Below are 54050 nucleotides of genomic sequence, written 5' to 3'. Positions count from 1 at the left end.
TGTCCCTATTGGAAGCCGTCTGACGGCGCTGGAACGCCGCCAGACAGCCCCTCGCAACGTCCGTCCAACGACGAGAGCCCGGGTCGCCTGCCAGCGAAGATCCCGGGCCCCTCGTCTCCATGAAGGAGAACGTCTTGAACAGCATCGCACAGGCCGCCGAGATCGTGCCCGCTGTCCCGCTCTGCGAGCAGCTGGCCGACGCTGACACCCGCCGGCGCACGCCCGGCCTGGATGGCATCGCCGCGCTCACCCCCGCGCCCCCTCAGGTCGTTGAGCCGAAGCCCGCCAACTCGGTCAAGCACAAGCAGCACACCCCGGACCGGGACTACGGACCGCTGCACACCGCGTGCTGCCACAACGGCGTGCTGCTCGAGATCACCAACGGGCCGCGCATCACCGAGCCCGTCATCAAGGCCGCCAACGGCCCCGGCAGCCTCTCCTACCTCGTGCCCGCCGCCTGGTCGCCCGCGGACGCCCTCAACCGGCTCCCCGAGGCCCTGAACCTCTGGCACACCAACAACCCCACCTGGGCCACCACCGGCCGCCTCGCCCGGCTCGACGCCGAGATTGCCGAGGCCACCGACCGCGCGATCCGGCTGCGGGCCCAGCGCCGGCAACTCGCCGACCAGCTCAACCCCACCGCCGACGGCGTGCCGCTGGACGCGGTGGAGTCCAAGCGCGAGCAGTGGTCGCAGGCCGCGTTCGCTCTCGCCATCACTGCCCTGGGCATCGCGGTGGAGACCGGTGACAACCCGATGAGGACCGTCCAGGGGATGCAGGGCTGGGTCGATCTCGTCGGGGCCGAGATCCGCGACCGCACGCCCCAGGCCCGCGCGTGACCAACCGCACCACAACCGGCAGCTCCCGCCCGCCTACGTGCGGGCGGGGCTTCCGGCTCTCCCCCAACCCGTGGCTCAACCCGTTCGGGATGACCCGCCGCGAACTCCTGGCAGAGATCCGTCTCAGGGCCGGCCAGGGCTGGCAGCTGTGGGAACTCCGCACCCGATTCGCCGCCGACCGAACCGAGGACGGCACTCCGTGAACCTGTACGTCCCCGAGATCAGCGACGAAGACGACGTCATGTCCGCAGCCTTCAAGTACACCGCCGCCGGCTGGTACGTCCTCCCCGTCCGCCGAGGCAGCAAGCACCCCGGGAGCGTGGTCAAAGACCGGTGGCAGGAGAAGTCCAGCCGCGACCCCGAACAGATCGCTCTGTGGTTCGCTGGCACCAGTCACGGCCTGGCCCTGCACGTCGGCCGTTCCGGTGCCGTCGCGTTCGACGTCGACACCCCTGAACGGCTCCCCGAACTTCTCGCCGACGTCCTCAACGGGACCGGAGCACCCCACCAGTCCAGCCGCCCCATCCCGGGCCGCGGCCACTACCTGTTCGTCCAGCCCCCCGGCCGCCGCCTCGGCAACGGCACGGGAAAGCTCGGCGGAAAGTGGGGGGAGATCCGCGGGCGCAACGGCGTCATCATCGCCGCCCCGTCCCAGCACGAGGACGCGGACGCCGGGGCCCGCTACGCGTGGCAGGCAACCGGGATCCTTCCCGTCCTCCCCGACGTCGTGGCCGAGCTGCTGGACGACACCGGCGACACCAACGACGCGGCCACCGATGCCGAAGTGGAGGCGTTCCTCGACCAGCACACCGAGGCGGCACGGCCCTTCCTGCTGGGGGCTGCCGTCAAGCGGCTGAACAAGGCGTACGCAGACGGGGACTCCCGCCACCAAGCAACCGTCCGCGTGCTCGCCGACGTGGCTCGGGAGGCCGCCGCCGGCCAGTACCCCGCGCGCACCGCCGCGAACGAGCTGCACTCGATATTCAGCACCGCCATGCGCACTCCCAGAACGGGCAGCGACCGCGTGTCGAGCCCCACGCAGGCCCGCGCCGAGTTCTCCGGGATGCTCGCCTGGGCCATAGCTCAGGTCACCCCTGACGAGGTCCAGAAGAAGGTACGTGACTTGGACGCCCGATTTCCTGAACCGGCGGACCTCATCGCGCCACCGGTGGAGGCCACGGGCACCGAGCCGCCCGCACTGGACGCCGAAACCACGTCGTCCGAAGACTACTTTCGGGCCCGTGTCGAGGCGCTACGCGCCGAACTCCTCGACACCGACGCCCTCGACAAGATTCCCGACCTTGAACCGCTCGTCGGTGACCTCCTCGCCGTCAACACCCTCGCCCGCCTCGTCGGCCCGTCGGGCACCTTCAAGTCGTTCGTCCTGCTCGACATGTGCGGTCACGTCGGCACCGGCATGAGGTGGCACGGCCACTACGTACGGCAAGGCACCGTCGTCTACCTCGTCGCCGAGGGCGAACAGGGCATCCGCAAACGCGTCCGCGCCTGGGAACAGCACCACGGGCTCAGGATGACGAACGTCCTCTTCCTGACCCGCCCCGTCCAGGCCATGAGCCCCGAATGGGACGTGCTGATAGAGGTCATGAAGGAGATCAAGCCCGTCCTCATCGGCGTCGACACACAGGCCCGCGTCTCCGTCGGCATCGAAGAGAACTCAGCCAAGGAAATGGGCCTCGTCGTCGACCGCCTCGACGCGCTCCGTACGTCCACCGGGGCCTGCGTCGCCGTCATCCACCACACCGGCCACGCGGGCGACCACGGCCGCGGATCCAGCTCGGTAAAGGGCGCCCTTCAGTCCGAGATCAAGATTACAAAGAAGGGCGAGCCGCTCTCCAACACCGTCCTGACGGTCAAGTCCGGGAAGCAGAAGGACGAGGCCGAGGACGGCGACCTTCAGTTCATGCTGAAGTCGATCGCCATCCACGGCGAGGCCAAGCCCGACGGCCGCCCCGTCACATCCCTCGTACTGGAGTCCCTCGACCTCATCCCGCCCACGGAACGGCCCCTCGCCGAGGGCAGCGTCGAATGGATCGTGCAGCAACTCGACAACGCCAACGTCCCCGTGGAGTACGGCCGCCGGCGCCTGGCCGAGGAGTGCCAGAGGCTCGCCTTCAAGGCCAGCAACGAGAAGCTCAACGAGGCGGCACGCATCCGCAAGAACCGGTCCGCAGACCGGTCCGCGCCGCCTTCAACGCAACCGGTCCGGAACTCCGGGACCGCATCACAGGAAACCGCAGATCAGACCGGTCCCGGACCGTTTCAGGACCGCTCCCGGACCAGTGCTCCCGGAGCGGTGGTCCCCTCCTCCTCTCTAGGGAGGGGACCACGGGACCACTCAGGGCACACAGGGCCCACCTGCGACGTATGCGGTGAACCTCTGAACCGCAGTACCGCCCGCCCGGGCGTGAACCAACACACGGACTGCATCGACCCTCTCAGCCCTACCGGACTACGCCGGGACCGATCCGAGGACCGTACGAACCGCTCCGCCGTGGAGGCATCATGAGCAACCCGAACCGGAAGCCCCGCCTGTCCCCGGCCGCCGTCGCCCTCGTAGACCAGGCCGCTGCCACATCACGCGACATGGGACAACCAGCCTTCCGCATCGACCCCTTGCCCACCGGCTCGCGCCCGTGCGCGTGGTGCGATTGCCCGGACGACGACGCCATCCTCGGCCGCCACGACAAAGACACCTGCCCCAAGTGCTGGGCCAAGGCCACCATCGCTGTCGTTCTCGTCGGTGGTAACTGGCCTGCCCTCACGCTCTACACCCTGTGCGACCGGCACCGCCGCCCCTGGTGGGAACTCCATGCCGCCGTCCTCGCCCTGCCCGTCAACAACCCGCCGCCAGGGCTCATCCTCTGACCACTACACCCGTAGTTCTCACGCGCACCCGGTTCCCGAGCCCACCGCGCGCCACACCCACACACGGACGGAGACACAAGCCATGACCACGACCCGCGTACGAGTCGAGGGCGACCTGTACCACGGCCGCATCCCCGCCGCCGCCGTCTACGTCGGCCGCCAAGCACCCGGCCTACGCCGCTCACCCCTCGCCAACCCCCACCCCGTCGGCAAGCCCTGCCGACGCTGCGACGGCGCCGTTCACACCCTCGCCGAATCCCTCCAGCGATACCGCGACCACCTCACGGCCAACCCCGGGCTACTCGCCCTGGCCCAGGGTCTGCGCGGCCGGCGCCTGGCCTGCTGGTGCCCCCTCGACAAGCCCCGCCACGCCGACGTCATCGCCGAACTCGCAGACGCCGCGACGTGATCTTTAGAGCGGGGCCCTTCTCGACCCCGCGCCCACCTGTTTTTTTTCTCCCCCCGGAACGAATCCAACGAATGATCATGATGAAGGAGAGGCAGATGGACAAGGTGACAGTGGAGCTCGCCGACGAAGAGCGGGCGGCCGGCGTGTTCCCCGCGGAGTGGGGTGTACCGGCAGGCTCGCAGTTCTCGCAGCAGCGGGCCGCGTGGGTGGCCGAGCGGGTACAGGAACATCTCGCGCTTACCCGGCTGCGCAGGACAGCGCGGGAGCGTGCCCGCGCGGGTGTCGAGCACGTCAACCGGCGCCGCCAGTTGCTCCTGCGGCGACGTTCCCCGATGGGCGTGTGACGGCGTGGCGACGGCGGCCGGGTATGTGCGTGGGGCGCTCGTCCAGGGCGCGTCCGCGCACGTCCTCGACCGAGTCTTGGCCTCCCCGAACGTCGTCGCGGTGCTGCGGTCGCTGCCGTCGTGGATGGGCCCGGAGCTGGACGAGACGCGACGGGCAATCCGGCGGGCGGCCCGGGAGTACGAGGCACGGGCCGTTGCCGTAGACGGAAGCGCGGAAACGGAAGTGCCCGAGGTCGGGGCATCGTCGGGTCATGAGGTCACCACAGGTGAAGCGGCTGTGCTGCTCGGGTGCACGGAGCGGCGGGTACGGCAGCTTGCGGCCGGCGGGATGGGTGCCCGCAGGGGCGGCCGGTGGGTGCTGGACCGGTCTGTCGTCCTGGCGTACGCGGAGCGTCGCCGGACGGCGTGAGGTGGCCTCGGGGCTCGGGCACCGCCGTACGGCAGATGTCCCGGAAGCGGGGAGGCGGCGCGCGGCCGGAGACGTCACGGCCCGCACCGGCTCCCGCCCGTGCCCCATCGGAACGGAACAACGGGATGGGCGGTGTTGAGGTGAGCGGTTCGGAGCAGATCGGCTGGTCGATGTACGCGGCGTTGCCCGTGGAGGACCGGCGGGCGGTCGACGCGTGGCGGGACCTCGGCAACGACGTGGTGACGTCGCTCCTGAACGCGGGGGTACTGCGATCCGGTGAGACGCGCCGGCTGCCCGCTGGTGATACTGCGGACTGGACGCGTCGATCCCTCGGCATCGACAAGGCCCTGATCCGCCAGGAGGCGGCCGAGCACGAGGCGGCTCACGCGGTGGCCGCGCGGGCGCTGGGTGTGCACGTGGCCGAGATCAGCATCACCGAGGATGGATCGGGCTCCACCTCGTTCGAGACGACGTCGCGGAAAGCGACGGCTGTCATCGCCGTGGCGCCGCGGGTGTGGGTGGGGGAGTTCCGGGCGGTGGTGTTCCCGAACGGGGCGCGTGGCAGCGGCAGGGATGAGCAACTGCTTGCGCGGGCGACGGCCGCGGACGCGTACAACGTGGCCGAGGCCACCCGTCGGGCGCGACTGATTCTCGGCGGCCGGCGGGACGAGGTACTTGCCCTGGCCCGTCGGCTGGTGGAGGACGGACACGTGACGTTCCCGTAGCCCGTCATACGACGTCCGGCGCCCGGTGCCTCCCCGCGGGGGCGCCGGGCGCTTGCCGTTGTCTCCCATGGGAGACACAACCTCGGCGTCTCCCCCGCGGGGGCGCCGGGCGCTTCCGTGCGCGCTCTTCTGGCCGGCCCCGGATGGCGCTACGGTGCGTGCAAGTTCGCGCACACTTCTGGTGCCCGGACGTCCCGCCGCGCAAGCCTGGACACAGCGTTCGTCCACTACGGCGAAGGAGGCCACTCATGGCACTGCACATGCTGGGCAAGGACCCCAACAGCCCGGACGGCAAGTCTCCGACCGTGTACTACGACGACGAGACCGACAACTACGTACTCCAGGGATGGAAGGTTACCGACGCCGAACGCCTCGGCCGACTCGACCTCCCCGACCATGAGACCGTGATCGAGTTCCCCAAGCGCATGATGCAGTTCTTCCCGGAGGTAGGCAGTGCCGGAACCGACGCTGGCTGACCGTCTCCGGGCCTGCGAGCGATCCGCCGTCCACCTGGAGACACGCGACGGATACATGCGCTCAGACCCCCGGTTCCGGGCCTGGCAGAACGGCGTCCAGGAGGACCCCGCCGACCGGAACCCGCAGCTGCGACCCTGGCTCGCCCTGGTCGCTGAACTCGACGCCCGCGGCGTACAGGTACGGCGTGCACGCGTCGTCTCCGAACCCGTGAGCGACTACGTCCGGTACGAGTACGACGTCACGGCCGGGAACATCGACGCGGGCGAACAGGTGCGTTGGCTACCGCGCCGGCGCGCCTCGGATCTCGCGCTGCCTGGGAACGACTTCTGGCTGTTCGACGACCATACCGTGATGTTCCTGCACTTCGCGGGCGACGGGGAGTTGGCCCCGAATGACGAGGAGATCCGTACCGAGCCCGCCGTCGTCAAGCTGTGCGCGTCCGCGTTCGAGGCGGTGTGGGAGCGTGCCGTACCGCACGACGCCTACCGGCCCGTCTGAGCCCGCGGCCCCGCGTTGTCGTCGCCGTCGTCCAGCGTCCAGCAAGCCCGGCACGCCCTCGGGCAGCGTCTGCGCGAGATCCGGAAGGACGCTGGATTGACGGCCCGCGAACTGGCCCGGCGGGCAGGCTGGCACGAGTCCAAGTGCTCCCGCCTCGAACACGGCCGCACCCCGCCGTCGGACGCCGACCTTCGCGCCTGGACGCTGCACTGCGACGCCCAGGACCAGACGGCGGACCTGATCGCCACGGCCCGCGGCATCGAGGGCATGTATGTCGAGTGGCGCCGCATGGAGCGCGCTGGCCTCAAGCAGGTACAGGAGTCGGTGGCCCCGCTGTTCGAGCGCACCCGCGTGTTCCGCGTCTACCAGTCGTGGGTGATCCCTGGCCTGTTGCAGACCGAGGCGTACACCGAGGCGGTGTTGAACACCGTCGCCGAGCTGCGCGACGTCCCCGACGACGTTGCCGCCGCGGTCGCGGTGCGCATGGAGCGCCAACGCGTGCTGCGGTCCGGGAACCACCGCTTCGCCATGCTGATCGAAGAGTGGGTGCTGCGGACCATCATCGGCGACACGGAGGTGATGGCCGGCCAGCTCGGGCACCTGATAGCCGTAGCGTCGCTGCCCGCGGTCAGCCTCGGTGTCATCCCTCTGGGCATCTCGCGCGGCGCGGCGTGGCCCGTGGAGTCGTTCACGCTGTACGACGACGCCCAGGTGAACGCCGAGCTCGTGTCCGCGCACCTCACGGTCACACAGCCCCGGGAGATCGAGGAATACGCACGATCGTTCGCGAATCTGTCACAGGTCGCGGTGTACGGGTCGCGGGCACGGGCGCTGATCACGGCCGCCATCGGCGCCCTTGCCTGAGCCCGTGTGCAAGTTCGTGCACGTTCGTTGAGGCCCCGTCCGCACCGTCCCTACGGTCCTCACCATGGCGACTCACTCTCTGCGGGCCGTGGACGCCACCGAGCCTCAACGGCCCTTACTCACTCTGCGCGTGTCCCGGGATTCCGGGCGCACCTGGGGACCGACCCGGGAGATCCGGCCCGAGGCGTGTATCCCTGACATCTCCTCCGCCTGGCCGCCGTGCCAGTGCCCCCGCCACCAGGTGGGGAGGACCCCCTGATGGACATCGGCCGGGTGAAAGTCGGAACTTACGTCGTCTCCGATCCCGAGGGCACGGGCAAGGTCATCATGGATCTGGGCGGCGACATGTACCGGGTGCGGTTCGTCTCCTACGAGATGACCGTCCGGCCGCGCCACATGAAGCCGGCCACGGCCGAGCAGCGCACCGCCTACGAACAAGCCCGCGCCGCCCACGCGGCCCGCGGGCAGGGGTGTGCGCGGTGAGGCCGTGGCGCTGGTGGACTCCGGTGATGGTGCTGCTCCTCCCGTGGGGCTGGCGCCGGTCGGGTAGGAGGGCCCGGTGACGAGCGCGCTGGAGCTGGAGCTGCGCCTGGAGGCGATGCGCCGGATGCTCGAGGCGCCGCCCGCCGAGCCCGAGGCCGACGAGGACGGCCAGGAGGAGCCGGTGTCGGCCGATCCGAGATAGGACTCCCGTCTCCTGCCCGCGTCGCCGTCCTGTGGCGGCCGGCCCGCAGAGCCCTAGCCGCCGGGTACGGGCAGGAGACGGGGCATGGTCCCGCCTCGTCGCCGCCTCCGTGCGGCGGGGCGGAAGGGCCCGCCGCCGGTTCTCCAGCTCTGCCTCGGCGGCGGGCAGCATATTCTCCTGCCCTTTGGTCGGGGTGGGTGCCGGACCCGACGGCGAACACGTGAGGGTCCGGTGGGCCCTGGTTGTCCGCTCCCCCCGTGGCGGATGACCGGGGCTCGTTTTTTGGGAGGGTCGCCGGACGACCCCGCGCCCACCTCTCCGCCTCTCTCTCCGCGCGAATCACAGGGCTGATCAACTCCCGATACGGCGATGCTCCCGAGCGCACCTGTTCGCGCTCGGGAGCATCATCACGAGGTCAGCACTTGGGCGGCGCGTGCCACCACCCGCACTCGGCGCAGTACACCGACTCCCACTTGTTCCCGTTGGCGGCCAGGAGCGCCGCGAACAGTCGACGGATCATCGTCCGTTCACCCCCTGCCGGCGCCGCGGACCGGACGGGGTCACGATCAGCGCGGCCCCTCCCCCGATCTCCTCGACGGCGGGTGTAGCTGTAGCTGTAGCGGCTGTGACCTGCGCGGCTACACCGCTACAGGGCGCCTCGGAAGGGGTGGGGGAGGGGAGCGGCGGGAGGTCGTCACGGTGGACCCCCACCGCCACCCCCATGCCGGTAGCGCGTACGGAGTGCCGTACGGGGACCCCGGCGTCGTCGAGCAGCTGGCGCACGTCGACCGTCGACCACACCTCGCCCGAGCCCGCGTCGGTGAGGGCCTGGGCGACGGTGGCGAGGTGGACGCCCTTGCTCTGGCCGATCAGGTTCCACACCACGGCCACGACGTCCACCGGGTCAGCCTCGTACTCCTCGTACGTCTCCTCCGCTGTCTCGTCGACCACCGCGGCGCGGCGGCCGGCGGCATACGCGCGGGCGAGCACGGCCGCAGCCACCACCGCCCACAGGCGCGGGTGCAGCGCGACTGCCGTCCCGACGAATGCCCCCGCCAGGGCGAGGATGAACCAGCGGGCCAACGCCTCGCCCCACTCCCCCGGCCACAGCGCCCGTACGGCCTGGCGCGCCATGACCGAGGCCCCGTCGACCAGCCTGCGCCCGGTCACTGGACCACCCCCGCGTACCAGGACCCCAGCGCGTTCACGGCCGAGGCGAGGGGTACGGCGGCGATACCGGCGATCCCCGCGGACAGCCCGAGGAGGATCCCGGCGACCGCCCCGAACGCCGTCTGAAGTCGTGGCATGCGCTTCGACCACAGGTGCTGTCCGACGAGCAGCGCCGTCCAGATCCCGTACACCGCGTACCCGCCGGGCGTCAGCACCACGGCCGAGGCGCGCGTGACCCCGGGGGAGGTGCCGCCGAGGCCCCAGACGAGGTAGCCGTATCCGAGCTGGTTGCCGCCCCACAGGCCGGCGCGGGAGACGACGCCCATGAAGCTCACGCCGGGGGAGGCGAGGACGGCGAGCATGCCGTAGCAGAGGGCGAACACGAACGGCAGCAGCTCTTTCCACGACGGGGTGCCGCCCTTGCCGCCGCCCTTCTTCCACCACCGTTGCACCGTCAGGGCGACGATGATCGTGCCGAGGGTGACGCCGCCGAGGGTGACGGCCGGATGTCCCAGGTTCAGGCTCACCGCCCACCCCCGAGGGTGAACAGCCAGACGACGTACACCACGGCGACGCCGAGCACGGCCACCGTGCGCACCGCGGGGAGCAGGTGACGGGACGGCTCACGGCGCGAGCACGCGACCAGCCCGAGCGCGGCCAGAGTGGCGAGCATGACGAAAACGATCAGGGCGAGGATCACCGCACGGCCCCCTGTCGAACGCGTTGAACAAGCCCACCGGCGGTGTTGAACACGGGGTGCGTCACGCCGCCACCCCGCCATCTGCCGGAGCGGCGTCGTCGCTGGTGGGGGTGCTGTTCGACGCGAGTTGCCACGTGTAGGTGACCAGTTGAACAACCGCGTCCTTGGGGGCGCCGTCCTCCTGTGCGCCGCGGAAGATCCCGGCGGCCAGGGCGAGGGACGCACGGATGGCGTCGGACACGGAGATCCCGGTGTTCAACAGGACCTCGAGGTCGTCGCGCATCCACTCGTCGACGCGCACGCCGACAGACTTTCCGATCTCCGGGGGAGTGCTCACGCCTCGCTCACCCCCGTCTCGGCGCGGACCGCCATGTCCCGGCCGAGGACGCGCAGGACGGCCGCAGCCTCGACGAGGTCCGCCGCCAGCTGCTCGACCTCGTTCGGGCTGTAGGTGGCGGTGATGTCGGCCGCCTCGACGTACAGGCCGGCCGTACGGGCGTCGGGGTTGGTGGCGAACGGGGCCTGGGTGATGAACGCCCGGAACATGGCCCGGCCGCCGGGAGCGATGATCTGCTCGGGGCCGTTGTGGAGGACGTCGGTCTTGAACTGGGGGAGGGCGTCGGGGTGGCCGGCACACCACGCGGGTTCGTCGACGGTGAGCGGCTTGTGCACGTAGACGTTCACGGACGCCGTACGGGGGCGGGTGCTCATCGGGCCTCACCGCCGTCCGCGGCACGGGCGCCGGCCTCGGCGGAGGCGATGAGCTGGGTCAGTGCCCACTCGGCGGCGCCGAGCTGGGTGCACACGGCGCGTACGTCGCTGTAGTCGAGCGTCGCACCGGTCTTGAGGATGCGGCGGGCGGTGTCGAGCGCGTTGTCGAGGGGCACGCCGGGGAGCGGCGCAAGCAGGGTGCGCGGTTCGGTGGGTGTGAGCGTGTGCGGGCGCTCGGGTACGTTCTGCATGGGTCTGCACTCCTTGATCGGAAAGGGGTTCGGATCAAGGCCCTGTTCCGGTGTTTGCGTCACCGGTGCAGGGCCGCCCGCATCTCACGCGCGTCTCACAGACGGGGTGTTGCGGGGCGGATTGCAGAGCCTCTGACCTTGCCTAGCGAGACTCCCTCTGGACTCCACGGAACGCGTGGACGCCCTGTAGATCACTACGGATCAAGAGGTTGCAGGTTCGAATCCTGCCGAGCGCGCACAGTCAGAGGACCCCCTGGAGATCATCCGGGGGGTCCTCTGCGTGATGCGCCGTGGGCGAGAGGTGCGTTGAACCTGGCGCCAGATTGCCAGGGATGTGGCAGGTCGGAGCGCGCTGTGCCCGGGTACGTTGCGGGCATGGGGAAGCCGCCGAAGTATCCGGGATGGATCAAGCCTGTGCCGCCGGCTCCGCCTGTGCCGACAACCGCCGATACGGTCGCGGGCCTGTCCCGTGACCCGCGACTGTGGTCCTTTATGGGGTTGGTTTTTGCGGTAATTGGTGCGTGTGTTCTGATCGCGACCATCATGGACACCGTCGATTTCCGCGATGGCATCCGGGTTACGGCGACCTGTGTCAAGGCGCCGGATGGGACCGACGGCCAGTGGGTTCGGTTCGAGGCCGAGGGGCAGCGCATTGTGGTGAAGCTGCCCGCCCCTGTGAAGATGCTTGACGAGGGCGACGAGGTGGCGATCCGGTACGAGCGCGGGAACCCGGACCACATAGTCGTGGAGAAAGATGTGGGGGCGGGCGCGATCTTCTGGGGCGCGGCATTCGCGGCCTTTGGTATCTCCTGGATGACCGCAGGGGTTGTCCGCTGGGTCCGGGAAGAACGGGGAGAGGCCGGAAGGGTCCGCGGTCCGTATCCAGGCGGTTGGTCACCCCCTGCGGGCTGAGGGACCGCGTCCGTGGGTAGTTTCTGCGCATGTCGGTCGACAGTCCGGGGACGATCTGGGTGCTTGCCTCGCTCGAGGCCGGTGGGGTGGGGCGGGCCGTCTGCCCGATTCGGCGGGAAGAGCTGGTCAGGCTGCGTGAGGTCGTTCCGCCTGATGAGGGTGATCCCTGGTACCTCCGGCGCAGCTATCCGGTGCACTTCGGAGTGTTCGGCGTGGTGGCGGACGTGCTGGACAGTGGGGTGCTTGACGCCGACGGCGAGTACGTCGTCAGGGCGTATGACCGGGAGAGTGCCTGGGCGGATGCCGATGAGCATGTTCGGTTCTGGGCGTATCAGGAAGCCCTGCGAGGTGTCGCGGATCTGGAGGACGAGGTCCGACTGGTCGGGCGGATTCTCGCGGATCCGGATCAGGGGATGGCCACCGGGACGATCAGCTGGCATCTGTCGAAGCGCGTGCCCGAGGTCGTCGACAGGCCGGACTTCGGGGACTGGTTGCGGGCCATGGCCGAGGCGGTGCGGGAGTACCCGTGGCTGACGCAGCGGCTCGACGAGTGGATGCTGGCGCGGGCGATCGCCGTCGGGGAGCCGTGGGAGCCTGCCGCGCTGGCCGATGCCGCGCAGTGGGTGCAGCGCATGGTCGCCGAAACCTTCGACGTGCCCGAGGCGCTGGCCGTGCTGGCCGAGAGCGGGCGGAGCAAGAAGATAAGGAACATCGCCGGGAGCCGGCTCGGGCAGATCGTGCGCAAGCGGCGGCGCGCGGAGCGGTGATCGCGGGTCAGGCCGGGCCCCGGCCTCGTACCAGCTCCTCCACCGCCTGGGGCAGCGTCGTCTCGAAGTCGATCAGCTTCGCCCACGTCGGCGTGACCACGATCCGGACCATCGACTTGTACAGGGACCGCACCTCCGCCTCCCACTCCGTCCGCTGCTCCGGTGTCATCCGGTACGCCCCGCTCGCCTTCATGAACTCGTCCGGGATGCCCTCCACCTCGTCCAGGGCGGCCCGGCCGCGGAGCAGGAGGATCTGCGGTGGGTGGACCTCCGTGTCGATCGTCAGGGCGACCGCCGGGTTGCGGCGCAGGGCGCGGATCTTCGGTGCGTTCGGAGGCGTGCACATGACGATCGACGAGCCGTTCCACGTGAAACCGATGGGGACGACCCGGGGCGTGCCGTCCTTCGCAGTGTAGGCCAGGCGGGTCAGGTCGCGGGCCAGGAGCTCCTGGGCCAGGGGGCGGGTCAGGATCGAGGTGACTTCCGTCGGCTGCACGGTCGCGTCCTTTCAGGCCGGGGACGTACCCGTTCAGTATCCGCTCGGGCGTGAAATGGCGCTGAAAGGTCGTTGAGCGGAGCGGGTCGCAGACTCCTCCACATGCAGACGACGACACATGAAACCGCGATCGCAGCCAGCGGGCTGCGCAAGTCCTTCGGGGACAAGCTCGTCCTCGACGGCATCGACCTCCACGTCGAGAAGGGCACCATCTTCTCCCTGCTGGGCCCCAACGGCGCCGGCAAGACCACCGCCGTCAATATCCTGTCCACCCTCATCTCCGCCGACGCCGGCGAGATCCGGATCGCGGGGCACGACGTCGCCCGCCAGGCGCAGGCCGTGCGCGCCGCCATCGGTGTGACCGGGCAGTTCTCCGCCGTCGACAACCTGATCACCGGCAACGAGAACATGCTGCTCATGGCCGACCTGCACCACCTCTCGAAGGCCGAGGGGCGGCGCGTGGCCGGGGAGCTGCTCGAGCGGTTCGACCTCGTCGAGGCCGCCGGGAAGCCCGCCTCCACGTACTCCGGCGGCATGAAGCGGCGGCTCGACATCGCCATGACCCTCGTCGGCGACCCGAGCGTCATCTTCCTCGACGAGCCCACCACCGGCCTCGACCCGCGCAGCCGGCACACCATGTGGCAGATCATCCGCGAGCTCGTCTCCGGCGGTACGACCGTCTTCCTCACCACCCAGTACCTCGAGGAGGCCGACCAGCTCGCCGACCGGATCGCCGTACTGAACAACGGGAAGATCGCCGCCGAAGGCACCGCCGAGGAGCTGAAGCGCCTCATCCCCGGCGGCCACATCCGCCTCCGCTTCACCGCCCCCGACACGTACAAGAACGCCGCCGGCAAGCTGCGCGAGGTGTCCCGCGACGACGAGGCGCTGACCCTGCAGATCCCCTCCGGGGGAAGCCAGCGCGAGCTGCGGTCGATCCTCGACTGGCTCGACACCCACGGCATCGAGGCCGACGAGCTCACCGTCCACACCCCGGACCTCGACGACGTGTTCTTCGCCCTGACCGCCCAGCCCGTCCCCGCCCAGCAGAACGCCCCGCAGAACACCGAGAAGGAGAACGCCCGATGAGTACCCTCGCCCTGGCCGTCCGTGACTCGTCCACCATGCTGCGGCGCAACCTGCTGCACGCCCGCCGCTACCCGTCGCTGACCCTCAACCTCCTGCTCACGCCGATCATGCTGCTCCTGCTCTTCGTCTACATCTTCGGCGACACCATGAGCGCCGGCATCGGCGGCGGCGACCGGTCCGACTACGTGGCGTTCCTGCTGCCCGGTCTGCTGCTGATGACCATCGGCTCCACCACCATCGGCACCGCCGTCTCCGTCGCCACCGACATGACCGAGGGGATCATCGCCCGCTTCCGCACCATGGCCATCCACCGCGGGTCCGTCCTCATCGGGCACGTCGTGGGCAGCGTCGTCCAGTCCATCGCCAGCGTCGTCCTCGTCGGCGCCGTCGGGGTGGCGATCGGTTTCCGTTCCACCGACGCCACCGTGGTGGAGTGGCTGGCCGCCCTCGGGCTGCTCGTCCTCTTCACCGTGGCGCTGACCTGGATCGCCGTCGGTATGGGGCTGATCAGCCCGAACGCCGAGGCCGCCTCGAACACCGCGATGCCGCTGATCTTCCTGCCCCTGATCTCCTCCACCTTCGTCCCGATCGACGCGATGCCCGGCTGGTTCCAGCCCATCGCCGAGTACCAGCCCTTCACCCCCGCGATCGAAACCCTCCGCGGTCTGCTGCTGGGTACCGAGATCGGGCACAACGGCTGGCTGGCCCTCGGCTGGTGCGTCGTCCTGACCCTGCTGGGCTACCGCTGGTCCACCGCCACCTTCAACCGCGACTCCAAGTGAGCCGCACCCGGGCGGCGCACCTCGACACGGAGTCGGCGTGCGCCGCCCGCCGGCGTCGTAGGGTGAGGCCGACGACGACCGGAAGGGTACGTACATGGGTGCCGCGATTCGCCGGGCCGTGATCCCCGCCGCCGGGCTCGGGTCGCGGCTGCTGCCGCTGACCAAGGCCACGCCCAAGGAGATGCTCCCCGTCGGCGACAAGCCGGTGATCGAGCACACCGTGCGCGAGCTCATCGACTCCGGGATCACCGACATCACCATCGTGGTGTCCGGCGGCAAGTCCCTGATCCAGGAGCACTTCCGCCCCAACCCGGCGCTCGTCGCCCAGTTGCGCGCCGACGGCAAGACGGCGTACGCCGACGCCGTGGAGGAGGTCGGCGAGCTGTCCCGCGAGGGCCACATCACCTATCTGGACCAGCACGGCCCGTACGGCAACGGCACGCCCGTCCTGAACGCCGCCCGCAACATCGGCGACGAGCCCATGCTGGTCCTCTGGCCGGACGACGTGTTCGTCGCCGAGGTGCCGCGCGCGCAGCAGCTGATCGAGGCGTACGAGACGACCAGCTGCCCCGTCCTCGCGCTGATGCCGATGGCGCCGGCCGACTCGCGGCGCTACGGCGTGCCCGTGGTGCGCGAGGACCTCGGCGAGGGGCTGCTGCGGATCAGCGGGCTGGTGGAGAAGCCGAAGCCGGAGGACGCGCCGTCGTCGTACGCGGCGATCGGCGGGTACGTGATCACGCCGGGGATCGTCGACGAACTCCGCGAGCAGACGAAGCGCTGGTACGAGCACCGTACGGGCGAGATCTATCTGACCGACGCCATCAACGCGTACGCGAACACCCGCGCCGTCTACGGCCAGGTGATCCAGGGCCGCTGGTACGACACGGGTAACCCGCTCGCCTATCTCACCGCCCAGTTCGCCGCCGCCCTAGCCGACCCCGCGTACGGGCCGTCGCTGCGCCGGCTGGCCCAGGAGCTGTAGCTCAGCCCGCCAGCAGCGCTGCCGCCGTGTCGAACGCCGGCTCCCGTACGACGAACCGCGTGATCCCCCACCGCTCCCCGTGCGAAACCAGCTCCGCCCGGATCTCGTCCTCGGTCCCCACCCACACGTAAGGCGTCGCGAGCACGTCCTCCGCCGAGCACCGGAATCGGTCCGCCAGCCGCTCCGCCGCCGCCCCGGCGTCGTCCGTCACCTCGACCAGCTGCACCAGCGCCTCCAGCACCGGCGGCGCCTCCCGCCCCGCCGCGCCCTCGTGCACCAGCGCCACCTGCCGGTCGACCTCCGCCGCGGCGAACCGGGGCAGATGCCGGTGCCCGTCCGCCAGCGTACGCCCCAGGCCGCTGAGCCCCACGACGTCCGCGTGCGCCCCCGCCCAGCGCAGCAGCGTGGAGTTGCCGCCGCCGAAGGTGAACGGGATCCGCTCGCGCACGGGGCGGGGCTCCGTCAGGCGCGCCGCGCGGTGGGTCAGCTCGGGGGCGTCGACGGTGACCTCCTCGCCGGCGAGGAGCGCGCGGATCGCCTCGGCGACCGCCGTGAAGCGCCGTACCCGCCCGTCGACGTCCGGACGCGACGAACCGAGCATCTCCCACTCCGCCGGCGTGTGACCCGTCCCCAGCCCCAGCCGGGCGCGGCCGGCGGACACCACGTCGAGGGTGGCCACGTCGGCGGCCAGCAGCAGCGGTTCGCGGATGCCGCCCTGCGAGACGTACGAACCGAGCTCCAGCCGCTCCGTCACCGCCGCGGCTGCCGCCAGCGCGACGAACGGGGAGGCGCAGCTTCCCGGATGGTCGGGGGCGAGCAGCGCGGCGAAGCCCGCCGCCTCGCAGCGGCGGGCGAGCGCGAGCCAGGAGGGAGCGTCGTTCGGTTCGGCGTCGAGGGAGATCGCGAAAGTCGTCATCACCCCAGACTTCCCAAGGACGGGGGGTCTTCGCCAGGGGTCTCTGCCGACGGCGTAGCAGCCGCACCACGCCCGTGCGCAATCGCTTGTCCGAAGTCCGTCCCGAGGGTGAACCCGGAGGTAAGCGCGTCCTTGCGGGTGGGCCGCCCGAGTGACGATTCTCATCCGCCGTCCCGGTCGCAACCCATGGCCGTAGAATCCTCACCAGACACGGCACGGGGGGCCGCGGGCGGTGTGCGCGTCCGCGGGTGTCGGTGGGATGCGGTCACCAAGGAGGAAGTTCGTCGTGAGCAGCCGGCCATCCCGAGGCGCGGCTCGCCTCGCAGCCATACTCGACGCCCTCCCCGACGCGCTGCTGCTCGTCAACACGAACGGTACGGTCGTCGCCGCGAACCCGGTCGCGATGGAGACGTTCGAGACCCCGGGTACGGCGCTGGTGGGGCGAGGACTCTTCGATCTGCTGCCCGACTTCGACCCCAAGCGGATCCCCGGTTCGATGCGCCGCCCGGACGAGGTCGAAGAGGGGCGCACGCCGCCGACCCGGATGACCGCCCGCCGCACGGACGGCGAGACGTTCACCGCCGAGGTCACCAGCAAGACGCTGGAGGACGGCCAGTCGCCGTACGCGGGGGAGAGCCACTACACCGGCGACGAGCTGCTGATGCTCGTCGTACGGGACCTCACGGGCACCCTCGACACCGAGGCGGAGCTCGCCCGCCAGCGCCGCCAGACGGAGATGATCCTGCGCGCCGCGGCGGAGGGCGTCGTCGGCGTGGACACCGAGGGGCGCATCGTCCTGGTGAACCCGTCCGCCGCGCAGATCCTCGGCTACCGCGCCGGTGAACTCGGCGGCCAGGAGCTGCATCCGCTCGTCCACCACTCGCGTCCCGACGGCAGCGATCTGCCGTACGAGGAGACGCCGATCGCGGACACCCTGCGCTCCGGGCGCAAGCACCGGGTGCGCGGACAGGTGCTGTGGGCGAAGGACGGCAAGGCGGTGCCCGTCGACATGACGACCGCCCCCGTGCGCGACGGCGACCAGCTCGTCGGGGCGGTGCTCGCGTTCACCGACCGGCGGGCGTACGACGCGCTGGCGGCGCGGGAGGCGCAGCTGCGGGCCGTGCTCGACGAGGGGCTGCGCGGGCCGCTGGAGCAGCTGCGCGGGGAGCTCGGGGCGCTGGCCGCCGACTCCGCGGGGCAGCTGTGGCCCGAGGCCAACCAGGTCCTGCATCATCTGGCGGCCGGCTACGGGCGGATGTCCACCCTCATCGAGAGCGTGCTGGGGTATCAGCGCGTCGACGCCGGCAAGGAGAAGCTGCGGCTGGCGGACGTCGGGCTGGACGCCGTCGTGAACGACGCGGTGGAGCGCGCGGTGGAGCTGATCGGCCCCGGGCGGGCCCAGTTCGTCGTGCACGCGCCCGCCATCGCGGTACGGGTCGACGCGGACCGGCTGGCGCAGGCGCTGGCGCACCTCGTGGCGGACGTCGCGGGCGTGGACGCCACCGGGCGGGCACCGGCGACCGGCGGCAGCGGTGACTCGACGATCGTCGTGGCGGCGGCGCAGCGGGGCGATGTCGTACGGATCGAGGTTCGCGGGCCGTTCAGCGGCGGCAACCCGGTGCACGAGCCGCTGGCGCGGGGGATCGTCCGGCTGCATGGCGGCGTGCTGCAGACGCACGAGGTGCCGGGGCCGGGCGGCAGCGCGTACGTGGTCGAGGTTCCGGTGGGCGGTGCCACGGGGGTGCCGGCGCCGGCCAAGGCGCGGGACCGGGCCGGGGAGACGACGGTGATGCCGGAGCCCGCCAAGCACGAGCGGGGGGACGGCGAGGGGGCGTCCGGGGGACGGCGGCGGCGCGTGCCTGTCGTCGAGCCGGACAGCGGTGACGTTTTGATGCCGGAGGGGTCGCAGACGGCTTCTGCGGGCGGTCGGTCCGCCGGGGAGGCGTCCGGGCCCGCCGGCGGGCGGTCCGGTGGGGAGACGTCCGGGGGGCGCAGGCGTCGGGCGGCGCCGGAGTCGGGTCCGGCTACGGGGGTGCCCGATACGTCGGCGGGGTCGGGGCGGCGGCGGCGGGCTGCGCCGGAGGGCGGAGGGGCCGTACCGGTGCCTTCGCAGGCTCCGGCTACCGGTGCCGTTCCGGTGCCGGCTGAGGGTGCTCCCGGTGGGGGGACTCCGGCCGGAGGGACGCCGGCAGGGGGGATTCCGGTTCAGGCGGCTCCCGTGCAGCCGCAGCCGGGCCGGGCTGAGCCCGGTGCGGGTACGCCGCCGCAGGGGACTCCGTCTCCTGCGGGAGGGGTGCCGGCCCAGCACACGCCGCCGCAGGATGCGCCCGTGCAGAGCGCGCCGCCGCGCCAGATCCCGCCGCAGAACATCCCGGCCCAGGGCACCCCGCCCCAGGCCACCCCCGCCGCGCACGGCACCCCGCCGCACGGCACCAGCGCCGGGCGGCGCAGGCGGCCGGTGGGCACCGGCCCCGGGTCCGTACCGGGATCCGAGCAGCCGGAGCCCGTCGCCGCCCCCGCCCCCGCCCCGCAGCCGTCGCCGAGCGGTCGCCGGCGCCGTGCGGAGGGTCCCGGCGGTCCCGGCGCCGAACCGGCGTCCCCCGCTGCCGCCACCGCGCTCGCCGAGGCCGGGCAGCACGCCCCCGAGGGCGACGACTGGTGGGCCGAGGACCCGGCGAACAGCGCCGCGGTGAGCCAGCAGGCCGCCGCTCCCGCCGCCCCCAAGCGCCCCCGGCGGGCCCTCGCGACGGACGTCGCCGACCGCCGCGTACCGGACCAGTCCTCCACCCCGGCAGAGCTCCCGCCCGCCCCCGCCGCGGAGCCCCCGGCCCCCGAACCGGCGCCGGTCGCCGCGCAGCCCGCTCCCGTACAGCCGGCCTCCGTACCGCAGCCCCCCGCGCCCGCGCCGCCGGAGCCCGCCCCCGAGGACCCCGACGACCCGAGCGCCACCCGCCGGTTCGCGCGGGCGGTGCCCCGGCCGACCCCGCCGCCGCTGCCGCAGGCGCAGCCCGGGGGGATCAGCGTCCGCACGCTCGGCCACGGCGTCGCGTTCACCGACCAGATCGCCGGCCGGACGGACGCCGCCAACCGCCGCCGCCTCGGCACGCCTCCGCACGGCACCCCCGTACCGCAGGTGCGACCGCATCCGCAGCCGGACGAGCGCGACCGGCGGCGGGACGCGATCGGGCGGGCGTTCTCGATCGAGCCCTCGGAGACCTCCCCCGTGGAGACCCCCGAGCCGCTCGACGCCCCGCACGGGGTCCGCGAGGTCGCGCCGGAGCAGAGCGCGCCGCCGCTGCCGATGGACGACGAGCTGCCGCCCGAGCCGCTGGACAACCCCCGGCGGCTGCTGGTCTGGCCCGAGCCCGACGAGGCGACGGAGCAGGCCCTGACGACCCGCGGCTACCGCCCGGTCATCGTCCGCTCCCGCGAGGAGGTGGACGCGCAGATCGAGGCGTACCCGGCGGCGCTGTTCGTCGACCCGCTGACGGGCCCGATCACCCGGACCGCGCTGCAGTCCCTGCGTACGGCCGCGGTGGCCGCCTCGGTGCCGGTGCTGGTCACGGCGGGGCTCGGCCAGGCGACGCGGGAGGCGGCGTACGGCGCCGATCCGGCCGTCCTGCTGAAGGCGCTGGCCCCGCGCGACAGCGAGCAGCATCCGTCGCGGGTGCTGCTGTTCGAGGAGGACGAGGACATCGCGGCGGCCCTGACGGCCGCGCTGGAGCGGCGCGGGATGCAGGTCGGGCAGGCGGCGCAGGACGAGGCGGCGGTCGAGCTGGCCACGCAGATGCGGCCGAACCTGGTGGTGATGGACCTGATGCAGGTGCGTCGCCGGCGGGCCGGGCTGGTCGACTGGCTGAGCGCGAACGGGCTGCTGGCGCGGACGCCGATGGTCGTCTACACCTCCGTGGACATCGACCGGCACGAGCTGCCGCGGCTGCGGTCGGGCGAGACGGTGCTGTTCCTGGCGGAGCGGTCGACGAGTGCGGAGGTGCAGGGGCGGATCGTCGATCTGCTGGCGAAAATCGGCGCGAACTGAGCTCCCGGAGGGGTTGACGGCAGGGCCTTCGTTGACAGGCCCTGCCGTCGTCGGTAGGTGACAGGTCGTTCGTTGTGAACATGACATAGCTGTCACCCTCGAGGAGGAAGGTTCAGATGAAACGCACCCGTGTTCTAGCCGCCCTCGCCGCCGTCCCGACCGTGCTCGCCCTCGCCACGTCCGCCCAGGCGGCGGCCTACACCCAACCGTTCGCCGCCGACTCCGGCGACGCCTGCCTCTACGGCACCACCGAAGGCACCCTCGACTGGAACTACGCGAGCGATTCGGCGATCGTTGTGGACACCGTCGACGTCAAGGGCCGCCTGTCCGACAAGCCCACGCTGGTGGCCGACCCGACGAACTGCCGGAGCGACGGCTTCAACAGCACCGCCACCTTCACCGCGTACTCCGGCACCCGTGCCGTCGACAGCAACTCCGCCACCGCCGACAACGGCACCGTCGCCTTCTCGTTCACCCTGGGTAAGGCCTGGTCGGCGGGCCCGGTCGACCGCGTAGTGGTCCAGGTCTGCCGCCACCCGATCTTCACGCTCCCCCCGTCGTACTGCGGCAAGGAGGTCACGTACACGCTCCGCATCGCGTGATTCCCGCCTCTCGCCCGGAGGCTGCGGCCAGCCGGGCGGGAGGTGATGTCGGGCTGTCAGATGCGGACCCACTCCACCGGGGTGCTGCGGTCGATCGAGGCCGCATGGCAGAGCTTGGGAATGTGGGAGCCATCGGTGGACGCGACCTTGACGGGACCGGGTGAACCGGCTGCCGTAGCCACCACCAGCGAGTCCACGACATTCTCGTGCCCGTCGAGCCCCGAGTCCTCCAGCAGCCGTGCGGCCCGATCGGCGACGGCCTCGGTGGCGGGGAAGGCCGTGAGCCGGGAACGAAGCCACGCCAGCCGCCGTGCGGCCTGTCCGGTCCTGCGGACCTCAGCGAGACTGACGGCCGAAATCGCGGCCGCGTAGCCCTCGGACTCGGCGACCTTGAGCATCAGGGTCATCCGCCGGTCCTGATCGGCCAGCAGGGACAAGGGCTCGGCGTCGAGAACGAACAAGGCCTGAGGGAAGGGCGCCGCTACTCGCCGTGCCATGCCCGACGGGCCTCCTCGATCTCCTCGGCGGTGAACGGGCCGTGCTCCCGCTCGTAATCCTCGACGATCTCTCTGGTCTTGGTCAGGGCGAGAGCGTGCGCGATCGCCTCGGACACGAAGCGGGAGAAGCCGCGCGCCCCGGTGCGGGCCTCGACTTCACGGGCCAGTGACCGGGGGATGGTGACGGACTTCTTGACGGTGGCGTCGTCCGCGGGTGCGTGCTCGATTGCCATGCGGTCATTATCCCACTACAAGTAGGACTTCTGTCCAGCCGGTAGCAAATGACCTTCGAGCGGCGTGACCGCTCCGACAGACACTGACGCCACCTGTCAGGGGACTCCTCCTATGGTCGATCACCGGACCATGCCCCGAACGAGGAGTCCCTCATGTCCGTGATCGAACTCCGCCAGTACACGCTCCGCCCCGGCCGCCGCGACGAGCTCATCGACCTCTTCGACCGCGAGTTCGTGGATCCCCAGGAGGAGGCCGGCATGTCCGTCCTGGGCCAGTTCCGCGACCTGGACGACCCGGACCGCTTCGTCTGGCTCCGCGGCTTCCCGGACATGACCACCCGCCACCGCGCCCTGACGACCTTCTACGACGGCCCGGTCTGGGCGAAGCACGGCCCCGCGGCGAACGCCACGATGCTCGACTCGGACAACGTCCTCCTCCTCCGCCCCCTCACCCCATTGCCCACCCTCCCGGCCCGACCCGCTCCCGGCACCCCACCCCCCGGCACCTGCGTGTCCGCGACCATCTGGCCCACCCCACCGGGCGCCCCCGCCACCGAAGCCCCGTTCCTCACCCTGACCACGGAGCCCTCAACGAACACCTTCACCCGCCTCCCGGTCCGCACGGGGGAGAACGTCACGGTGACGCTGACGCGGTACCCGGGCGAGGCCACCTTCGAGCGCGACCACCCCCGCGTCCAGACGACCGCCCAAACCCTCCGCCTGTCGCCCACGGGCCGCTCGCTCATCCGCTGACTACTCCGCCTCCATGCTGGTGGGCCAGGCATTCCCCTCGGAGACGTACCATCCCGCCATGCTCACGCAACCCACGGGCCAGGCCCAGGGCCCCTACGACGCGGCGTTCCTGCCGCGACTGCAGATGACCCTGCGCCCGGCCGACGAACCGGTGACGGAGCCGGTGGCCAAGTTCGGCGGACAGCCGGTGTGGCTCGACGAGCCGGCCTGGCCAGTGAACCCGCGGACCGAGGAGCCGCTGGTGTTCATCGGCCAGTTCCGGGTGCCGGGGGAAGAGGTACGCCTGGCCTACCTCTTTCTGGACGAGGACGGCAGGATAATGGGCATGTACCCGACCGACGGCGAGGCGGTGGTGCTCACCCAGCCCGACGGAAGAGTGCCTCCGTTCGCGGTGATCGGCCCGCCCGGGACTCAGGGGAGGACGCTGTGGCGCTGGGGTCGCGACGAGACACCGATCCCTGTCGAATACCTCGTCGACCTTGAGCCGCCGACCCCGGAGTCGGACGCGGAGACGGACAAGATGGCCGCGTGGGGGCGCAGCCTGCGTCAGGAGGGGCCCGAGATCGATCTGCCGTGTGGCGATGTACTCGAGGACTTCCTGGGTGGCACCGCCGTGTTCCCCAACCATCGCGCCTTCGAATTGGAGAACGATTCCTGGCAGTTCCTCTGCCAGTTCACCGACCGGGGAGAGGAAGAAGAGGGCTACCCGTTCTTCCTCAACTTCGGCTACGGCAGCGGCTTTGTTTTCCTTAGCCCGGATCACCGCGAGGGCCGCTTCCTGGCCGACTGCGGCTGAGGTCTGCGCGTGGCAACCGCCCACACAACTTTCCCCCAGCGGCGCTTGTCGATCCCCCATTGCTCTGCCAGGGCCCCCACGAGCATCAATCCACGCCCGCCGCCCTCGTCGTCCTCCGGCTTGCGGGGCATCGGCGACGCGTGCGAGAAGTCCGCCACGGCCACGCGTACCGCTTGAGGCGCGATGTGCTCGACGGACACTCGTACGCAGTTGCGCCTGCCGTGCTGGACGGCGTTCGTGATCAGCTCCGAGGCGATCAGGGCGGCGTCGTCGGCCAAGTCCTCCAGCCTCCATACGGTCAGTGCGGTGTGCACCAGCCGTCGGGCTATGGCCGCGCTTTCCGGCTTGCGTGGCAGCGTCTCGCTGTACCAGGGATGGTCGGCGGTTCGAACTCGCGTTGCTGGTTGCGCCATGTCGATCTGCTTTCTCGGATCGTCCCGGCCCCGGCAGCGTTTGCGCGCTTGGAGGGCCATTGTCTGATCAGCGTGTAGCCACTGTACTACCCCCTACTAGCCTCTGGGGTAGCTATGGTGAGACGGCCATGGTCGCCTAGTTTCGTGATCATGACCGAAATCGACCGAGAGGGCCCCGTCCCGCCGTACCGGCAGATCGCCGCGATCCTCCGCGACCGGATCGCGACGGGCGAGATCCCTCCGGGTCGGCGCATCCCGTCCCTGGTCGAGCTCGAGGCGGAGTTCGCGGTGGCCCGTGACACGCTCCGCAAGGCCGTCCAGGTCCTCAAGGACGAAGGCCTGGTGGAGACCGTCACGGGTATGGGCATCTACGTGCGGACGCCGGACGGCACCTGAATCGGGCGCCGCCACCTCGGCAGGAATGCGGATGTGGCTACGCCTGTTGCAGCGGGACATGCGCCCCGACCCCAAGCCGCCCGGCGGCATCCACCCCCTGCTGGCCGGGCGGTTCAGCCCCTACCGATTCGATCCGTCGGCCGGTGTCGACGATCACGCCCTGGCTCTTCTGCTGGAGGCCGCGCGATGGGCGCCGTCCGCCGGGAACTCGCAGCCGTGGGGGTTTCTCGCGAGCCGGCCCGGTGAGGTGGGGCACGAGCGGGTGGTCCGGCACCTGGCCCCCAGCTCCGCCCGGTGGGCGGTGGATGCGGGGCTGCTCGTCGTCGCCCTGGCGCGTCGCTACGTCGACGACAGCGAGCTGCTCTACTCCGAGTTCGCGGACTATGACCTCGGGCAGGCTGTCGGGCACATGACCGTCCAGGCTCAGGCGATGGGGCTGGCCGCGCATCAGTTCCGGGCCTTCGACCTGGAAGGCCTTACCAAGGAGCTGAACCCGGATCCGGGCTGGGTGATCGTCTCCATGGTCGCGCTCGGCAAGGCGTCCGGAGCGATGCCGGAGGGCCGTGAGCGGCGTAGCGTCGTCGAGCTGCTGTCGGCGCCTTGGTCTGCCGGGGGCACGGAGCCCTACGTTCACGAGCCGTAGGGCTGTTCGATCCCGTACTCGCGCTGGCGATGCGGACGCCCGCGAATGAGACGGAAAGCGAGACGGGCGGTGTAATCTCCGCCCGTGACGAGTCGGGACAACGAGACCGCAGACCTGCGAGAGGCCGCCCTGCCTCACTACCAAGTGATTCTCGACAGTACCGACTGGGCTTCGCTCGAGACGCCGTCCGGAATGGGCGCATCCCTTCCAAAAGCACTGGCACGTCTCGTTGACCACGATCCCGCCGTCAGGAAGGCCGCGATCGCCGACGTGATCGGCGTGATAGAGCACCAGAACACCATCTACGGAGTCACTGCACCCGTGGCAACGTACGTTGCGGCAATCCTGAGTCACCCGGCCACCGAGTCGGGCGACTACTTCGAGAACGGTGAGGAAGCACAGCACTACCCGACCCGCGCGGCACTTCTGGAATGGCTCGGCAGCGCTGCCTACGAAGCCGCCGACGAAGTTGTGGCTATCGGCGAACGCCATTGGAATGGGGAGTTTCTTGCCGACTACCCCGCGATGCGTGCTTTCCGGGACCTACGGCCCTTGCTCCACTCTGCGGTCCACCCATTGCTCAGCCATCACCACGCGGCTGTGCGCGAGGAGGCACTCATGGCTGCCATTCCCCTGGTGGAGCACCCTGCGCTCACTTCACACCAAGACGAACTTGCCGGTCACGCACACGTCTGGCTGTCCACCGGCTCCCATATCGGCAAGCGCGCCTTCGTCCTGGAGGCTCTGAAGGCATGGGGACACGACACCACCGCTTTTGAGAACGCCGACGACTTGGCCGAACGCGAACGCTGCGCCCGTCTGGAGGCCGAACGCTCGGGCGACCCTTGGGGAAGCCTCGGCTGCAGCGAGATCCCGTCGTTCTGACGCAGAGCCTGGAGAGGGACGGCCGGACGGACGGCCCCCGACGAGGCCGACGACGAATCTTCCGGAGCGCTCGAACCCGTGAAGTGAGACGCAAACTGAGACCCTGCAAAACGTGGGGCCCGGTCCATCTGGACCGGGCCCCACGTTTGTCCTGCTCAGAGCGGTAGCGGAGGGATTTGAACCCTCGGTGGAGTTGCCCCCACACTCGCTTTCGAGGCGAGCTCCTTCGGCCGCTCGGACACGCTACCGTCGGAGAGCTTAGCTCACCTCGGGGGCAGATTTGAAATCGGTTGTTCGTGTGGGCTCGGGTGAGCGGAAGAACGAGGTCAGGAGGGATGAGGACGCGGACGCCAGGACGCCCGCGACGACCTCCGGGCGGTGGTTGAGGCGGCGGTCGCGCAGCGCGTCCCAGAGGGAGCCCGCCGCGCCCGTCTTCTCCTCCGTTGCGCCGTAGACGACCCGGTCCACCCGGGCCAGGACCGCCGCGCCCGCGCACATCGTGCACGGCTCCAGCGTCACGACCAGGGTGCACCCCGCCAGCCGCCAGCCGCCCAGGCGCACGGCGGCGGCGCGGATCGCCAGGATCTCCGCGTGCGCCGTGGGGTCGCCGGTGGCCTCGCGGGCGTTGCGGCCCGACCCCAGCACCGTGCCGTCGGGGCCCAGCACGACCGCCCCCACCGGTACGTCACCGGTGAGGAGGGCCGCCCGGGCCTCCGCCAGGGCGAGGCGCATGGGACCCGTCCAGGGGTCCCGTACCGGATCGGGGGGCGCCGTCAGCGGACCGTCTCCAGTACGTCGGCGGCTCCCAGCGCCTCGGCGATCGTGCCGAGGGCGTCGTCGGCGAGCGTGAGCAGCTCGCGCTCCCCGATCCCCAGATCGTCCAGCAGCCTCGGGTCGCCGACCGGTCCCGCCGGGACCGCGTGCGCCGGGTCGCCGGCCTCCTCCTCGTCCTCCTCCCGGCCGCCCGGCCCGTCGTCCTCGATGTCGAGGTCGACGAGCTCGTCGAGGGCGGCGTCCTCGGCCGCCGCGGCGTCCGGGTCGCGGCCGAGCATCTCGTCGGTGAGCAGCAGCTCCCCGTACGAGCTGCGGCTGGCGGCGGCGGCGTCCGAGACGAAGATACGGGGGTCGTCCTCACCGTCGACCCGGACGATGCCGAACCAGGCATCCTCCTGCTCGATGAAGACCAGCACCGTCTCGTCGTCGTCGGCGGCGGACTCCCGTGCCAGATCGGCCAGATCGGCCAGGGTCTCCACATCGTCGAGCTCTGTGTCGCTCGCTTCCCACCCGTCTTCGGTGCGCGCGAGCAGTGCGGCGAAGTACACCGTGACTCTCCCACTGGTCCTAGGTGTCCTGGGCCGGGCGGTGTGGAAACCGGATGCTCCGCCCTGCCGCCGATCGCGTCGTCCGCGGCCGCCGACAGGCCCGCCCACCTCCGCATCGTGGCAGAAACTTCCCGCTCGCGCGGTGTCTTCCACGTTGCGTCGTAGAGGATAAAGGTTGCGAATCCGTTGCTGTGACCGGGTGTGACTTATCGGTGTTCCGCCTGTTGCCGTCATCGCCCGTACGACGGCCGCCCGATGGGGCCGCGGGGGCCTCGTACCGTCACCACCGGAACGTACGCATCCGCATCTGCAGACGCATCCGTGCCGCCCGCGCGCGCCGCGGCCGGACCCGGTCCCGCAGGGCCTGCGCCTCGTGCAGCTCGCGCAGGAACACCGCCCGCCGTCGCAGCCGGTCGGCGCGCGATTCGGCGAGCGGACGGCCGCTGCGCAGATCGACGGACGGCTCGGACGACATGAGGGTGCTCCGCTTTCGCTGATGCTTTGGCCACAGATCCTTCCCCTCGCGGGCCGCTCCCAAGCGCCCGGGGGATCGCCGGTGACGGGCGGGGAGCGCGGCGGGCGGAGCCTCGGTTACTGTCGAGTCATGCGGATTCATGTCGTCGATCACCCCCTCGTGGCGCACAAGCTCACCACCCTGCGCGACGAGCGCACCGACTCCCCCACCTTCCGCCGGCTCGCCGACGAGCTGGTGACCCTGCTGGCGTACGAGGCCACCCGGGACGTGCGCACCGAGCAGGTCGACATCCGGACCCCGGTCACCGGTACGACCGGTGTGCGCCTGGCCCGGCCGCGGCCGCTGGTGGTGCCCATCCTGCGGGCGGGGCTGGGGATGCTCGAGGGGCTCGTACGGCTGCTGCCGACCGCCGAGGTCGGCTTCATGGGCATGATCCGCAACGAGGAGACGCTGCAGGCCAGCACGTACGCCACCCGGATGCCCGAGGATCTCTCCGGCCGCCAGGTGTACGTCGTGGACCCGATGCTGGCCACCGGCGGCACGCTGATCGCCGCGATCCGCGAGCTGATGAAGCGCGGGGCGGACGACGTCACGGCGATCTGTCTGCTGGCCGCGCCGGAGGGCGTGGAGGCGATGGAGCGCGAGCTCGCCGGGAAGCCGGTCACCGTGGTGACGGCGGCCCTCGACGAGCGGCTGAACGACCAGGGGTACATCGTTCCCGGCCTCGGTGACGCCGGGGACCGGATGTACGGGGTCGTCGACTAGGAGTCGGCTAACAGCCCGCCGAAGGCTTCGTCAGGGGCTTCGACAGCGCCCGCAGCGCCGCGTCCGCCGCGGGCTTCGGCGCGAGCCTCGTGAAGTCGTCGCCCAGGATCAGGTCGAGGGTCTTCGCGTCGCGGGCGTCCGCCTTGGCCTCGGCGCCCGGCAGTTGGGTGCCGAGGACCTTCAGGCCCGCGTCGACGGCGGCCGGCGGGCCCAGGAGGACGCCGGCGCCCTTGACCTTCTTGTCGTACTCGGGCGGCGCGTTGTCGACCTCGCCGATCTTGAACCCGCGCTTCTTCAGCTCCGCGGCGGTCTTGTCCGCCAGACCCGTACGGGTGGTGGCGTTGAACACGTTGACGGTGAGGGTCGCGGGCTTCGGCAGCGGGGCCGCGGTGTCCTTGGCGGAGGACGTGGAGGCCGGCGCGCTCTTCGGCTTGCACTCCGAGGCGCGGCCCGCGGTCGTACGCGCTCCGTCCGCGCCGTCGTCGCCGCCGAAGGCGTCGACCAGTTGCACCGCGCCCACCCCGAGAAGGGTGACCAGTGCGGCGGCGGAAGTCAGCAGCAGCACGGTGCGACGGCGTCGGGTACGGCGCATTCTGGGGTACTTGGTGCCCTTGATGCGGTACTCGCCGCCCATGCCGGGGGGCGTCAGCATGCTCATGGGGCGCAGCGTAGTGCGCTCCGGCAGCCGTGCCTAATAAATGATCAAAGGGTTCCCGGATGCCCCCCGAACGGGGCAACCGCCCGTCAGTCGAGCTCGAGCACCCGTGCGTGCAGCACCTGGCGCTGCTGCAGCGCGGCCCGCACCGCCCGGTGCAGGCCGTCCTCCAGATAGAGGTCGCCGCGCCATTTCACGACATGGGCGAAGAGGTCGCCGTAGAACGTCGAGTCCTCCGCGAGCAGCGTCTCGAGATCCAGCTGCTGCTTGGTGGTCACCAGCTGGTCGAGGCGGACCGGGCGCGGTGCCACGTCCGCCCACTGCCGGGTGCCCTCCCGGCCGTGGTCGGGGTACGGCCTCCCGTTTCCGATGCGCTTGAAGATCACACGGAAAGCCTACCGGGCGCGGGGCCCGGGGCGCAGCAGTGGTGCACAGGCGCGATCGCGACAGACCCGGTCATATGACGCGGGCTCAGGGGATTGTCCGGCGCCGGGTCCGCCGCGGCCACTCCATCGGGCGAATTCCCGGCTCCGGTAAGGGCTTTCCGGTGACGGATACGGGGAAGCGGGGGTCCGGACCGCCGGACCCCCGCCTCGTACCGGAGGGTTACCGGGTGACCCCCTGGCCCTCGTGCAGTCCGCCGCCGGTGGTGGAGCCGGTGGTGGCGGCCTTCGCCGCCGGGGACGTCAGCGCGGACTGGTCGTGCGCGTAGGTGCCGACCGCGTTCGCGATGACGTCGATGTTGGCGTCGAACGCCGGCATCGAGATGTTGTCGATCGTGTCGCACGCCTGGTGGTAGCAGGAGTCGTACGCGACGCCCGCCGTACCGCCGAACACGGCCGCCTCCGCCGCGGTCTTCACGCCCTCGGCGCCGGTGAACGTGCCGCCGGAGGGGATGCCGACCGCGATGAACGGGCCGTAGTCGGAGCGGCCGGTGAAGTCCGTACCGGCGTGCGGATAACCGGCGGCGTCCATGAAGTCGGTGATGCCGCGCTCCAGCTGGGCCGAGCCCTCGGGGCCGGGGCCGGAGCCCACGGCGTCGGAGTCGTCGCCGTCGTAGACGAACAGGCCGTAGTTGGGCGAGGCGATCATGTCGAAGTTCAGGTAGAGGCTGATCTGCGCCGCCTGCTCCTCGGTGAGCCGGTTCACGTACTCCGTCGAGCCGACCAGGCCCAGTTCCTCGGCCGACCACCAGGCGAAGCGGACCTTGTCGCGCGGCTTCTTCTCCTGCTTGGCCAGGTCGAGGGCGACCTCGATCAGGCCGGCGGAACCGGAGCCGTTGTCGTTGATGCCGGGGCCCTCGGCCACGGAGTCGAGGTGGGCGCCGAACATCGCCACGTTGTCCGGGTCGCCGTCACGGGTCTCGGCGATCACGTTGCTGGTGGTCGCCTGCTCGACGGTGACCTGGAGGTCCATGGTGACCGTCACGGTGCCCGCCGCCGCCGCGGCGGCGAGCGCCTGGCCGTCGGCCTGGGAGACGCCGCCGGTCGGGATGCGTACCGCCGTCGCGTCGCCGAGGGTGCCGTTCAGCGCGCCGGGGACGTTGTTCCAGACGATCGCCGCCGCCGCGCCCGCGTCGGCCGCGGCGCCCTGCTTCTGCAGGAACGTACAGCCGCCGCGCGACACGAGGGCGATCTTCCCGGTGTAGTCGGTGCCCGCGTAGTCGGCCGCGTCGCAGCCGGAGGTGGTGTCCGCGTCGACCGGGACGGCGGCGATCGGCGCGGTGAGTCCGCCCGCCGGGGTGGACTTCGAGAACGTCATCGCGAAGATGTCGACCGCGCGCGGGTCGGGGGAGACGACGGAGAGCGTCTGCGCGGAGGTGTGCGAGCTGAAGAAGTCGAAGGTCTGGAGGGAGACCCGGTAGCCGGCGTGCCGCAGCAGCGAGGCGACGTACTCGGCGGACCGGTCGTGGCCGCTCGAACCGGCCGACCTGTTGCCGTCGTTGGCGTCCGCGATGGCCTGCAGCGCCCGCAGATGTTTGTGCGCGCTCGCGGCGGACGATTCCTTCACGAGTTTCGCGGCGAGCTGTCGGGCGTCCTTGCCGGGGTCCGGGCGGCCGTGGGCGCCGGACGGTCCCGAGGCGCCGATCAGGAGGGAGCCTGCCAGGGCGGCGGTGGCCAGGGTGGCGGTCATTCTTCGTCGATTCACGGAACGTCCCTTCGGGCTGTTCGGGCGAAAGGAGGGACAGCAAGACCACTCCGGACTACGGGACTTGCTGTTCGAGAAGCGAACGGTGACGCGAAAGCTAGCGAGTCGTGGGCCGGGGCGGAAGGGGTTGGCGGGCCTGTGACTCTGAGTGGTTAGGTCCAGTTATGGCAGGTGATCACTTATTTGTTACCGGATGCGGCCTTCTTGGCCTCCTGTTTGTACGCCCGGACCCGGGCGAGGGACTCCGGTCCCGTGATGTCCGCGACCGAGCGGTGGGAGCCGTCCTCGCCGTACGGGCCGGCGGCCTCGCGCCAGCCCGTGGGCCGTACACCGAGCTGCTTGCCGAGCAGGGCGGTGAAGATCTGTGCCTTCTGCGTGCCGAAGCCCGGCAGGTCGCCGAGGTTCTTCAGCAGCTGTGCGCCCGTCCCCGCGTCGCGCCAGACGCCTTCCGCGTCGCCGTCGTAGTGCTCCACCAGGTACTGGCACAGCTGCTGGATGCGCTTGGCCATCGACCCCGGGTAGCGGTGGACGGCTGGCTTCTGCTGCAGCAGCCCGGCGAAGTCCTCCGGGTCCATGGCGGCGATCCGGTGGGCGTCGAGGTCGGTCGCCTCCATCCGGGTGGCGATCGTGTGCGGGCCCGAGAACGCCCATTCCATCGGAACCTGCTGGTCCAGCAGCATCCCGACCAGAGCGGCGAGCGGGCTGCGGCCCAGCAGCTCGTCCGCTTCCGGGTTCTGCGCGAGGTGGAGGTCGGTGCGTTTCATGGGGTCATCCTCGCCGGGGAGGGGGCGGGGACCGGGTATTGGAGCGCGTTGCGGTTATCCGTTCGACTCAGGCCGTTCGGACCGCTGCGTTGCAGGTCTGCGGGCCGTAGCCTGAACGCATGGTCAAGAATTCGGCGTTGCCCGAGCTCCGGTCCGGGCGCCGGCGGCTGGTGGTGCTGCGCCACGCCAAGTCCGACTGGCCGGACGGCGTGCCCGATCTGCGGCGGCCCCTCGCGCAGCGCGGGCGGCGGGACGCGCCCGCGGCGGGGCGGTGGCTGCGGGGGCAGGGGTTCCGGCCCGACGCGGTGCTCTGTTCGCCGGCCCGGCGGACGCGGCAGACCTGGGAGCTGATCGCCGACCAGCTCGACGATCCGCCGGCGGCGTCCTTCGAGGACCGGCTGTACCACGCGGAGGCGGACGCCGTGCTGGACGTCGTACGGGAGACGCCCAAGCGCGCGCGGACGCTGCTGCTCGTCGGGCACAACCCGGAGCTGCAGGAGCTGGTGCTGGGGCTGGCGAAGAAGGGCGACGGGAAGACGCTCGAGACGGCGCGGGAGAAGTTCCCGACGTCGGCGGTGGCCGTGCTGGACCTCAAGGGCGACTGGCGGGAGCTGGCGTGGGGCGGGGCGCGGCTGCGGCGCGTGGTGGTGCCGCGGGGGATCCGGGGATAAGCGGTTTCCGGCGGGTGTCCGGCGCCTCTACGCTCTCGGGCGTACGTGTGTTCTGGATGCCCAGGGGGTTGTTGGCCGGTGGCGTGGGGAAAGTCGGCGGGGAACGAAGAGCTCGCGGAGGGCTGGCGGCTGGTGGCGGCCGGTGACCTCCAGGGGGCGATGCGGCAGCTGCGGCTGAAGGCCGGGGAGGTCGCGCCGGCGGTGATCGCGCCGCTGGTGGAACGGGTGGCGCGCGACGCCGGCATGGGTGATCTGGCGGAGGCCGCCGGGGCGCTCGCGGGGAAGCGGGCGGGGCTGCGGGAGCTGTATGGCTACGGGTACGCGTGCGTCGAGCGCGGCGCCGGGTTCCTCGCCGTCCCCGCGCTGGCGGAGGCGCACCGGCTGGCGCCCGGGGAGCGGCCCGTGCTGATGGAGTACGTCGCCGCGCTGGAGGCGGAGGAACGGCACCGCGAGGTGGTGGACGTGCTGCGCGGCGCCGGGGAGCTGCCCGAGTGGCCCGAGCGGTATCTCCTCGCGTACAACGCCCTGCTGGCCGGTGACACCGCCGGCGCCCGGGAGGCGGGCGGGGCGCTGACGGAGCCGGCGGACGGTGACTGGCGGCCGGCGTACGACCGCATCCGGCGGCTGCTGGGGCGGGCCGGCGCCGTGCCGACGGACCTGTCGCGCACCGATCTGCGGGGCTGGCACTACGTGCTGACGGGCGGACTCCTCACGACGTACGCGCCGTACGGCTACGGCGCGGGCATGAACGGCCGCTGGGCCTACACCCAGGACGACGCCGACCGCTGTCTGCACGGGCTGCACCGGCTGCGGACCGCCCTCGCGGCGGCCGGGAGGACGCCCGCCTCGGTGTCGCTGCTGCCGGACCGCGCGAGCGAGATCCTCGGGCGGGCCGCCGCGGAGTATCTGGGGCTGCCGGCCGTGCCCTTCGACCCCGCGCGGGAGGACACGCTGGTCGTCGCGTACGACCTGGACGACTCGGAGCCGGAGGTGGTGGGCGCGCTGTTCGAGCGGGCGCCCGGGCAGCTGCTCTTCGCGCACGTGACGTGCTGGACGTCGCCGCCGGGGGTGTCCGCGGACGTGACGACGCTGCTGGCGCAGGTCAACGTGTCGCCGTGGGGGGAGCGGATGCGGGTCACCGAGGCGGGTGGGACGGAGACGGTGCCGCCGGACTCGCGGCCGGTGGCCGAGCTGGTCGCGGAGATCCTCGCGGGGGACGCGGCCGCCGACGAGGGGGACGGGGAGACGCCCGCGGATCCGGACACGGCGCTCTCGGCCTTCGCGGGCGCGGTGGTGTGGCCGGCGGAGGGGGCCCGGGAGTGGATGGAGTCGGCGGGACCGGTCGGGAGCAACCGGTTCGCGTAGGGCGGGTGGCTGGTGCGGGGGACGTGCTCGCTGCGGGGGATGCGAGAGTCGAACTCGCGGGGTGGGGCGTTCCGTTGATCCGCCGTTCGCGTGGTGGGTGCCGGCCGGCCGCTGAAGGGGCGGGTTCCCCGGCGGACCTGGGATACACCCCGGGCGCCGGGGGATTTTCCGGGCGCCGAATATCCCTCGCATCGGTGAGGACTCGGGGTCCGGCGCGAGCCGATACTGGGCGGGCATTCCTCCGATCCGGGGAGCCGCTCATGTCGTCCGTGTCCTTTCCTTCGTTCACCTGGCCGCGCCTGCTGCGCGGGGCCAACCCGTATGCGGTGGACGGGGCGATAGCCGCGCTGGTGCTGTTCGCGGCGTCGGTGCAGTTCGTGTTCCCCGAGAAGAACGACGACTCGACGGCGTCCTGGCTGGGCTATGTCTTCGTGCTGGGGGCGGCGCTGCCCCTGGTCTGGCGGCGGCGGGCGCCCTTCACCGTGGTGTGCGTGGTGACGGCGAGTTCGCTGGCGATGGCGCTGTATCACGCGCCGCCGCCGGACGTGAGCTACGGCGGGCTCGTCGCGCTGTACACCGTGGCGGTGCTCGGACGGCCCTGGCAGCGGAGGCTGATGCTGGGCGGGTGGCTGGGCGGGACGGCGGTGGTGCTCACCTGGCTGGAGCACGCGGAGACCTTTGAGTACGCCTTCCATCTGCTGAGCTTCGCCTGTGTGTACGGGCTGGGGGTGGGCGCCCGGCTGCAGTCGGCGTACACCTCGGCCGTGGAGGACCGGGCGCGGCGGCTGGAGCGGGAGCGGGAGAACGAGCGGGCCCGGGCGGCGGCGGAGGAACGGGCGCGGATAGCCCGGGACATGCACGACATCCTGGCCCACGCGGTGAGCCTGATGGTCGTCCAGGCCGAGGCCGGCCCGGTGGCGCTGGCGAGCAGCCCGGCGCGGGCGGAGGCGGCGTTCGACGCCATCGCCTCGGCCGGCCGGGACGCCATGTCCCAGCTGCGGCGCATCCTCGGGGTGCTGCGGGCCGAGGAGACGCCGGTGCAGCCGCAGCCGACGGTGGCCGGACTGCCGGGTCTGGTGCGGCAGGTGGGGCGCACGGGGATACGGGCGGAGCTGACGTCGGACGGGGAGGTGCGGGCGCTGGATCCGGAGACGGAGGTGGCCGCGTACCGGGTGGTCCAGGAGGCGCTCACCAATACGCTCAAGCACGCGGGCGCCTCGGCCGTCGAGGTGCGGCTGGGGTGGAGCGCCGAGGAGCTGGTGATCACGGTGGTCGACGACGGGGCCGGCGGGGAGGCGCTGCCTCCGTGGCCGGACGGCGGGCGGGGGCTCGTCGGGATCCGGGAGCGGGCGGTGGCCTGCGGGGGCAGCGCGGAGGCGGGTCCGGGGGCGGACGGCGGGGGGTTCCGGGTGACGGCTCGGTTGCCGGTGCGGCAGGCGGTGGGGCTCGGATGAGCATCCGGGTGGTCGTGGCGGACGACCAGGAGCTGGTGCGGTCGGGGTTCAGCATGATCCTGGACGCCCAGCCGGACATCGAGGTGGTCGCGGAGGCCGGGCAGGGCGCGGAGGCGTTACAGGCGGTGCGGCTGCACGGGCCGGACGTGGCGCTGCTCGACATCCGGATGCCGGTGATGGACGGGCTGGAGGCGGCGCGGCGGATATGCGAGGGGAGCGGCTGCCGGGTCGTGATGCTGACGACGTTCGACCTCGACGAGTACGTCTACGAGGCGTTGTACGCGGGGGCCAGCGGGTTTCTGCTCAAGGACGTGCGCCGGGACGATCTGGTGCACGCGGTGCGGGTGGTGGCGGCCGGGGACTCGCTGCTGGCGCCGTCGGTGACGCGCCGGCTCGTCGCGGACATCATCCGGCGCCGGGGCAGCGGGCCGCCCCCGGGCGAGCAGCGTTCCGCCGAGCCGCACGCCCGGCTCGCGGGTCTCACGGCCCGGGAGCGGGAGACGCTCACGCTGCTCGCGCGGGGGTTGTCGAACGCGGAGATAGCCGGGGAGTTCGTGGTGTCGGAGCACACGGTGAAGACGCATGTCAGCAATGTGCTGAGCAAGCTGGGGCTGCGGGACCGGGTGCAGGCGGTGATCTGCGCGTACGAGACGGGGCTGGTGGTCGCGGGGGAGGGGTGAGGGCGGGTCGGGGGCCGGTGCTTGCCGCCGTCCGGGGGCGCCCCCTGGTGCCGCTTGTCGGTGTCCGAGGCCGCCCCTGGTGCCGCTCGTCGCTGCCCGGGATTGCCCCCGTGCTGCCTGCGCCCCCCGCCGTGGCTCCCTCTCGGGAGGGAGGCGGAGGCCCGTATCCCCCGTGCGGGCGAGGGGCACAGACCGCTCCCTCCGGCGATTCGGCGGCACCCCCTCCGGGGCGAGGCTCATGGACGTAACCAGTCCAAGTGCCGGCTCCGGAGGGGCAGATGCTGAACTCACTCGCAAGGACCGCGACCCGTCGTCCGATCACGGTCATGGTCGTCTGGCTGCTGATGCTGCTTCTCGGGTTCGGCATCGGCATCCGGGTCTTCGAGGACCTCGAGGGCACCGTGGAGGACATCCCCGGCAGTGAGTCCGTCCGTACCGGGGACCTGCTCGGGCGGCTCGACCCCGACGGCCCCGGGATCACCGGCGTCGTCGCCGGCACCGACGTGACCCGCCCGGCGGTGCGGGCGCAGGTCGGGGCGGCCGTGGCAGACCTGCGGCGGCTCCCCGGGGTCGCCGCCGTAGCCGACCCGTACACCACCGGCGGTGTGCGGGCCGAGGACGGGCAGGCCCTGCTCATCCCGATCACCCTCGAGGGCGGGATGTCCGACGACGACGAGGAGGAGGCTTCCGGCGAGGCCGCCGCCCGGATCGCCCGGATCGACGCCGCGCCCGAGGCGTACACCAGCGGCGGTCCGCTGCTGGGCGTGCAGATGGGTGAGCGGGCCCAGGAGGACGTCGCGCACGCCGAGCTGATCACCCTGCCGGCGGTCCTGCTGCTGCTCCTGCTGATCTTCGGCGGGCTGCGCTCCGCCCTGCTGCCGCTGGTGGTCACACTGTGCGGCGTGGCGGGGGCGTTCCTCACGCTGTACGGGTTCAGCCAGGTCACCGACATCTCCGTGTACGCGGTGCAGATCGTCACGATGCTGGGTCTGGGCCTCGCGGTGGACTACGCGCTGCTGATGGTCGTCCGCTTCCGCGAGGAGCGCCGGCGTACGGAGGACGTCGCCGAGGCCGTGCGGCGGACGGTGGCCAGGGCCGGGCGGACGGTGCTGTTCTCCGGGCTGACGGTGGCCGTCAGTCTGTCGGGGCTGCTCGTTTTCCCGAGTCCGTTCCTGCGCAGCATGGGTATGGCTGCCGCGGCCGTGGTCGTCGTCGACATGCTCGCCGCGCTGACCCTGCTGCCGGCGCTGCTCACGCGGTTCGGGGTTGGGGTATCCCCTGCTCGAACGGAGTTGAGAGCTTGGGGAAGGATCAGGCCCGCGAAGGCCGACCGGAGCGGTGCGGTGTTCGCGCGGCTGGCGCGCTTCTCCGCCGCCCGCCGGGTCGTGGTGCTCGCCGTCGTCGCCGTCGGGCTGGTGCTGCTCGCGCTGCCCGCCGCCGGGACCCGTCTCGCGGTCGGCGACGCCCGTTCACTGCCGCGCGGCACCGAGGCCCGGGACCTGTACGAGACGGTCGGGGCCCACTTCCCGGAGGGCGCCGTCACCAGCCCCGTCCGCGTCCTCATGGGCCCCGGCACCGACCCGGACTGCCTGCCCAGGTTCCGCGCGCTCCCCGGGACAGCCGCCGCCGAGACGCGCACGTTCGACGACGGCTCCACGGTCCTCGACCTCACCCCGCGCGGCGACGTCGACGGCCCCGCCGCGACCCGGCTCGTCCGCGACATCCGCGACCTGCGCGGCGACGAGCCGGTGCAGGTCACCGGAGTGGCCGCCAAGCTGGTCGACTTCCGCGCGGCCCTGGCCTCCCGCGTCCCCTGGGCGATCGCCGTCGTCCTGCTCGGCATCACGGTCCTGCTCTTCGCCTTCACCGGCTCCCTGCTGATCCCCCTGCGCACCATCGCCACCACCCTGCTCAGCCTCGGCGCCGCCCTCGGCGTCGTCACCTGGGTCTTCCAGGACGGCCATCTCGCCTCCTGGCTGGGCGGCGAGGGCCTGGGCGCGCTGAACCTGACGGCGCCGCCGCTGATCCTCGCGATCGCGTTCGGGCTGGCCATGGACTACGAGCTGTTCATCCTGGGCCGGATGCGCGAGGCGTACGAGGCGACCGGCGACCCGGCCGCGGCCGTGGAGGAGGGGCTGCGGCGCTCCGGCCGGGTCGTCACCTCGGCGGCGTTCCTGCTGGCGCTGGTCTTCGCCGGGTTCATGACGGGCGGCTTCTCCCCGGTCCTGCAGATCGGGCTGGGCCTGACGCTCGCGGTGCTGATCGACTCCACCGTCGTACGGATGCTGCTGGTCCCGGCCACGATGGCCCTCCTCGGCCGCCGCGCCTGGTGGGCGCCGGCCCCGCTGCGGCGGCTGCACGCGAGGGTCGCCGTCCGGGAGATGTGACGTAACGGCACACGAAGGGGAGCCCGGACGGGCTCCCCTTCGGCGATCAGTCCGGCAGCCCCCGCAGGAAGTCGCGGATCAGCGCCGCGCTGCGGTGCAGCCGGGTCGTCAGCGGGAAGTGCCCGGCGTCCAGCAGATGGATCTGCGCCCCCTCGGCGTCCCGGGCGAAGGCGCGGGCTCCGTCGGGGCCGAAGATCTCGTCGCCCCGGCCCCAGACGGCCAGCACCGGCGGGCGGTGCTCGCGCAGGTACTTCTGCCACTGCGGGTAGTGGCCGGGGTTGGTGCCGTAGTCCAGGAAGAGGGCGAGCTGGATCTCCTGGTTGCCCGGCCGGTCCAGCAGCGCCTGGTCGGCGACGGCCAGGGACGGGTCGACGAGCTCCGGGTCGGGGACGCCGTGGGTGTACTGCCAGTGCGTGGCCTGTGCGGTCAGCAGCCCGCGCAGCTTGTCGCCGTTGGCCGTCGAAGGGTCCGCCCAGTACGCCTTGATCGGCTCCCAGAAGGGCGTGAAGCCCTCGTCGTACGCGTTGCCGTTCTGCGACACGATCCCCGTGATCTGCTCCGGACGGGCCAGCGCGAGGCGGAAGCCGACGGGGGCGCCGTAGTCGTGGACGTAGATCGCGTACCGGGTGAGGCCGAGGTGGTCGACGAGCTTGCCGGTGACCGAGGCGAGGTGGTCGAAGGTGTACTCCCATGCGTCCACGGCCGGTGCGGAGCTCTGCCCGAAGCCCGGGAAGTCGGGGGCCACCAGATGGAACTCGTCGCTCAGCTCCTCGATCAGCGTCCGGTAGGCGACGGAGGAGGTGGGGAAGCCGTGCAGGAGCAGCAGCGTGGGGGCGGCGGGGTCGCCGGCCTCGCGGTAGAAGATCTCCAGGCCGTCGATCTCGGCGGTGCGGTGGTGGATGGTCGTCATGGCGTACTCCCGTGTCGTGTCCCGATCTTGTCTAACCCTTCAAGTCGCTTTCAAAGGTTAGAAATTCCGGGATCGAGGAACGGGATGCGGAGGATGTGATTCCTACTGCCCCAGGAGGGAGCTCAGCGAGGCGCCCAGTGCGATCTCGATCACGTCACCGGGCAGCGGATAGCGCTCGATCTCCATGAAGCCCTTGGCCAGGGCGAACCGCAGCCCCGCCTCGTTCTGCTCCAGGACCAGCGTCTCGACGGTCGACACCCCCGGGAACCCGGCCGCCGCCGCCAGCCCCCGCCCGTACAGCTCGCCGCCGAAACCCCGCCCCCGGAACTCCGGCAGCACCCGGGCGATCACCATGGCGACGGACGGGTCCTCCGACGGCGGGCGGACCGTCGAGCAGCCGACCGCGACCCCGTCCAGCCGGGCGACCTCGAGCCGGTTGCGCCCCGAGCGCTCACGGACGTCGGCGAGGGACAGCCGGTGATTGGGGATGATGGTGTTGTGGACGCGCCGCCAGTCCGCGACCAGGTCGTCGGAGGAGCCGTCCACCCGCTGTACGAGAAGCCCGTGCATCCGCCCAGCCAACCGGCGCCCGGGGCGGCACGTCAACCGAAAACAGGGCCCCCTGTCCGCGTCCGGCGCCCGAACGCGTTCAATGGAGGGGACGAGACCTGTCACTCTGGATGGAGCGAGCCCGATGGAGAGCCTGAGCCGCACCGCGGTCGTCGAGGACCTGATGGAACGCTTCCCGCACGTGCCGCGGGAGGCCGTGATCAAGGAGGACCTCCTCCGCGGCGGGATGGCCTTCGACGAGTCGGCGCTCAGCGGCGGCGACGACGGGGACGTGAAGCCGAAGTCGTACTTCATCTTCTCCTTCGACCACCGCACCCTCCCCGAGCTCGGCGCCGCCGCGCTGAACCGCCCGCCGGAGGAGATCGTCCTCACCGGCGGCGCGTACGACATGCGCCGCACGGTCGTCTCGGTCCGCGTGAACCCCGACTCGCCGTACCGCGTCAGGGCGGGCGAGGACGGCAGCCTCGGCCTCTACCTCGACGGCGTGCGCATCGCCGACGTCGGCCTGCCGCCGATGCCGGACTACTACCGGCACAAGCTGTCCAACGGGAAGTCCGTGATGGAGGTCGCCCCGACCATCCAGTGGGGCTACCTGATCTACCTCACGGTCTTCCGGGTCTGCCAGTACTTCGGGCACAAGGAGGAGTGCCAGTACTGCGACATCAACCACAACTGGCGCCAGCACAAGGCGGCCGGCCGCCCGTACACGGGGGTGAAGCCGTCCGACGAGATCCTCGAGGCGCTGCAGATCATCGACCGGTACGACACGGCCCGCACCTCCACCGCGTACACGCTGACCGGCGGCGCGATCACCTCGCACGTCGGGGGCAAGGACGAGGCCGACTTCTACGGCTCGTACGCGAAGGCCATCGAAGAGATGTTCCCCGAGCGGTGGATCGGCAAGGTCGTGGCGCAGGCGCTGCCGCTGGACGACGTCAAGCGGTTCCACGACTACGGCGTGAAGATCTACCACCCGAACTTCGAGGTGTGGGACAAGAAGCTGTTCGAGCTGTACTGCCCCGGCAAGGAGCGTTACGTCGGCCGGGCGGAGTGGCACAAGCGGATCCTCGATTCGACGGAGGTCTTCGGCGCGGAGAACGTCATCCCGAACTTCGTCGCGGGCGTCGAGATGGCCCAGCCGCACGGCTTCACCACGGTCGACGAGGCCATCGCCTCCACGGAGGAGGGCCTGAACTTCTTCATGTCCCACGGCGTCGTCCCCCGCTTCACCACCTGGTGCCCGGAGCCGACGACCCCCCTCGGCAAGGCGAACCCGGCGGGGGCGCCGCTGGAGTACCACATCCGGCTGCTGGAGACGTACCGGGCGACGCTGGAGAAGCACGGCCTGTCGTCGCCCCCCGGGTACGGTCCGGCGGGCCCGGGGCGCGCGGTGTTCTCGGTGAGCTCCTTCATGGACTCCCTGGCGCCGAACGAGGAGGCCGCACCCGCCGTTTGAGACGGCTTCACGGCGGGAAACCGAATCGCCGCCCCCGGCGTCTGGTTGGGCAGGACGTGCCCGGCTGACGACGGGGGTGTGTGGTGGGGCGCATCGACTACAACCGGCGGGACCGGAATCCGGGACCCCCGGACCTGTCCTGTCCGAGCTGCGGGCGGGACGACCAGGTGAGTGCGGTGCCCGCCGTGTACCAGCGGGGCCGGGGCAGGGTCCGGGAGCGGGACCACGAGGGCCACTGGCACACGCGGACCGTGATGTCGCCGCTCGCGCAGTCGCTGCGGCCGGTGCCGGAGATGAAGGTCTGGCCGTGTCTGCTGCTGGTCCTCGGGCTGCCTGTGCCGTTCTTCTGGCTGGCCGCTCTCGGGTTCCTCGTCGCCGAGCCGGGCGCGGACTCGTTCTCCGTCCTCGTGCTGGCCACCGTGTTCGGTGCCGTCCTCCTCGGACCGGGCGTGTTCCTCATCGTGAAGCACCGGCGTGCCGTCTCCGGGAGGGCCGGCGCCGAGGCGCTGTGGCAGCGGGGCTGGTACTGCGAGCGCTGCGGCACGGTGCATTACGTGGGGGACCCGCGGGCGCGGTCGCTCGGCGAGTTCCGCCGCGAGGTGTGGACGGCGGGCGGGTACGGGCAGCTCGTGGACCGGTATCCGCTCGTATGAACGAAATCCGTTGGGGGCGGCGTGCGTCCCGCTCATAGACTCCCCGCCGTGGAGACGACAGAGGACGCCCGGGTCGTACGGGAGGCCGTGGCCGTCGCGCGGCGGGGGCTGGTCGACCGGGAGACGGTCACCGAGACCGTCGTGCTGTGTGCCGTGGCGCGGGAGCATCTGCTCGTCGTCGGGGCGCCCGGGACCGCCAAGTCCGAGGCCGTGCGGCGGGTGGCGCGGCAGTTCGGGGGGCGGCTCTTCGAGTATCTGCTGGGGCGGTTCACCGAGCCGAACGAGATCTTCGGGCCCGTCGATCTGCGGCGGCTGCGCGAGGGCGTCGTCGAGGTGGAGACGGCCGGGATGCTGCCCGAGGCCGATGTGGCGTTCCTCGACGAGGTGTTCCTCGGCTCCTCCGCCATCCTCAACACGCTGCTGGGGCTGCTCAACGAGCGGACGTACCGCCGGGGTTCGACGGACGTCGGCGTCCCGCTGCGGGTGTGCGTGGGCGCCGCGAACACGCTGCCGGACGATCCGGCGCTGGCCGCGTTCGCCGACCGGTTCCTCGCCCGGGTGTTCGTCGAGCCCGTCGCCGACGCGCGGCTGGAGGAGCTGCTGGAGACGGGCTGGTCGGCCGACGGCCACGGCAGGGACGCCGGTACGAGCCTGCTCCCCGCCGTCGACCGGCTCGCGGCGGCGGCCCGGGGCGCGGACCTCGACGCCGTACGCCTCCCGCTCGCCACCGCCGTACGCCGGCTGCGCGCGGCCGGTGTACCGCTCACCGACCGGCGGGCGGTGCGCAGCCAGCGCCTGATCGCCGCCGCCGCGGTGCTCGACGGGCGGACGGCGGCCACCGACGCCGACCTGTGGGTGCTGCCGCTGATCGCCCCCACCGCCGACGCCCAGGCCCTCGCGCGCGACACCCTCGCGGATCTGCTGGGCGCCGCCCGCAACGAGAGCCTGCCGCTCACCGCCGAGGAGCTCAGCCGCGGCCCCGAGGCCCGCGCCGGGCGGCTGGCCGCGACGGGGGCGGAGCTGCTGGCGGACCTCGGGCTGCCGCCGTACCACCGCGACGCGCGGCTGCGGGCGGAGGCGACGCTGCGGGAGATCGACGCCTCGTTCGCGGCGGACGCGCTGCCGGAGCTGCTGAAGGCCGTACGCGAGCGGCTGGTCGCCGCCGTCGCGCCATGACTCCCGTCCGCTTCGTCCCCCGCGAACCGCCCCTGACCCCGACGGCGGTCGCCGCCCGGGGTCCCGCCGCCGAGGCGCTGCGGGCGGCTGCCCGTACGACACTCCGCGTCGCGCAGGCCGACGGCTGGCTGCTGCTTCTCTCCCGCGACCCCCGCGGCGCCGACCTCCCCTGGGCCGACGGCGTCCACTGGCTCGCCCCCGACCAGGGCCTCTACCTCCCCACCCACCTCACGACCGACCCACCCCCGGCGCTCGTCGCCCGCGCGGCCGCCCGGCGCGCACCCCGGGGCCACACGCTCCTCGCCCTCCTCCCGGGTCACCTCCTGGCGGTGACCGCCAGGTGAAGCTCCCCCCACACCTCGCCGCCTGGGCCGAACAGCTCGCCCTCCTCGACCCCGCCTGCGCCACCGCCCTGGGCCCCGTCGTCCGCGGCGTCGACGGCCTCCTCGGCGGCGAACCGCGCACCGCCCGCCCCGACGGCGAACCCGACGGCTACGACGGCCTCACCAACCGCGGCACCCCCGAGCGCCTGCTGATGTCGCAGTGGCTGCTCGCCGAGGAGGCGCCGGAGGAGTTCCTGCGCCGCGCCGCCCGGCGCGAGCTCCTCCACCTGGCGCCGGCGCACACCTCCCGCGACCGGCGCGGCCGTATCGCCGTCCTCACGGACACCGGCCCCTCCCAGCTCGGCGCCGCCCGCCTCGTCCAGCTCGCCGCCCTCCTCGTCGCCCACCGCCGCGCCACCGCCCGCGGCACGACCCTGCTCCTGGGCGTCCTCGGCCACGGCGAGCCGGGCACCTGGCACGCCGGCGACCTCCCCGAACAGCTCCGCCTCTGGCTCCGCGCCCGCAGCGCCGCCGAACCCGACCCCCGTGAGCTCACGGCATGGACGGACACCCTCGACCGCGCCGACGACTGCTGGCTCCTCGCCGGCGCCCTCCTGGCCGCCCACCCCGCCGCCCACCGCCTCAAGACCCTCACCGCCGGGGAGACCGCCTGGACGGAGACGGGCGCGTCGGCGCTCACCGTCCGATGGGCCGGCCGGCGCGCCCGCCTCGCGATGCCCGACCCCCGCGCCGCCGTCCGCATCCTGCGCGGCACCGGCTGGCGCCGCACGGAAACCGCCGCCCACCCGCTGCCCGCCCCCGGCACCGGCCCGCTGCTCTTCCCCGGCAACGGCAACCGCCTCGCGTTCACCTCCGCCGACGGCCAGGAGCTGATCACCGTCCAGCTGCCGGACGAGCCGGGCAACGCGGCGTACGCCCGCCCCCGGCGGCACCGGCTGATGGGCCCGGCGCTGGCGGTGGGCCAGCACGGGCGGCGGCTGCTGGTGCTCTGCCGTACGGGGCCGTATCTGCGGCTGCAGGTCATCGGGAAGCCGTTCCCGGCGGCGGACGGCTTCCGCGTCACCGCCCGCGACCTGTACCCCGACGACGAGGGCCACATCCTCGACCCGATCATCGGCCACGCGCACGCCATGCTCCTGCGCCGTTCCGGAGCCTGGTGGCGCCTCCCCCTCAAGGGCGCGCCCACCGAGGCCCCGGAGATCCTGTGGGCCCTCCCCGGCGAGCGCGGGGACGCCCCCCGGCTGGCGCATCTGCCGGGCGACCACGCCGACGGGATGCGGATCGTCCTGGCGCCCGGAGGGACGTACGCCTGGTCGGCCGACGGTGAGAGCTGGCGGTTCACCGGGCCGGACGGCGAGCATCCCGTGACGCGGAAGACGGCGGCGGGCGAGTCGGTGTGCGGGGCGGTGCTGCTCGCCGGACACGCGCATCTGGTGACGCGGTCGCCGGCGGGGCAACTGGTCCGGCTGCGCGGTCCCGTACGGGACGCGGCGCTCACCCGGTGGTCCGGTACGCCGCTGCCGCCCGCCGTGCATCCGCTGCGGCCGCTGCTGGCGGTGCGGAGGGACGACGGCACGGTGGAGGTGGCGAACGTCGAGAAGGACGTCCGTCTGCTCGTCCTGAGGGGCACCCGATGACGTTCCGCGGCCGGACGGACGCCGGCGCGCTTCTGATCGCCGTCCCTCTGATAGGCGAGGCGGAGGCCCGTTCGCGCGTCCTCGCCCTGTGGTCCCCCGGCGTCACCGTCCACGAACTCCCCGGCGGCGACTGGCTCGTCACCCTCCCCGCCCCTCTCTCCCTCCGCGCGGAACACGCCCCCGGCCTCCCCCTCCCCACCCCCGCCGAGGTTCCCCGGGCGGGCGCCATCCACCGCTACGACCGCACACGGCTCCCGGAGGTCGACCCCGCCGCGTGGCTCGACCTCGGGGAGCTCGAGGTCGTCCCGCTCACCGTGCCGGAGCCGGAGCTGAAGCCCACGCCCGTCGAGCCGTCGTTCACGCAAGAACCTGACCTCCGCGAACTGGCATCCGTCGGAGAGCCGGACCCGATGCCGCCCCTCTGGCCCGACGGCGGCCTCCTCGGCCGCGTACTGCGCGGCTGGTACGCCGACCGCCGGCGCCGCTACGTCGACCGCCTCGCCGCACAGTTCGAGCGCCGCCGCTGGGGCGACGCCCTCCGTAACGCCGTCCCCCTCGGTGGTCCCGGCGGCGGTCATCCCACGCTGCGTCTCCCCGGCCGGCGCTCCGGTCCGCTCGTCCCGACGCCGGTGCGCCGTCCGGGGGGCGGTTCGATGCCGTACGACGAGGACTCGCACCGGCGGCTCAGGACCCTCTACCGGAAGGCCGCCGCCGCCCTGGAGAAGGACGGGCGGATCGAGGAGGCGGCGTTCGTCCTGGCCGACCTTCTCGACGACGCCCTCGCCGCCGTCACCCTCCTCGAGCGGCACGGCAGACCGCGTCCCGCCGCCGAGCTGGCGGAGGGCCGCGGGCTGGAACCGGCCCTGGTGGTACGGCTGTGGTGGCGCGCCGGCGACCGCGACCGCGCGCTGCGCATCGCCAGGCTGCGCGGCGCGTACGAGGCCGCCGTCGAGCGGCTGGCCAAGGTGGACCCGAGGGCCGCCGGACACCTCCGCCTCGCCTGGTCCGCCGACCGCTGGGCCGCCGGTGACGCCGTCGGCGCCGTCGAGGCGGCCTGGCCCGCCGAGGACCTGCGCGCGGGCGCCGTCAGCCTCGCCCGCCAGGGCCTGGACGCCGACGCCCCGCACCGCCCCGTACTCCTCGCGTACGCCCTCGCCCGCCGCCCCGACCCCGGGCACGCGGACGAGGCGCGGGCACTGCTGGCGAAGCCGGAACCGGACGAGGCCGACTGGTACGACCAGCGCGCCTTCGTCCGCACCCTGCGCACCGTCGACCTCGCCGACCGCGCCCTGGACACCGAGCTCACGGGCGCCGCCCTGCGCGCCGTCCTGCGCGCCGCCCCGCACGAGACGGACCCCGCCGCCCGCCCCGGCCTCATCCGCGCCCTGCGCCGCCGCGCCGACCCCCTCCTGGCCGCCGACCTCCCCGCCTGCCCGCCCCCGCCGGACCGCCCCGTCCTGCGGCTGCGCGCCGAACGCCGCCCCGGCGGACTGCCGCTGACGGACGCCGTCGCCCTGTCCCGTACGACCGTCCTCACCGCCCACGGCGAACTGGGTGTCCGCCTGCTCGGCCGCGACGGCCGCGTCCGCGCCGCCTGGGACGTACCGGCCCACCGCCTGATCGCCGCCGACCACGGCGGAGCCGCCCTCCTCGTCGCCGACCGGGGCGAGGCACAGGACGTCCACCGTCTCGACCTCACGACCCGCCGCACCGCCCACTGGGCGACCCTCGCCGCGGGCCCGCTCCCCACCTCGTACGACGGCACCGTCCTCCCCGTCCCCGACGCCGACGGCCTCGCGTTCCTCGAGACCCGCGCCCCCCGCCTGCGCGCCCTCGCCCGCGAACTGGACCGCGACCACACCGTCCTCGCCCTGGCCCGCACCCCCGATACCCTCACCGCGCTCATCCGCCACCGCTCCGGGGACCAGCTCCGGCGCTGGGACCTCCCCCGCCTCACCCTCCGCGACCGCACCGGGCTCCCGCCCGCCCGCTACACCCTCCTCGCGACCGGCACCGCCCTGCTCCCGGAGCCCACCGACACGGGCCTGCGCCTGCGCGCCCACGGCCGGAACCCCGGCGACCGCGGCCCCCTCCCCGCCGACACCCTCACCCTCCTCGCGGACGGCGACACGCTCGCCGTGGCGGCGGAGGAGGAGCCGGAGGTGTCCGTCACCCTCGCCGAAACCCCCGGCGGACGGCCGTGGGCGGGAGTGTCGTTCCCCGGCCTGCCGCGGCTGCGGGCGCACGCGGGACTGGTGACGCTGTACGAGGCGGAGGGGCGGATCGTCGTCCTCGATCGGACGGCTCGCGCCCAGGTGCTCAACGTCCGGACGCCACCGGTGTGACCGTCCGCTCCACCAGATCGGCGATCAGCGCGCGCAGCCGCACCGGGTCGTCCAGATGGAAGCCCGCCGCCAGCCCGTCGCGCAGGACGAGCAGCATGTCGGCGGTGCGCTCCGCGTCCGGATGCCCGTCGGCGGCCAGCAGATCCCGCATCCCGTCGCGGAACCACACCCGGTACTCGCCCACCGCCCGCCGCACCGGATGCTCCGGATCGGGGTACTCGGCGGCGGCGTTGAGGAACGGGCACCCCCGGTAGCCGGGGCCCGACCCGAACTCGCCCATCAGCCGGAAGACGGTGTACAGCGCCTCGCGGGGCGAGGCGGAGGCCAGGAGCGGAGCGACGGTCTCGCGCTGGCGGCGGACGTTGTCCCGGACGTACGCGACGACGAGGTCGTCCTTCGCCTTGAAGTGGTGGTAAAAGGTCGCCTTCGCCACGCCGGCCTCGGCGATGATCCGGTCGACGCCCACGGCGTGCACACCCTCGGCGTAGAACAGCCGGCTCGCCGTGTCGAGGACACGGGTGCGTGCGGGGATTTTCGCGGCCATGACTTGACCGTACCAGACAGGTCTGTCTAGGCTGAGGTCCGAAGCAGACAGACCTGTCTGTTCATCGTTACGGAAGGACCCTCCCATGAGCGCTCAGTACACGGCAGTGGGCACCGCCACCGGCCGCAAGGGCCGCGGCTACACCACCGACGGGAAGCTGGACGTCCGGCTGGACCTGCCCAAGGAGCTCGGCGGCGGCGACGCGGGCACCAACCCGGAGCAGCTGTTCGCCGTCGGCTACGCGGCGTGCTTCGCCAGCGCGATGGAGGCCATAGCGGGCAAGCGGAAGCTGGACGTCTCCGAGGTGTCCACGACCGCCGAGGTGGGCCTCGGGGCGGACGGGAAGGGCGGCTTCGAGCTGTCCGTCACGCTGCGGGTGGAGTTCCCCGAGGGCTTCGACGGCACTACGGCGCGCGAGCTCGTCGACGCCACCCACCAGTTCTGCCCCTACTCGCGGGCCACCCGGGGCAACATCCCGGTGGAGATCGTCGTGGAGTGAGCGGCCGTATCGTCCACCGGCTGGCAGAGGACCAGCAGCAGATCGTCCGTCCGCCGGCCGCCGCCCGCCAGCTTCTCCAGCCGCGCGAGCGCGTCGGCCGCCAGGGGCTCGCCCAGGGCCCGTCCCGCCAGCTCCAGCAGCGGCAGGGGCGGGCCGTCGGCGGCCGCGTCGGTCAGCCCGTCGGTGTAGAACAGCAGCCGGTCGCCGCCCTGGAAGCGGAAGCGGTACGCCTCGGGCGACGGATGCAGGCCGAGGGGCGGGCTGACGGCGTGCGGCTCCAGTAACCGCACCCGTCCGCCGCCCTTGCGCACGGGCGCCGGATGCCCGCAGTTGACCAGCGTGACCTCGCCGGCGTCGAACTCCGCGAACACCGCCGTCACGAAGTCCTCCGGCCCCAGCTCCGGCAGCAGCCGGGTGTCCAGCGCCCGGGCCAGCTCCGTCAGGGTCGGCGCGGAGGCCGCCAGATCCCGGAAGCCCGCGACGACGGCGGCCGCCGGCCGGATTGTGTCCAGGCTGTGCCCGCTGACGTCGGCCACCAGCAGCCGCACCCCGAACGGCGTCTCCACCGCCGCGTACACGTCCCCGCAGAACGCCGACTGCCGCACCGCCGCCCGCTCCCGCACGGCGAACGACACCCCGCCCGCGCACGGGGGCAGCGGCCGCATGATCGCCGACTGCGCGGCCGCGGCCACCCGCGTCACCTGCGCCAGGGACGCGCGCAGCGCCGTGTGCTGCGCGGCGGCGTACACGGCCAGCCCGCAGGCGGCGCACAGCGCGGCGGTACGCAGCGGGAAGCCGGCGTCCAGGCTCCCGTAGAGCTCGGGCCACAGCGGCGCCGTGGTGGCCGGGGCGGTCGCTATCAGCAGCGCCCACCCGGCCACGGCGGCCGTGGGACGGGGGCCGAGGCGCAGACAGGCGACGACGGGGCCGAGGAGGACGACGCCGGTGGCGTGGCCCTGGGCGACCCGGAGATTGAGGGCGCCGAGCAGGGTGCACAGCGTCAGGGCGAGCAGCATCCAGCAGGCCGGCCCGCGCAGCCATGTTCGTGCACGGGTCATGGCGCTCCTCCTGTCCCCACTGCGGGGACGGCCACCCTCTCGCAGATGAGTACGCGCCGTCGCGCGGTTGTCATCAGGTGAGCGGAAGAGTTCGTTCGGTTACGGATCGTGTGCGATCAGGTGCGGTTCGGAGCGGGGCGCGGCGAGCCCGCGCCCCTGCCTCCGCTCACTTCCCCTCGTGGGCCTTCCGCAGCTCGGTCAGGTCGAGCTTTTTCATCCCGAGCATCGCCTGGATCACCCGCTGCGCCTTCTCCGGGTCCGGGTCGCCCGCCAGCTCGGCGAACTCGGTGGGCACGATCTGCCAGCTCAGCCCGTACTTGTCCTTGAGCCACCCGCACGGCCCCTCCTCCCCGCCGTCCGCGGTCAGCGCGTCCCACAGCCGGTCGACCTCCTCCTGCGACTCACAGTCCACCTGCAGGCTGATCGCCTCGGTGAACGGGAACTGCGGCCCCCCGTTGAGCGCCACGTACTCCTGCCCGGCGAGCTCGAACGTCACGGTCATGACGGACCCCGCCACTCCCGGCCCGGCCTCCCCGTACCGCGTGGTCCCGGTGACCTTCGAGTCCTCGAAGAGGGAGGTGTAGAACTCGGCGGCCTCGGCGGCCTGGGTGTCGAACCAGAGGAACGTCTTGATCTTCTGCATGGGTGCTCTCTCCTTCGGTTGTCGTCCGTTCGTAGGGATAGACGCCCGACGCCGCCGGGACTCATCGGTCCCGGGGAGTCCGTCCGAAGGGGTGGCAGGACGTGGCACGTATGGCGGCCCCATGTCCTGCGGACGGCTTCCGTAACGGAGGAGCGGCGTTACGTTACGGACGAGCGAGACATAGCCTCATTCCGTCCGGCCGGCGCCCAAGAGCGCAAAATCGCCCCATTCCAGCCCATCCGGCGGCCAAGAGCGCAAAAAAGCCCCATTCCAGCCCGTCCGGCGTTTGAGGACGAGGCGCGCAGCGCCGACCAGGGGGCGAGGGGGCGCAGCCCCCACCCGCGAAGCCGACGCAAGCCGACCCAACTACTGTGGACAACATGACTGCACACTTTGACGTCGTAGTGCTGGGCGCCGGCCCCGGCGGATACACCGCCGCCGTAAGAGCCGCCCAGCTCGGCAAGAGCGTCGCCGTGATCGAGGAGAAGTACTGGGGCGGCGTCTGCCTCAACGTGGGCTGCATCCCCTCCAAGGCCCTCCTGCGCAACGCGGAGCTGGCCCACATCTTCACGAACGAGCAGAAGACCTTCGGCATCCAGGTCGAGGGCAAGGTGACCTTCGACTACGGCCAGGCGTTCAAGCGCAGCCGGACGGTCGCGGACGGCCGCGTACGCGGCATCCACTACCTGATGAAGAAGAACAAGATCACCGAGTACGACGGCCGCGGCACCTTCACGGACGCCCACACCCTCCAGGTCGCCCTGACGGCGGGCGGCTCGGAGACGGTGACGTTCGACCACTGCATCATCGCCGCCGGCGCCACCACCCGCCTGGTCCCGGGGACGACCCTGAGCCCGCGCGTCGTGACGTACGAGGAGCAGATCCTCTCCGACTCCCTCCCGGAGTCGATGGTGATCGTCGGCGCGGGCGCGATCGGCGTCGAGTTCGCGTACGTGCTGCACAACTTCGGCGTGAAGGTCACGATCGTCGAGTTCCTGGACCGGGTCGTCCCGCTGGAGGACGAGGAGGTGTCCGCGGAGCTGGCCAAGCGCTACAAGAAGCTCGGCATCGACATCCTCACCGGCACCCGTGTCGACGGCATCGACGACTCGGGCGCGAAGGTCCGCGTCGCGGTCACCGGCAAGGACGGCAACAGCCAGGTGCTGGAGGCCGACAAGGTGCTGCAGGCGATCGGCTTCCAGCCGCGGGTGAGCGGCTACGGCCTGGAGCAGACGGGCGTCGCGCTCACCGACCGCGGCGCGATCGACGTGGACGGCCGCTGCCGTACGAACGTCCCGCACATCTACGCCATCGGCGACGTCACGGCGAAGCTGATGCTGGCGCACGCCGCCGAGTCGATGGGTGTCATCGCCGCGGAGACGATCGCCGGGGCGGAGACGATGGAGCTGGACTACGTGATGATCCCGCGGGCCACGTACTGCCAGCCGCAGGTCGCCTCCTTCGGCTACACGGAGGCGCAGGCCCGGGACAAGGGCTTCGACGTCAAGGTGCAGAAGTTCCCGTTCACGGCGAACGGCAAGGCGCACGGCCTCGCGGACGCGGTGGGCTTCGTCAAGGTGATCGCGGACGACCGCCACGGCGAGCTGCTGGGCGCCCACCTCATCGGCCCGGAGGTCACGGAACTCCTCCCGGAGCTGACGCTGGCCCAGCAGTGGGACCTCACGGTCCACGAGATCGGCCGCAACGTCCACGCGCACCCGACGCTGGGGGAGGCGGTGAAGGAGGCGATTCACGGGCTGGCGGGGCACATGATCAATATGTAGCGGGAGGCCTCGGCCGGCTTGCGCCGGCGGTGTGCGGTGCGGGGGGCCGGGGCTCGGGTGGGTCCGGCGTCGCGCCGTCGGCTGCCCGCGCGGGTGGGTTGTTTTCCGGGGGTTTGTGCGGCGTCGCGCCTGCGGCGCGGGTGGGTTGTTTCCCGGGGGGTTTGTGCGGCGTTGTGCCGTCGGCTCCCCGCGCCTGCGGCGCGGGGCGGTTTGCCCACCCACGGCCGCCCGTTTCGGGGTGGCGGGGTGGGCGTAGCCGGCGGCGGGGTGGGCGGTGTCGGTGACGGGGCTGGCGCGGTCCGTGGGGGTGGGGGTGGTCCGGTGGGGTGGGTTTGGATGCGGAGTGTTTCTGCGGCGCTGCGCGCCTCGTGATGCGGAGTGAGGGAAGCCGCTGGCGCGGCTTCGGGCGGAGGCGCTGCGCGCCCCCGGGGGTGTGGAGTGAGGTGTCGGCGCTGCGCGCCGCCGGGCCGAACGACTGCGAGGGCGACCGTACGGGTGCTGTGCCCCGGGGGAGTTCCCCACGGTTGGCGGGCTGGAGGGGGCGGTGACCAGGGACAATCCGGTAGCCGCCGACGAAAGTAAGGGGACGTTCGACACGCCTGCGCGCGTACGGGAAACGCGCCTGAAGGGACCACGACGCGGCAGTACGCGCGTAGGTGTGTCGGGCGGGCCCGACCCCCGGACCAAAGAAGGCGCACCCCGGGGGACCGAGCTCATACAGCGGCAGACCGTCCCCGACCGGTCGCGGCGGGTGTTCGTCCGCCGGTCCCCCCGGTCCGGGCCCGTTCGTCCGGCGGACAGTTCGGCGGGCGCCGAACTGTCGCGGGCCTAGCGTCGGTGGTATGACACAGCTCCTTGCCCACGGGGCCGCCCGATGACCCCCTTCGCCCGCCTCCACGACGGTCCCGGGCTCCTGCTTCTCCCCAACGCCTGGGACTTCGCCTCCGCCGCCGCGCTGATCGACGCCGGCTTCCCGGCGGTCGGGACGACCAGCCTCGGGGTCGCCGCCGGGGCCGGGCTGCCGGACGGGGCCGGTGAGACGCGGGACGGGATCCTCGCCCTCGCGATCGCCCTGGGGCGTGGGGGGTTCCTGTTCACCGTCGACGCCGAGGACGGGTTCGGCGACGAGCCCGCGGAGGTCGCCGTGCTGGCCCGGGAGCTGTGGGCCGTGGGGGCCGCCGGGATCAACCTGGAGGACGGGCTGGGGGATCCCGGGAGGCACGCCGCGAAGGTGGCGGCGGTGAAGGCTGCCGTGCCGGGGCTGTTCGTGAACGCCAGGACCGACACGTACTGGCTGGGCAGCCGCCAGGACGAGACCGAGGCCCGCCTCAAGACCTACCGCGACGCCGGCGCCCTCGTTCGTCACCCCGGTCTTCGGCTGGGGGTGCTGGCCGGTGACGGCCGGCTCGGGGCCGGGGTGCGGTGGGCGCAGACCAGTGAGCTGAGTGTACCCTCTATCTGGCGAGCAACGAGTACGACGGCACCGTCGCCGGCTACGACCCCGCGACCGGCAAGGAGACCTGGCGCAGCCGCCTCGGCAAAAAGTTCGACGACCCTCGGCCGATCGCCGTCGACG

Annotated in this window: 63 protein-coding genes, 1 tRNA gene and 2 pseudogenes (1 of these 66 running past the window's edge); 42 read left to right on the top strand and 24 right to left on the bottom strand. The window is 72.2% G+C overall.

Annotated elements, in window-relative coordinates:
* The 14 genes from SRB5_RS37535 to SRB5_RS37160 form a co-directional block, all read left to right on the top strand.
* Positions 1-23 carry the 3' end of a helix-turn-helix transcriptional regulator gene (locus tag SRB5_RS37535; protein WP_323378163.1) on the top strand. 271 nt of this gene lie to the left of the window's left edge, so 23 of the gene's 294 nt are visible here — the last part of the coding sequence; its start codon lies off the left edge, out of view; the stop codon is at positions 21-23.
* 111 nt (positions 24-134) lie between these two features.
* Positions 135-839, top strand: coding sequence for a hypothetical protein (locus SRB5_RS19690; protein WP_153453818.1), 705 nt, complete (start codon positions 135-137; stop codon positions 837-839).
* Positions 836-1042 (top strand): hypothetical protein, encoded by a 207-nt coding sequence (locus SRB5_RS19685; RefSeq protein ID WP_153453817.1) that lies wholly within the window; start codon positions 836-838, stop codon positions 1040-1042. Before SRB5_RS19690 ends, SRB5_RS19685 begins: the two co-directional genes overlap by 4 nt.
* Positions 1039-3366 carry an AAA family ATPase gene (locus SRB5_RS19680; protein WP_153453816.1) on the top strand — a complete coding sequence of 776 codons (2328 nt, stop codon included), beginning with the start codon at positions 1039-1041 and terminating at the stop codon, positions 3364-3366. The genes SRB5_RS19685 and SRB5_RS19680 overlap by 4 nt, the downstream gene beginning before the upstream one ends.
* Complete coding sequence (locus SRB5_RS19675) at positions 3363-3725, top strand: hypothetical protein (protein WP_153453814.1); 363 nt, start codon at positions 3363-3365, stop codon at positions 3723-3725. Before SRB5_RS19680 ends, SRB5_RS19675 begins: the two co-directional genes overlap by 4 nt.
* An 82-nt stretch (positions 3726-3807) precedes the next feature.
* On the top strand, positions 3808-4134 hold the full coding sequence (locus SRB5_RS19670) for a DUF4326 domain-containing protein (protein ID WP_153453812.1): 327 nt from the start codon (positions 3808-3810) through the stop codon (positions 4132-4134).
* Positions 4135-4229: 95 nt separating this feature from the next.
* A complete protein-coding gene (locus tag SRB5_RS19665) occupies positions 4230-4478 on the top strand; it encodes a hypothetical protein (protein WP_153453810.1) in 249 nt (82 codons plus the stop codon).
* Positions 4479-4482: 4 nt separating this feature from the next.
* A complete protein-coding gene (locus SRB5_RS19660; RefSeq protein ID WP_153453808.1) occupies positions 4483-4887 on the top strand; it encodes a helix-turn-helix domain-containing protein in 405 nt (134 codons plus the stop codon).
* A gap of 125 nt (positions 4888-5012) precedes the next feature.
* Entirely contained in the window at positions 5013-5612 is a 600-nt protein-coding gene (locus SRB5_RS19655; RefSeq protein WP_153453806.1) for a hypothetical protein, read from the top strand.
* Between the two features lie 248 nt (positions 5613-5860).
* Positions 5861-6088: a hypothetical protein gene (locus tag SRB5_RS19650; RefSeq protein ID WP_153453804.1), complete on the top strand. Its 228-nt coding sequence runs from the start codon at positions 5861-5863 to the stop codon at positions 6086-6088.
* Positions 6066-6587 carry a DUF6879 family protein gene (locus SRB5_RS19645; RefSeq protein WP_323378162.1) on the top strand — a complete coding sequence of 174 codons (522 nt, stop codon included), beginning with the start codon at positions 6066-6068 and terminating at the stop codon, positions 6585-6587. The genes SRB5_RS19650 and SRB5_RS19645 overlap by 23 nt, the downstream gene beginning before the upstream one ends.
* Before the next feature lie 15 nt (positions 6588-6602).
* On the top strand, positions 6603-7451 hold the full coding sequence (locus SRB5_RS19640; protein WP_153453802.1) for a helix-turn-helix domain-containing protein: 849 nt from the start codon (positions 6603-6605) through the stop codon (positions 7449-7451).
* 258 nt (positions 7452-7709) lie between these two features.
* Positions 7710-7934 (top strand): hypothetical protein, encoded by a 225-nt coding sequence (locus tag SRB5_RS19635; RefSeq protein ID WP_153453800.1) that lies wholly within the window; start codon positions 7710-7712, stop codon positions 7932-7934.
* Positions 7935-8010: 76 nt separating this feature from the next.
* Positions 8011-8136: a hypothetical protein gene (locus SRB5_RS37160; RefSeq protein WP_267132599.1), complete on the top strand. Its 126-nt coding sequence runs from the start codon at positions 8011-8013 to the stop codon at positions 8134-8136.
* 516 nt (positions 8137-8652) lie between these two features.
* Here SRB5_RS37160 and SRB5_RS19630 read toward each other — a convergent pair.
* The 6 genes from SRB5_RS19630 to SRB5_RS19605 form a co-directional block, all read right to left on the bottom strand.
* Positions 8653-9306 (bottom strand): hypothetical protein, encoded by a 654-nt coding sequence (locus SRB5_RS19630; protein ID WP_153453798.1) that lies wholly within the window; start codon positions 9304-9306, stop codon positions 8653-8655.
* The gene (locus tag SRB5_RS19625) at positions 9303-9833 is read right to left on the bottom strand and encodes a hypothetical protein (protein ID WP_153453796.1); all 531 of its coding nucleotides are present in this window, start codon (positions 9831-9833) and stop codon (positions 9303-9305) included. The genes SRB5_RS19630 and SRB5_RS19625 overlap by 4 nt, the downstream gene beginning before the upstream one ends.
* Positions 9830-9979: a hypothetical protein gene (locus SRB5_RS19620; protein ID WP_153453794.1), complete on the bottom strand. Its 150-nt coding sequence runs from the start codon at positions 9977-9979 to the stop codon at positions 9830-9832. Before SRB5_RS19620 ends, SRB5_RS19625 begins: the two co-directional genes overlap by 4 nt.
* 88 nt (positions 9980-10067) lie before the next feature.
* Positions 10068-10343, bottom strand: coding sequence for a hypothetical protein (locus SRB5_RS19615; RefSeq protein ID WP_153453792.1), 276 nt, complete (start codon positions 10341-10343; stop codon positions 10068-10070).
* Positions 10340-10717: a DUF6907 domain-containing protein gene (locus SRB5_RS19610; RefSeq protein WP_153453790.1), complete on the bottom strand. Its 378-nt coding sequence runs from the start codon at positions 10715-10717 to the stop codon at positions 10340-10342. The genes SRB5_RS19615 and SRB5_RS19610 overlap by 4 nt, the downstream gene beginning before the upstream one ends.
* Positions 10714-10968 (bottom strand): hypothetical protein, encoded by a 255-nt coding sequence (locus SRB5_RS19605; RefSeq protein ID WP_153453788.1) that lies wholly within the window; start codon positions 10966-10968, stop codon positions 10714-10716. The genes SRB5_RS19610 and SRB5_RS19605 overlap by 4 nt, the downstream gene beginning before the upstream one ends.
* 375 nt (positions 10969-11343) lie before the next feature.
* Between SRB5_RS19605 and SRB5_RS19600 the strand changes: the two genes are divergently transcribed.
* Together SRB5_RS19600 and SRB5_RS19595 are read left to right on the top strand one after the other, a co-directional pair.
* Entirely contained in the window at positions 11344-11880 is a 537-nt protein-coding gene (locus tag SRB5_RS19600) for a DUF3592 domain-containing protein (protein WP_153453787.1), read from the top strand.
* 29 nt (positions 11881-11909) lie between these two features.
* Positions 11910-12647 (top strand): hypothetical protein, encoded by a 738-nt coding sequence (locus tag SRB5_RS19595; protein ID WP_153453785.1) that lies wholly within the window; start codon positions 11910-11912, stop codon positions 12645-12647.
* A 7-nt stretch (positions 12648-12654) separates the two neighbouring features.
* Here SRB5_RS19595 and SRB5_RS19590 read toward each other — a convergent pair whose 3' ends face one another.
* Positions 12655-13143 carry a pyridoxamine 5'-phosphate oxidase family protein gene (locus tag SRB5_RS19590; protein WP_323378161.1) on the bottom strand — a complete coding sequence of 163 codons (489 nt, stop codon included), beginning with the start codon at positions 13141-13143 and terminating at the stop codon, positions 12655-12657.
* A 102-nt stretch (positions 13144-13245) separates the two neighbouring features.
* Between SRB5_RS19590 and SRB5_RS19585 the strand changes: the two genes are divergently transcribed.
* The 3 genes from SRB5_RS19585 to SRB5_RS19575 all read left to right on the top strand — a co-directional run bounded on the left by SRB5_RS19585 (position 13246) and on the right by SRB5_RS19575 (position 15996).
* Complete coding sequence (locus SRB5_RS19585; protein WP_153453783.1) at positions 13246-14232, top strand: ATP-binding cassette domain-containing protein; 987 nt, start codon at positions 13246-13248, stop codon at positions 14230-14232.
* Complete coding sequence (locus tag SRB5_RS19580) at positions 14229-15014, top strand: ABC transporter permease (protein ID WP_153453781.1); 786 nt, start codon at positions 14229-14231, stop codon at positions 15012-15014. The genes SRB5_RS19585 and SRB5_RS19580 overlap by 4 nt, the downstream gene beginning before the upstream one ends.
* A gap of 94 nt (positions 15015-15108) precedes the next feature.
* Complete coding sequence (locus SRB5_RS19575) at positions 15109-15996, top strand: UTP--glucose-1-phosphate uridylyltransferase (RefSeq protein WP_153453779.1); 888 nt, start codon at positions 15109-15111, stop codon at positions 15994-15996.
* A 1-nt stretch (position 15997) separates the two neighbouring features.
* Here the strand turns inward: SRB5_RS19575 and SRB5_RS19570 are convergent, their stop codons facing one another.
* The gene (locus SRB5_RS19570; protein WP_153453777.1) at positions 15998-16912 is read right to left on the bottom strand and encodes an LLM class flavin-dependent oxidoreductase; all 915 of its coding nucleotides are present in this window, start codon (positions 16910-16912) and stop codon (positions 15998-16000) included.
* Positions 16913-17198: 286 nt separating this feature from the next.
* Here SRB5_RS19570 and SRB5_RS19565 point away from each other — a divergent pair, with 286 nt between their 5' ends.
* Both SRB5_RS19565 and SRB5_RS19560 read left to right on the top strand, forming a co-directional pair.
* On the top strand, positions 17199-20951 hold the full coding sequence (locus SRB5_RS19565; protein ID WP_323378160.1) for a response regulator: 3753 nt from the start codon (positions 17199-17201) through the stop codon (positions 20949-20951).
* 116 nt (positions 20952-21067) lie between these two features.
* A complete protein-coding gene (locus SRB5_RS19560; protein ID WP_153453773.1) occupies positions 21068-21553 on the top strand; it encodes a hypothetical protein in 486 nt (161 codons plus the stop codon).
* A gap of 56 nt (positions 21554-21609) precedes the next feature.
* Here the strand turns inward: SRB5_RS19560 and SRB5_RS19555 are convergent, their stop codons facing one another.
* Positions 21610-22014: a DNA-binding protein gene (locus SRB5_RS19555; RefSeq protein ID WP_228390214.1), complete on the bottom strand. Its 405-nt coding sequence runs from the start codon at positions 22012-22014 to the stop codon at positions 21610-21612.
* 20 nt (positions 22015-22034) lie between these two features.
* On the bottom strand, positions 22035-22283 hold the full coding sequence (locus tag SRB5_RS19550; protein ID WP_153453769.1) for a hypothetical protein: 249 nt from the start codon (positions 22281-22283) through the stop codon (positions 22035-22037).
* 153 nt (positions 22284-22436) lie between these two features.
* Between SRB5_RS19550 and SRB5_RS19545 the strand changes: the two genes are divergently transcribed.
* Complete coding sequence (locus SRB5_RS19545) at positions 22437-23036, top strand: NIPSNAP family protein (protein ID WP_153453767.1); 600 nt, start codon at positions 22437-22439, stop codon at positions 23034-23036.
* Between the two features lie 58 nt (positions 23037-23094).
* Entirely contained in the window at positions 23095-23832 is a 738-nt protein-coding gene (locus SRB5_RS19540; RefSeq protein WP_153453765.1) for a hypothetical protein, read from the top strand.
* On the opposite strand, the gene SRB5_RS19535 is transcribed toward SRB5_RS19540, so the two are convergent.
* Positions 23796-24245 carry an ATP-binding protein gene (locus SRB5_RS19535; protein WP_153453929.1) on the bottom strand — a complete coding sequence of 150 codons (450 nt, stop codon included), beginning with the start codon at positions 24243-24245 and terminating at the stop codon, positions 23796-23798. The genes SRB5_RS19540 and SRB5_RS19535 overlap by 37 nt on opposite strands.
* A gap of 150 nt (positions 24246-24395) precedes the next feature.
* On the opposite strand from SRB5_RS19535, the gene SRB5_RS19530 reads away from it, so the two are divergent.
* The 3 genes from SRB5_RS19530 to SRB5_RS19520 all read left to right on the top strand — a co-directional run bounded on the left by SRB5_RS19530 (position 24396) and on the right by SRB5_RS19520 (position 26169).
* Positions 24396-24641, top strand: coding sequence for a GntR family transcriptional regulator (locus tag SRB5_RS19530; RefSeq protein ID WP_153453763.1), 246 nt, complete (start codon positions 24396-24398; stop codon positions 24639-24641).
* Between the two features lie 31 nt (positions 24642-24672).
* A complete protein-coding gene (locus SRB5_RS19525) occupies positions 24673-25284 on the top strand; it encodes a nitroreductase family protein (RefSeq protein ID WP_407703942.1) in 612 nt (203 codons plus the stop codon).
* 84 nt (positions 25285-25368) lie between these two features.
* Entirely contained in the window at positions 25369-26169 is an 801-nt protein-coding gene (locus SRB5_RS19520; RefSeq protein ID WP_323378159.1) for a hypothetical protein, read from the top strand.
* A gap of 161 nt (positions 26170-26330) precedes the next feature.
* On the opposite strand, the gene SRB5_RS19515 is transcribed toward SRB5_RS19520, so the two are convergent.
* The 4 genes from SRB5_RS19515 to SRB5_RS19500 all read right to left on the bottom strand — a co-directional run bounded on the left by SRB5_RS19515 (position 26331) and on the right by SRB5_RS19500 (position 27966).
* A tRNA-Ser gene (locus SRB5_RS19515) sits at positions 26331-26417 on the bottom strand.
* Between the two features lie 10 nt (positions 26418-26427).
* A complete protein-coding gene (gene tadA, locus SRB5_RS19510; RefSeq protein ID WP_228390226.1) occupies positions 26428-26946 on the bottom strand; it encodes a tRNA adenosine(34) deaminase TadA in 519 nt (172 codons plus the stop codon).
* Positions 26943-27491, bottom strand: coding sequence for a tRNA adenosine deaminase-associated protein (locus SRB5_RS19505; RefSeq protein WP_323378158.1), 549 nt, complete (start codon positions 27489-27491; stop codon positions 26943-26945). The genes tadA and SRB5_RS19505 overlap by 4 nt, the downstream gene beginning before the upstream one ends.
* A gap of 280 nt (positions 27492-27771) precedes the next feature.
* A complete protein-coding gene (locus tag SRB5_RS19500) occupies positions 27772-27966 on the bottom strand; it encodes a hypothetical protein (protein ID WP_153453756.1) in 195 nt (64 codons plus the stop codon).
* 129 nt (positions 27967-28095) lie between these two features.
* Here SRB5_RS19500 and upp point away from each other — a divergent pair, with 129 nt between their 5' ends.
* A complete protein-coding gene (gene upp, locus SRB5_RS19495; protein ID WP_153453754.1) occupies positions 28096-28731 on the top strand; it encodes a uracil phosphoribosyltransferase in 636 nt (211 codons plus the stop codon).
* A gap of 7 nt (positions 28732-28738) precedes the next feature.
* Here the strand turns inward: upp and SRB5_RS19490 are convergent, their stop codons facing one another.
* From SRB5_RS19490 to SRB5_RS19475, 4 genes are all read right to left on the bottom strand, one after another.
* Positions 28739-29389 (bottom strand): LytR C-terminal domain-containing protein, encoded by a 651-nt coding sequence (locus SRB5_RS19490; protein ID WP_153453752.1) that lies wholly within the window; start codon positions 29387-29389, stop codon positions 28739-28741.
* Between the two features lie 86 nt (positions 29390-29475).
* Entirely contained in the window at positions 29476-29772 is a 297-nt protein-coding gene (locus SRB5_RS19485; protein WP_323378157.1) for a type II toxin-antitoxin system VapB family antitoxin, read from the bottom strand.
* 220 nt (positions 29773-29992) lie between these two features.
* Complete coding sequence (locus SRB5_RS19480; RefSeq protein ID WP_153453750.1) at positions 29993-31519, bottom strand: M28 family metallopeptidase; 1527 nt, start codon at positions 31517-31519, stop codon at positions 29993-29995.
* A 194-nt stretch (positions 31520-31713) separates the two neighbouring features.
* Positions 31714-32298: an HhH-GPD-type base excision DNA repair protein gene (locus SRB5_RS19475; RefSeq protein ID WP_153453748.1), complete on the bottom strand. Its 585-nt coding sequence runs from the start codon at positions 32296-32298 to the stop codon at positions 31714-31716.
* A gap of 119 nt (positions 32299-32417) precedes the next feature.
* Between SRB5_RS19475 and SRB5_RS19470 the strand changes: the two genes are divergently transcribed.
* The 5 genes from SRB5_RS19470 (at position 32418) to SRB5_RS19450 (ending at position 38855) form a co-directional block, all read left to right on the top strand.
* Positions 32418-32969 carry a SixA phosphatase family protein gene (locus SRB5_RS19470; RefSeq protein ID WP_153453746.1) on the top strand — a complete coding sequence of 184 codons (552 nt, stop codon included), beginning with the start codon at positions 32418-32420 and terminating at the stop codon, positions 32967-32969.
* Positions 32970-33047: 78 nt separating this feature from the next.
* Positions 33048-34334, top strand: coding sequence for a hypothetical protein (locus SRB5_RS19465; RefSeq protein WP_323378156.1), 1287 nt, complete (start codon positions 33048-33050; stop codon positions 34332-34334).
* A 260-nt stretch (positions 34335-34594) separates the two neighbouring features.
* A complete protein-coding gene (locus SRB5_RS19460) occupies positions 34595-35788 on the top strand; it encodes a sensor histidine kinase (RefSeq protein ID WP_153453744.1) in 1194 nt (397 codons plus the stop codon).
* Entirely contained in the window at positions 35785-36468 is a 684-nt protein-coding gene (locus SRB5_RS19455) for a response regulator (RefSeq protein ID WP_153453742.1), read from the top strand. The genes SRB5_RS19460 and SRB5_RS19455 overlap by 4 nt, the downstream gene beginning before the upstream one ends.
* Positions 36469-36746: 278 nt before the next feature.
* Positions 36747-38855, top strand: coding sequence for an MMPL family transporter (locus SRB5_RS19450; RefSeq protein ID WP_153453740.1), 2109 nt, complete (start codon positions 36747-36749; stop codon positions 38853-38855).
* Positions 38856-38901: 46 nt separating this feature from the next.
* Here the strand turns inward: SRB5_RS19450 and SRB5_RS19445 are convergent, their stop codons facing one another.
* Together SRB5_RS19445 and SRB5_RS19440 are read right to left on the bottom strand one after the other, a co-directional pair.
* The gene (locus SRB5_RS19445; protein WP_153453738.1) at positions 38902-39765 is read right to left on the bottom strand and encodes an alpha/beta fold hydrolase; all 864 of its coding nucleotides are present in this window, start codon (positions 39763-39765) and stop codon (positions 38902-38904) included.
* Between the two features lie 102 nt (positions 39766-39867).
* Entirely contained in the window at positions 39868-40335 is a 468-nt protein-coding gene (locus SRB5_RS19440; RefSeq protein WP_153453736.1) for a GNAT family N-acetyltransferase, read from the bottom strand.
* Between the two features lie 124 nt (positions 40336-40459).
* Here SRB5_RS19440 and SRB5_RS19435 point away from each other — a divergent pair, with 124 nt between their 5' ends.
* The 6 genes from SRB5_RS19435 to SRB5_RS19410 all read left to right on the top strand — a co-directional run bounded on the left by SRB5_RS19435 (position 40460) and on the right by SRB5_RS19410 (position 47946).
* On the top strand, positions 40460-41791 hold the full coding sequence (locus SRB5_RS19435) for a radical SAM protein (RefSeq protein WP_153453734.1): 1332 nt from the start codon (positions 40460-40462) through the stop codon (positions 41789-41791).
* A gap of 83 nt (positions 41792-41874) precedes the next feature.
* Positions 41875-42444 (top strand): hypothetical protein, encoded by a 570-nt coding sequence (locus SRB5_RS19430; protein WP_153453732.1) that lies wholly within the window; start codon positions 41875-41877, stop codon positions 42442-42444.
* 48 nt (positions 42445-42492) lie between these two features.
* On the top strand, positions 42493-43620 hold the full coding sequence (locus SRB5_RS19425; RefSeq protein ID WP_323378155.1) for an AAA family ATPase: 1128 nt from the start codon (positions 42493-42495) through the stop codon (positions 43618-43620).
* On the top strand, positions 43617-43964 hold the full coding sequence (locus SRB5_RS19420) for a bpX5 domain-containing protein (RefSeq protein WP_153453730.1): 348 nt from the start codon (positions 43617-43619) through the stop codon (positions 43962-43964). Before SRB5_RS19425 ends, SRB5_RS19420 begins: the two co-directional genes overlap by 4 nt.
* Positions 43961-45601, top strand: a complete 1641-nt coding sequence (locus tag SRB5_RS19415; protein ID WP_153453728.1) for a hypothetical protein — start codon at positions 43961-43963, stop codon at positions 45599-45601. Before SRB5_RS19420 ends, SRB5_RS19415 begins: the two co-directional genes overlap by 4 nt.
* The gene (locus tag SRB5_RS19410; RefSeq protein WP_153453726.1) at positions 45598-47946 is read left to right on the top strand and encodes a bpX6 domain-containing protein; all 2349 of its coding nucleotides are present in this window, start codon (positions 45598-45600) and stop codon (positions 47944-47946) included. Before SRB5_RS19415 ends, SRB5_RS19410 begins: the two co-directional genes overlap by 4 nt.
* On the opposite strand, the gene SRB5_RS19405 is transcribed toward SRB5_RS19410, so the two are convergent.
* Positions 47921-48490: a TetR/AcrR family transcriptional regulator gene (locus SRB5_RS19405; protein ID WP_153453724.1), complete on the bottom strand. Its 570-nt coding sequence runs from the start codon at positions 48488-48490 to the stop codon at positions 47921-47923. The two genes, SRB5_RS19410 and SRB5_RS19405, sit on opposite strands and share 26 nt — an antisense overlap.
* 85 nt (positions 48491-48575) lie before the next feature.
* Between SRB5_RS19405 and SRB5_RS19400 the strand changes: the two genes are divergently transcribed.
* Positions 48576-48989: an organic hydroperoxide resistance protein gene (locus tag SRB5_RS19400; protein ID WP_153453722.1), complete on the top strand. Its 414-nt coding sequence runs from the start codon at positions 48576-48578 to the stop codon at positions 48987-48989.
* Here the strand turns inward: SRB5_RS19400 and SRB5_RS19395 are convergent.
* The gene (locus SRB5_RS19395; protein ID WP_153453720.1) at positions 48938-50047 is read right to left on the bottom strand and encodes a PP2C family protein-serine/threonine phosphatase; all 1110 of its coding nucleotides are present in this window, start codon (positions 50045-50047) and stop codon (positions 48938-48940) included. The genes SRB5_RS19400 and SRB5_RS19395 overlap by 52 nt on opposite strands.
* Positions 50048-50213: 166 nt before the next feature.
* On the bottom strand, positions 50214-50690 hold the full coding sequence (locus tag SRB5_RS19390; RefSeq protein ID WP_153453718.1) for a VOC family protein: 477 nt from the start codon (positions 50688-50690) through the stop codon (positions 50214-50216).
* Positions 50691-51070: 380 nt separating this feature from the next.
* On the opposite strand from SRB5_RS19390, the gene lpdA reads away from it, so the two are divergent.
* From lpdA to SRB5_RS37845, 3 genes and pseudogenes are all read left to right on the top strand, one after another.
* Entirely contained in the window at positions 51071-52474 is a 1404-nt protein-coding gene (gene lpdA, locus SRB5_RS19385) for a dihydrolipoyl dehydrogenase (RefSeq protein ID WP_153453716.1), read from the top strand.
* 874 nt (positions 52475-53348) lie between these two features.
* Positions 53349-53819 (top strand): annotated as a pseudogene (locus SRB5_RS19380) (isocitrate lyase/phosphoenolpyruvate mutase family protein); the annotation flags it as partial.
* Positions 53820-53923: 104 nt separating this feature from the next.
* Positions 53924-54050 (top strand): annotated as a pseudogene (locus tag SRB5_RS37845) (PQQ-binding-like beta-propeller repeat protein); the annotation flags it as partial.

It is taken from the genome of Streptomyces smaragdinus, from assembly GCF_009604385.1.
Taxonomy (GTDB): Bacteria; Actinomycetota; Actinomycetes; order Streptomycetales; family Streptomycetaceae; genus Streptomyces; species Streptomyces smaragdinus.
Note: the sequence above shows the minus strand (reverse complement) of the source record. Positions and strands in the feature narration are given on the sequence as shown.

Excerpts from the sequence above, each read along its gene's own strand:
- SRB5_RS19610 (WP_153453790.1), bottom strand. The coding sequence starts at position 10,717 with ATGAGCACCCGCCCCCGTACGGCGTCCGTGAACGTCTACGTGCACAAG.
- SRB5_RS19490 (WP_153453752.1), bottom strand. The coding sequence starts at position 29,389 with ATGAGCATGCTGACGCCCCCCGGCATGGGCGGCGAGTACCGCATCAAG.
- SRB5_RS19500 (WP_153453756.1), bottom strand. The coding sequence starts at position 27,966 with ATGTCGTCCGAGCCGTCCGTCGATCTGCGCAGCGGCCGTCCGCTCGCC.
- SRB5_RS19665 (WP_153453810.1), top strand. The coding sequence starts at position 4,230 with ATGGACAAGGTGACAGTGGAGCTCGCCGACGAAGAGCGGGCGGCCGGC.
- SRB5_RS19405 (WP_153453724.1), bottom strand. The coding sequence starts at position 48,490 with ATGGCCGCGAAAATCCCCGCACGCACCCGTGTCCTCGACACGGCGAGC.
- SRB5_RS19450 (WP_153453740.1), top strand. The coding sequence starts at position 36,747 with ATGCTGAACTCACTCGCAAGGACCGCGACCCGTCGTCCGATCACGGTC.
- SRB5_RS19535 (WP_153453929.1), bottom strand. The coding sequence starts at position 24,245 with ATGGCGCAACCAGCAACGCGAGTTCGAACCGCCGACCATCCCTGGTAC.
- SRB5_RS19655 (WP_153453806.1), top strand. The coding sequence starts at position 5,013 with ATGGGCGGTGTTGAGGTGAGCGGTTCGGAGCAGATCGGCTGGTCGATG.
- SRB5_RS19400 (WP_153453722.1), top strand. The coding sequence starts at position 48,576 with ATGAGCGCTCAGTACACGGCAGTGGGCACCGCCACCGGCCGCAAGGGC.
- SRB5_RS19650 (WP_153453804.1), top strand. The coding sequence starts at position 5,861 with ATGGCACTGCACATGCTGGGCAAGGACCCCAACAGCCCGGACGGCAAG.
- SRB5_RS19525 (WP_407703942.1), top strand. The coding sequence starts at position 24,673 with ATGTGGCTACGCCTGTTGCAGCGGGACATGCGCCCCGACCCCAAGCCG.
- upp (WP_153453754.1), top strand. The coding sequence starts at position 28,096 with ATGCGGATTCATGTCGTCGATCACCCCCTCGTGGCGCACAAGCTCACC.
- SRB5_RS19545 (WP_153453767.1), top strand. The coding sequence starts at position 22,437 with ATGTCCGTGATCGAACTCCGCCAGTACACGCTCCGCCCCGGCCGCCGC.
- SRB5_RS19445 (WP_153453738.1), bottom strand. The coding sequence starts at position 39,765 with ATGACGACCATCCACCACCGCACCGCCGAGATCGACGGCCTGGAGATC.
- SRB5_RS19575 (WP_153453779.1), top strand. The coding sequence starts at position 15,109 with ATGGGTGCCGCGATTCGCCGGGCCGTGATCCCCGCCGCCGGGCTCGGG.
- SRB5_RS19470 (WP_153453746.1), top strand. The coding sequence starts at position 32,418 with ATGGTCAAGAATTCGGCGTTGCCCGAGCTCCGGTCCGGGCGCCGGCGG.
- SRB5_RS19600 (WP_153453787.1), top strand. The coding sequence starts at position 11,344 with ATGGGGAAGCCGCCGAAGTATCCGGGATGGATCAAGCCTGTGCCGCCG.
- SRB5_RS19460 (WP_153453744.1), top strand. The coding sequence starts at position 34,595 with ATGTCGTCCGTGTCCTTTCCTTCGTTCACCTGGCCGCGCCTGCTGCGC.
- SRB5_RS19670 (WP_153453812.1), top strand. The coding sequence starts at position 3,808 with ATGACCACGACCCGCGTACGAGTCGAGGGCGACCTGTACCACGGCCGC.
- SRB5_RS19585 (WP_153453783.1), top strand. The coding sequence starts at position 13,246 with ATGCAGACGACGACACATGAAACCGCGATCGCAGCCAGCGGGCTGCGC.
- SRB5_RS19480 (WP_153453750.1), bottom strand. The coding sequence starts at position 31,519 with ATGACCGCCACCCTGGCCACCGCCGCCCTGGCAGGCTCCCTCCTGATC.
- SRB5_RS19580 (WP_153453781.1), top strand. The coding sequence starts at position 14,229 with ATGAGTACCCTCGCCCTGGCCGTCCGTGACTCGTCCACCATGCTGCGG.
- SRB5_RS19570 (WP_153453777.1), bottom strand. The coding sequence starts at position 16,912 with ATGACGACTTTCGCGATCTCCCTCGACGCCGAACCGAACGACGCTCCC.
- SRB5_RS19560 (WP_153453773.1), top strand. The coding sequence starts at position 21,068 with ATGAAACGCACCCGTGTTCTAGCCGCCCTCGCCGCCGTCCCGACCGTG.
- SRB5_RS19635 (WP_153453800.1), top strand. The coding sequence starts at position 7,710 with ATGGACATCGGCCGGGTGAAAGTCGGAACTTACGTCGTCTCCGATCCC.
- SRB5_RS19420 (WP_153453730.1), top strand. The coding sequence starts at position 43,617 with ATGACTCCCGTCCGCTTCGTCCCCCGCGAACCGCCCCTGACCCCGACG.
- SRB5_RS19455 (WP_153453742.1), top strand. The coding sequence starts at position 35,785 with ATGAGCATCCGGGTGGTCGTGGCGGACGACCAGGAGCTGGTGCGGTCG.
- SRB5_RS19550 (WP_153453769.1), bottom strand. The coding sequence starts at position 22,283 with ATGGCAATCGAGCACGCACCCGCGGACGACGCCACCGTCAAGAAGTCC.
- SRB5_RS19390 (WP_153453718.1), bottom strand. The coding sequence starts at position 50,690 with ATGCAGAAGATCAAGACGTTCCTCTGGTTCGACACCCAGGCCGCCGAG.
- SRB5_RS19530 (WP_153453763.1), top strand. The coding sequence starts at position 24,396 with ATGACCGAAATCGACCGAGAGGGCCCCGTCCCGCCGTACCGGCAGATC.
- SRB5_RS19595 (WP_153453785.1), top strand. The coding sequence starts at position 11,910 with ATGTCGGTCGACAGTCCGGGGACGATCTGGGTGCTTGCCTCGCTCGAG.
- SRB5_RS19395 (WP_153453720.1), bottom strand. The coding sequence starts at position 50,047 with ATGACCCGTGCACGAACATGGCTGCGCGGGCCGGCCTGCTGGATGCTG.
- SRB5_RS19475 (WP_153453748.1), bottom strand. The coding sequence starts at position 32,298 with ATGAAACGCACCGACCTCCACCTCGCGCAGAACCCGGAAGCGGACGAG.
- SRB5_RS19435 (WP_153453734.1), top strand. The coding sequence starts at position 40,460 with ATGGAGAGCCTGAGCCGCACCGCGGTCGTCGAGGACCTGATGGAACGC.
- SRB5_RS19440 (WP_153453736.1), bottom strand. The coding sequence starts at position 40,335 with ATGCACGGGCTTCTCGTACAGCGGGTGGACGGCTCCTCCGACGACCTG.
- SRB5_RS19410 (WP_153453726.1), top strand. The coding sequence starts at position 45,598 with ATGACGTTCCGCGGCCGGACGGACGCCGGCGCGCTTCTGATCGCCGTC.
- SRB5_RS19605 (WP_153453788.1), bottom strand. The coding sequence starts at position 10,968 with ATGCAGAACGTACCCGAGCGCCCGCACACGCTCACACCCACCGAACCG.
- SRB5_RS19620 (WP_153453794.1), bottom strand. The coding sequence starts at position 9,979 with ATGCTCGCCACTCTGGCCGCGCTCGGGCTGGTCGCGTGCTCGCGCCGT.
- SRB5_RS19540 (WP_153453765.1), top strand. The coding sequence starts at position 23,095 with ATGCTCACGCAACCCACGGGCCAGGCCCAGGGCCCCTACGACGCGGCG.
- SRB5_RS19675 (WP_153453814.1), top strand. The coding sequence starts at position 3,363 with ATGAGCAACCCGAACCGGAAGCCCCGCCTGTCCCCGGCCGCCGTCGCC.
- lpdA (WP_153453716.1), top strand. The coding sequence starts at position 51,071 with ATGACTGCACACTTTGACGTCGTAGTGCTGGGCGCCGGCCCCGGCGGA.